A 57671-nucleotide genomic window follows, 5' to 3' on the forward strand; every position below is an offset into this window, starting at 1 on the left:
AAGACTGAAACACCATGAAAAAAAGTCCTTCTCATTCTGTAATGGAAGCACAATTAGTTACATTTATTAATAAGATTATTAGGAATACGGCAACTAATTATTATAACAAAGAAAAGAATCGTTTGAATCGAGAATTTTTAGCAGAACCCGAGGCAATGACACTAATTTTGACAAATGGACAGTTGTCAAGGGGAGATAAACTGGAAACCCTTTTCGAGAGCGAAGTTATTGGTTATGGACTAGATAATCTAACAGATAAAGAGTGGAAACTATTGTGGATGAAATATGAATTAAAGATGACGGATAATGATATTGCAGAGAAGCTTCACATTTCAAGGCAAGCAGTCAATCGCCGAAAGAATCTTTTGTTGAATAAATTGCGAAGATTGTAGTTGATGATTTTTAGTTTTAAGTCCTACGAATCGGAGGGAAGACAAATGAGAGATTTATATTCCTTAGTTTTACGTGTTAAAAGAGGTGATGATGAGGCTTTTAGAGTGATTACCAAACGATTTGATCGGACATTACGGCATAATTCTAGTAGAAGAGGTTATTTTGAAGAGGATTGTTATCAGGAGTGTCTATTTAGATTATACATAGGACTGAAAAAATATAAAATGATGAATTAAATTTTTGTTTTTGTTGCTTTTTTTGATAGATGAATTGTTCTTTATATTTAGAAAGAACCTTGATCCTTGAAAATAGAATAATACCTATCAGTAATAACTTGACTATAAGGAGCAAGTTTTCAAATTCGCGATGAAAATTGTTTATTGAGCGATAAAAATTTGGAACAAAGCTAAATATGTCAATTGGCAGCCAAGATTTATAGTCATAATAATGATACTTCCGTAAGGCTCCTCGTAAACTGAGGAGAGGTGAAATTCCTATGGTGCTTTTGACAAAAGCAGCTGGTGGGTAAAATTATATGTGATAATTTAAAATAGCAGTTTTCTAGTATCACCTGGTTAAAATTTGTTGCTTATCTTAAAACAGTTTCCTTTTGCGTATAGTAGAAAAAATATTGTAATTAATATCAATAATAGAGAATGATTCTTGTTATGAGGTGTATAATTAGGATGCCTCTATTTTGGAAGGAGAGAAGTGTAAAACAACGATATAGACTTCATGATTCATAATAAATGAAGCTAAGATGCAAATCGTTTTTAAGGAGGTAGTGATTTTGAATACAGATATGGGTAAAGAAACTTATACTGTAAAGGAAATTGCTGACATACTCGAGATAAGTACTAAAAGTGCATATTTACTCTTGGATGAGAATTACTTTTCGTATGTTCGAGTAGGCAGGATTATACGAATATCGAAACGGTCGTTTGACAGCTGGCTAAACAGTGATGCTGGACAATAATTAGGAGAGATAATTATGGCATCAGTGGTTTCAAGAAATAAGAAGTTTGCAGTTGCGTATCGATATATTGATGAGAGCAATAAAAATAAGCAAAAATGGGAGTCTTTTGATACTAAGGCTGCTGCGAAAAAGAGAAAAAAATTTATTGAATTTTATCAAAGTGAAAATGGTCCAGTAATTGTTCCAATAGAAAGGAAAATAGTAGAGAAGGAAATTCTACAAGAACAAGTAAAGACAAATTCTGATTCAGTAACGGTCGAAGAATTTTTAAAAATATATGTAGAGATCTATGGTCAGGCGAATTGGTCGGTCACCACCTTCAGAAATAAAAAGTCCTTAATAAAAAATTACATTAACCCCTTAATTGGTAAGATAAACTTAGACCAATTAACTGCTCGCTTTCTTTCAAAATATTATCATGATTTACTTAGTGTTAAAGAGGCTGCAGGAAGTCGTCGGACTAATAATAAACTGTTAACCCCAAACAATGTTAAAAAGATTCATGATTTGATTAGGTCAGCGCTTAATCAGGCTATTGCTTGGGAGTACCTACCTACAACCTCAACCAATCCCGCTTCAAGAGCTGTTCTGCCGAAAGTCAAAAAGAATGAGAGAAAGGTTTGGGAATTGGAGACATTTAGATTTGCGTTGGATAATGTTGATGATGAGTTGTTAAATCTATGCATGCATTTAGCGTTCGCTTGTTCATTAAGAATCGGAGAAGTTTTAGGATTAACCTGGGATAATCTTGTAATTGATGATTTATCAATTACAACTGGAAATTCTCGTTTAGTGGTGGAAAAACAATTATTGAGAGTTTCAAAGGAAGCAGTCAACGCGTTAAGAGATAAAGATGTCATTAAAATATTCCCATCTAGTAAAAAGAATACAACAAGCCTCGTGTTGATGACTCCGAAAACTGAATCTAGTCGTCGTACAGTATGGATTCCAAAGACAGTTGCTGAGATGTTAGTAGATCATAAAAGAAATCAAGAAAAATTAAAAGATTTTTTTGGTAAGGAATATGTTGACTACAATTTGGTTATTTCGTATGAAGATGGGAAGCCTGTTGAAAACAAAGTAATTGGAAAACGTTTTAGAAAGCTGTGTGAGAAGTTTGATCTCCCAAAGGTAGATTTCCATAGTTTAAGACATTTAAGTACGATGTATAAGCTGAAAATGACAAATGGAGATATCAAAAGTGTTCAGGGGGATACAGGGCATTCAAAGGCGGACATGGTTACTGAGGTTTACTCTCATATAGTGGATGCGGACAGAAAGAACAATGCGGAGAAACTGAATCAAGATTTTTATGGAGAAGATTTATTACAAGATCAAGATAGGGAGATGGAGTTATTACAAATGATTCAATCGTTACCTAAAGAGTTAGCAAATAAACTGTTATCTATTAACAGTGCTGATGGATTAAAAAACTTGTTAGAAAAGGAATAGAGTCACGTGGGAATCTTTAAATCAATTATTTTTTTTGCTAACATGTTAGCAAAAAGGGAATGATGAAAAAATATTTAAGCAAAATAAAAAATCTGTTAGCAAATTTTAGGTTTACTAACAGATGATTTAAGTTGGTGTGAAGACATTTCTACGCAGTGACATCACAGGAGGGATTCGAACCCCCGACCGTCCGCTTAGAAGGCGGATGCTCTATCCAGCTGAGCTACTGTGACAGTAGTTTTGCAACAATTGCTATTATAGAAAAACTACCCTTGATTGTCAATGCTAATTCGTTATTTTACTGATTCAAAAAGATATTCTTTGATTAACTTCAATGTTTTTGGGTTTTCAATCAATGAACCGTGGTCAGCTTGTTCGTCTACAATAATTTCTTTATATTTTTCACTATCATTGTAAATCAGACGTCCGCAAAGTACGCTCGTCAATGGGACTGTGTTGTCAGAGTTTTGATGATCGGCATTCCCAGCGATGTTATAGACCGTAATGTTTTTTGGGATATTGTTTTTATTTTTCAAATAGTACTTCAATAAGGGACTTTCGGCTTTTGGTTTTTTGAAGGTTGAACTATTCTCATTGTAATCCCACGAAGTATCGTTGTATGGAGTCCCTAGTGTAATCAAATGATAGAGCGAGGGGTCATTGCTTTTCTGTTCGTTTTCCAGGTAACCGGTGATAATTAAGCCTCCATTGGAATAACCTAAATAATCATAGGTATTAAAGGTATAATATTTTTCAGCATATTCCAAAGCTTTTTGAAACCATCGAGATTGCTTAGGAAGTGCTGGGTCTGAACCATCTTCGAAAGCAACAGCGATGATAGGTCGTTTTGTTTGTTTGGTAAAGTGGCCTGATGAGGTGATCGAATCATCCTTATGAACCGTGATTTTGACTTCATCGACATTCTTTTCTGTTTGCTTTAGGGAATCAACAAGGCTGTCGAAACGATCAACGTTACCATTCGTGCCTGGAACCATGATGACTGGTGCAGAGATCGGTAAAGGATCAGTTGGATTTTTGGATGCATGGACGTGTCCTTTCACCGCGAATAAGAGTATAGCAAGGATGCATACGAATATAATTAATAAGCTACTTTCCATTTTTTTGTACTTCACAGGAAACTCCCCCATTTCAGTTTCCTAGTGTACGCCAATTTTTCTCAGGCGCAAGCAAAAAGGCGGAAATTCAAAAAGGTTTCAAATTTCCGCCTTATATTCAGTGTCTAGATGCACGAACTAGCTTTTTTTTGTTAAATATGAGGAGCCATTTCTCAAAATTTTAGTCTTATTATTCAGCTAACTCCTAGTAAGGAAATCATTTTTCAAAAAACTCGTGAGAAATGAATCTGATTGTCGTTGCGCATACCATTCCGCTAATAACGCTAAAGAGTGAAGTGGAACTGGCAAAGCTGAGCGAGTTCATTCCGCTTTTCAAATTTTATTTTTCGAGATTAATGCTACGCCATCGCCCAAAGGAAGCAAAGTAGAAGAAAGGTCTGGTGATTTTGTCACTACTTCTAAAAATTCATTTAATTTGCGATGGATCGCCCGATTTTTGCGAGGGATTTCCTCAATCGGCTGCAAAACCGTTCCAGCTTGGAAAATATCGTCCACCATCAAAATGCCGTCATCTGATAATAGACGTAAACACTCCGGCAAGAAGGTAATATATTTTGATTTTGCACTATCCATAAAAATAAAATCGAATGGTCCTTCTAGGGTTTTCAGCAGATCCGCAGCATCCCCTTCTAATAAGGTGACCTGGTCATCTAAACCTAATTTAGCAAAATTCGCCTTCGCTTTTTCGATCATCACAGGAAAGCGGTCGATTGTAGTAATCTGAGTTTCTTTACTTAGAGATTCTGCCATTAAGCTGGCGGAAAAGCCGATCGCTGTACCAATCTCTAAAATATTCTTCGGCTGCTTTTGTTTCAATAAGAACTGTAAAAAGACGACTGTCTCATGAGGAATCACCGGTACACCATTTTCATGGGCCAATTCTTCTAATTCACCTAAAGAACCAGTTAATTGTTTTTGTTCGGTCCGTAGATAGTTCAGAATATCTTCATTAATAATTGGGCGATACATCATTTCATTACGCATTATACTTCCTCTTTCTCTAATAATTTACCTAATATCAGCCAGTCATCATGAATTTTTTCACTCAGAGAACGATTATAAAAAATTGCTGCCGGATGAAAAAGCGGGACGACTGTGTATTCTTTTCTAGATAGTTGATAATGATTTTGTGTTTCACTAAGCTCTAAAACAGGTCCATGATAGATACTACCGTGGCTTTCACTGATCTGCCAATTCGGTCCCAGTAGTCGTTGTAATCCGATGTTGCCTAATGTTGCGACGATGGATGGTTGAACCATAGTCAGTTCGTAATCTAAGATTGGCGCGTGAGCCAAAACTTCTTTTTTAGTAGGTGTCCGATTCGGATAAACGGTCTCAATTTCTTGTGTTCGTTTGTTTACTCGTTCCACCACTTTATATGGACGGCTTCTAACCGCGCTAGTAATATAAGTATTTTCTCGCGTGAGTCCAATTGATGCCATCGCTTGGATCAGTTCTTTTCCAGCTGCACCAGAAAAGGGGATATGATTCTCTACTTCATTCCGACCGGGTGCTTCACCGACCAGCATCAGCTTTGGTCGAATCGGCCCTTGACCGGCGATAAACCCTTCTAGCTGAAACCCCTTTGAACGTTCTGTTACCAGATCAACTAATTCTGTTGGATAATCCATCGTTACCACCTCGCCTTATTATAGTAGAAAAAAGCCAGCGCTGCGTCAATAAATAATCATTGACTTGATCTATCTTTTTTAGTAAACTATGAATGTTGTAATTGTGGAACCCACAGCTACAACCGCACAGAACAAGTTATTAAGAACTTCGGTCACTTGGGATGGCGAGTCTAAGTATATTATATAAGGAGGTGCCACAAGCATGTACGCAATCATCAAAACTGGCGGTAAACAAATCAAAGTTGAAGAAGGTCAAGCAGTCTACATTGAAAAATTAGACGTTGAAGCTGGCGAAAAAGTTGTCTTCGACCAAGTTGTTTTAGTAGGAGGCGAATCTACGAAAGTAGGAGCTCCTATCGTTGAAGGTGCAACTGTTGAAGGAACTGTAGAAAAACACGGCAAACAAAAGAAAGTCGTTACTTTCAAATACAAACCTAAAAAACATTCTCACCGTAAACAAGGTCATCGTCAACCTTACACTAAAGTTGTCATTGACTCAATCAAAGCATAAAAAAGAAGGTGCCTAAGTTGATCAAAGGTACATTCAATCGAAATCAAGCAGGACTAATCAGCGAATTTACACTGACCGGTCATGCAGAAGCGGGTCCTTACGGTAGTGATATCGTCTGCGCAGCTGTCTCTGCCTTAGCCATCAGTACTGTAAATAGTCTGGATGCACTAGCAGGTGTCATTCCGAATATCGAAACTAATGATGCTGAAGGTGGTTATCTTCATGTGGCGTTGAAGGAAGATGATTCGATGACCCAAGAGCAGATGAATATCTCGCAGATTTTGTTAGAGCATCTATTATTAGGCTTGCAATCAATCGAAACTGAGTATTTGGATTTCATCGAGATCCAAACAGAATCTAAATCATAGGAGGTGCAGCTCATGTTATTGAATATGAACTTACAATTATTCGCCCATAAAAAAGGTGGCGGTTCGACTTCTAACGGACGTGACTCAGAATCAAAACGTTTAGGTGCTAAACGTGCTGATGGTCAAACTGTTACTGGTGGATCAATTCTTTATCGCCAACGTGGTACTAAAATTTTCCCTGGTGTAAACGTAGGTATCGGTGGCGATGACACATTGTTTGCTAAAGTTGACGGCGTGGTACGTTTTGAACGTAAAGGTCGCGACAAAAAACAAGTGTCTGTATACCCAGTCGCTCAAGAAGCTTAAGAAATATATGCTCTATCCCTTGGTATATAAGGGGTAGAGCTTTTTTGTTTTTCTTAAATAAAATTTGAATGCCATTTTGAATGCCATCAAAAATTTGCGAATTTTGCTAATCTATCAGCTGTTTCATTTTTCTTCTTTTCACTTAGATGCGTATAGATTGAACTTGTAATCTCTAATGATGCATGCCCTAAGCGAACCTGTGCTTCCTTCATTGGGATGCCGGCTTCGTATAACATTGAAGCATGTGTATGCCTCCAGCCATGGGTACCAATATTTGGGAGTCCGACAAATTTAGATATTCTTGATGACCGCATATAAAGTGCTTGTCTATTAGAATAATTTCCTTGTAAGTCACAGAATATTATTTTTGTAGTTTTTGTTCCATTGTTATGGTGAAATATGTTCTGTTGGCTTCGCCAATGATTTATTATTCGTATCGTTTTATCATCAACTGAGATTATTCTTGTCGAGGTTCGTGTTTTAGGTGTAGATACGATGAAACCTGTTTTTGTTTGAGAGAGGCTTTTGGTTATTCTAAGAAACCCGTTGTTTGAATCTAAATCGTCATATGAGAGCGCTAAAGCTTCTCCGCCTCTAATTCCTGTAAAAGCCAAAGTTCTGTACATTGCGTAGTCCCATTCAGCAAAATATCGATACAGTAAGTTCTCACTTTTAATGTCCTCTTTTTTTGTTGAAAGATAATTGAGAACCTGTTTAACTTGATCCGTCGTATAAAACTTTATTTCTTTCTCTTTTCTTTTTCTTTTCACTTTTGGACGCATCACAGTCAGAAATGGATTAATAGAGACTAATTCCAAATTAATAGCAAATTCAAAAACTTTGATTACATATTGATGAATTACCTTATAAACTTGAAGAGCATCTGCCCACTTGTTAACGGATTCTTGAGCTAATTTGATATCAATTTTTGAAATACGTTTGTTTCCCAAAATTGGTAACACATGGATTTGGAAATATCGATTAGTTGCAATACTTGTTGATTCCTTCACCGTCTTCTCGTAACTCTGAAACCAGAGATCAAATACTTCTTCAAAGGTGACGTTTTTCGCCTTTTCCAACCCATGTTCTTCAAAATTCGCCTTCAATTTATAAAGCTCTTTCTGAGCTTCCTTCTTTGTTCTAAAATTTCTCCGTGTCGTTTTAATTGGTTTTCCCGTGCTAGGGTTAATTCCTAAATATGTTTGAAACTGCCAAGCTGTTGAACCATTCTTTTTCGTATATTGTTTAATTGTTCCCATTCTATTCTCCTTTATGTGTGGGGCACATAAGAAAGAAAATTACAGTAATTCTTGATTCCTTTTTATATAGTCTATTTTGTTTATGACCTCGTCTAATTGATCAAACGGAAGGGTATCGAAGAAGGCGGGTTCCCAAATGATTTCGTCATCTTTTGTTGTAATCGGAAAGCCCTCTTCATCAAGTTTTGGCTGTTTTGTAAATAATCGTTGAATGGCTTCTGCCTTCTCGTAGACCTCATTGATTTCGTGGACATATTGTTCGTTGAAGGCTTTTGAAAATCTCACCATTCGCTCAATCTTATCTTCATTTTCATCGATCCGCTCTAAGACTTTTGTAGTCTCTTCTAATGCGACTTCTTCTTCTGTTCCAAAAAGTTCTATTGGTCCCGCATTCAACACCTTTCTTAATTTCTCTAACGTTTCAAACGTTGGGTAGCGTATTCCTCGTTCAATATTGGAGATTGTTTGTTTCTGAAGACCGATTCGATCCGCTAATTCTTCTTGGGAAAGATGTTGTTCTTTTCTTAATCTAGCAATATTTCCACCAAAGTTTTCAATCATACTCTTCACCTCTTTGGCTTTAGTATACTCTCATAAACTGTGAATTCAATATAAATAAACTAAAAAGTTTATATAATAAAAAATAAAAAGTGTATTGACATATTATAAAAACAGGTATAGGATGGAGTTGGAATTAAGAAAGTTTACATAATGAATATTTAAGTGGTCTTTGAAAACTAAATATGGAGGGGTTGTATGACGATCGAAGAGACATTGTTGAGCTGGGAGAAAGAGACCTACAGTCGTATTTATGCGTTGACCAAAGAAGCGTTGGAAAACGCAAGAGAGGAGCATGACATAGTGAAACAGAAGTACTGTGCACAATATTTTGATGTCAGTGTCAACACATTAAAAGAGTGGGTGATTCACGGGTGTCCAGAAATTCGTTTAGACTCAGGAATGGTTCTTTATAGCAAGAGCGCTGTTCGAAAATGGTTATTAGGCTATCAAAAATAATTTGTGTGGGGCGCATTGAACAAAAGGGCAGCGAAAAATGGCTAGAGTGGGCAACTGAATAATCACGTGTTTAATCTGGCAGCACAAACGAAACTATTTTTTTATTTGTTGCTGGGTTGAAACGCTTTCCAAAGTTGTTCATCCATGTGCAGAGCGAACAAGGTCTCCTTGTGAGAGCTGGGCGCTAACGCGCCCAGCGGTGAATGCAGAGTCTCAGTCGAGGTCTCCTCGACTAAGACTCAAGCATAGACGTTACAACGTTGAGAAAGAGTACGGTTTTGGGTCAGTTTCAAGCAACAAATGCAAAAAAATAGGCTTGTCGAGGGCAGCTCGACAAGCCATGACCCCCGTATTCTAACAGGGGGGTAGTGAAGACAAAAATCGAAGAAAAAAGAGGGAATAAAGGTTGGTGTAAAGCCTTTTTTCTTAGGCGCACACTCAAATTGAAAAAGTGCGATTTTGTCAACTAATTATGGAATTTTTTATTAGCATATAATTAATAAGAGAAAATTGCATCTCATCTAAATTTCATAATCAAGTTGGTATTCCAAAAATAGCTTACCTTTCTAAAGAAATTGGAGTAGAAACCTAAGCGAATAAGTATTTTAGTGGATATAGGGTTAGTCAAGTAAAAAAAATCTTTAAATTACTCTCGGATAACTTATACATGACCTATACAAAAGACTCAGCATTGATAACCATAACGTAAAAAAGCTTTTCAGAAAAGGTCTCCTGAAGGAAATTTCGATGATTTATCTATTGAATCCAAAGGATACTTTTATCCTAATTAAAAATCCAAAATCTTGAACAACAGAAAATGTTCTACCAACAATTTTTTCTTTAAACTCATATTTTTTTCAATTTCAGAATCGTACACCATAGAAAACAGTTCGACCTCTTGGGTTGTAATTTGTATTTTTGTATCCTATTTATAAATACTTCGATATCTTTCAAAATTCTCTCTTATTTGCCTTTTCTTTATTTCTTGTGCTTCTTCATCACTAAAAATTGACATTATATCTTCCCTGGCCACTACAGTTTTATTCGTGCGGCACTTTTTCCTATCGCCCCAGTTCATAGAGCTCCGCTATCTCCTCCGATAATTGGCCGGATAACATTGGAATTATAAGAAGATCCATAGTGTTAATTCCAATCTTCAAACATTAAAATACCTGCACTATAAAAAGTAACAATATCTTTTTTATATTCCTTCAGAAATTCCTGTTGCATATTTTTATTCATATCATTAGATTTTTCTTTTCCTTGAATAGGATTAAATTCTGAATCTAAGGTTAATGAGTTTCCCTTTCCATCAAAAAATACTGCTTCATTTTTCTCTTTTATTCATAATGAGTAACCATCTTCTCTTCTCACAGTTACTTGACGGACAGCGTTGTCAAATTGCAGATATGATATAGAATGTTTAGTTTGATATTTTGAAAGAAATACATATAAATCATTCTTTTTTTCGTACAAAGATGGGAAATTAATAAATTTTTCTGGCAAATTTTCTTGAGACCATGAATAATTATCTAACTGAGATAGACGATGATTAGTCCAAAAAAAACAAACTATATTTATCAAAATAAAGAATGAAATTAGAATTGAAGTTGCGAATATAATCCATCTCCACTTTTTCCACTTTCTTCCTTCTTCCAAATTTTCGTCAATACTATTAACCATATTCATATCCTCCTTAATTAGTTCATCTAAGGAAAGATTCAACAATTCACTAAGTTGAACCAATGAGCCAACGTCCGGATAAGTGCGTTCATTTTCCCAGCTTGAGGTTGTCTTATCTGATACGTTCATTGATTCAGCTAATTGTTTTTGAGTCCAACTTTGTTTTTTTCTTCGTAATGAAATATTTTTCCCGATAGACCTATTGAATCTCCTCCTACTTTTTGGGATACAATAAAACCAGCAGTATACCTATCTATGTTTCATAGAATACTAGTTTCTAAACTACTATACATATCTTAGAGAGGCAAATTGAAGAGAAACTTCTTAGGTAAAAAGTGTTATTTTATAATTTGATTGATATATCTAATTTCCTCCTATTGCGCAACTTTTATTCTAATTTCATTCCCATGCGTTGTCGATCGTTGTTGTGACTACTTCTTACATTTGATAGTATAGAAATGAGTTGATACATCAAAAGAGTGTATTCCAATCAGTTCGAAGATCGTTGGAATCAGCCCAATGGTTTTTATTTATCTGTTAATTGGCCTTCATTTGTTAAATTCGTATCACTATTAGTTAGGAGACCGTACAATGCGCTACTATATTTGCGACAAAAAACCTAATTCCAGAGGCTATTATGAAGTACACACACTATTATGTCCCGCTCTACCTTCCAAGGATCGAAGGAAAAATGTAGGGAAATTCCGTAATTGTAATTTGGCAATCCGATCCTTATACGATCTCAATATAAACAAGACATTTAGATTCACTGGCTGTAGATTATGCTGTCGCCCTTGTTCCACCTCATTTGAACACTAATCAACATCATTGATAGCCAATCTTTATGAGTTTTTTCACTTGAATTACTCCAGTTTCTGGTAATGGTATTATTGTTCAGCTCACCGCTCTCAACTTGAGTGCCAAGGTTCTATCATTTTTATCTACCACTGAACCATTCTAAGTTTTACAACTTTGCAAAAATGAACTTATCCTCGCTCAATTGAATACTGGTGGAATGGCCGTAGCAACAAAGATAAAGAAAAACACGGAGCCATTGAAAATAGATTTTTCAACAATTGAAAAAGTTGCTATTGAGGAACTTGGATTCAATTACAAAATTTCTATTTCTTGTGATGATGGAGATATCAATTTGGTTGCTCAACAAAAGGAGCTTTCAAACATTAGAAGTAGCGGCGCTATAACTGCTGAAAACGCATGGGGAACCGAGAACTGGCATGCTAACAATTTAGATGACACTCTAAACGAATTAAAAAAATTATCTAAATAGCTATTAAGGAGCATAGTTAGATATAGCTATGCTTCTATTTTTTCTCATCTTCCTTGAATACCTACTCTATTGCTCCAACTTCTGGAACTTTTTCTACTTTGTTTCCTCCGTTAGCAGAGGTAATTTTCATTTTCTTCTGATACTCGACTTGCGCAATACGCTTTAAAATATATAGTGCTGTTTTCCCTCTAAAAAGGCTTTCTTTACACTTTCTAACAGGTTTGATACTATAAATTAATATATATAGGAAGAGTTGATAACCTTTGAAAATTCAAAAAAAATATTTTTATCTTTCAATTTTCTGCTTCATAGTTCTGGCTTCACTAGAACTTTTTTCTTTAGGAGTAATTGAACCTTTTCTTTTTGGCTACTATTACAGTGACTACACAATTTTTCAAAAAGGACTTCATTCACTTATTACCTCACTCCTTTGGGCGATTTCCATCATGGGCATAATCAGATACAGATCCAAATTGGATAGCGAAATAAGAACCAAAGAGAATGAAGACGTCACTAATTTAGGTTTTTTTATATTTATTTGTCTTCTTTTTTCTGTAAAGTTATTACTTATATTGACTGGGGGACTTTAAAGATTATTGGAGAAATAAGAACCAAAGAGAACTTATATCTTGTTATCACTCAATATATCTACTATATTTTTGAAGTTGCTTTAGTATCAATGATTATTATTTATGCTCAAAAATCAATTGATTCATCACCAAACTTATCCTGCCCTAAACTTTTTCCCTTTGGTGGTTTAGTTCTCTCATTAACCTGGGGTGCGTTTCATTTCATTTCAAATGGGATAGATCTTTGGAATGGCATATCCTGCATGCTATTTTCCTTATTGGCTGGCATGGCATATCAGATCACAAAGCAAAACGAGAAATACTTGTTATGTTTCGTAATGATAGGCTATTTAATATGACAGCCGTAACTGTATCTTTCTCAAGGTTATGTTTGATAAAATCACTGCTATTCTACTCTTTCTTTTGTATGCTAATGCTCCAACTAATGGAGCTTTTTCCTACTTTATTTCTTCCCACAATTCCTCCGTTAGCTTAACTTTCTATCTATCAATTTTCAGCTAGTCAATGTATACTTTTACTAAATAACAAGCGAAAGGGTGTTACATTATGAAAAACAAAACTTCCCTTGTAAAAAAAGCCGGGCTATGGATTGCACTGCTAATATTGGGATACTTAGCAGCAATCTTTGTATCAAAAGTACTTCTACAAAGATAGTAATTTCTTATCACTTACTTTAATTACCTCCTATCCTTATGAGGTAATTTTTTAATGATTAAAAGTCGTTAGCTGACTGAAATTTTTTCTAGTAGAATTGAAAATTGTGTTTCTTGTGTAGAACCTTTACCTTCAGTCCAACTTGCTGCAATCTTTCCATCACTACGACTAACCTCAATAATCTTTCCTCTAGCTACCACAAATTCGTATTCATCATTGAAACGATACAAAGCTTTTTTAAACGATGAATACAGCTCTGGAAAATTGCCCTCATCATCTGGACTACAAGAAAATGTCCAAACATGTTTCATATTATTCCTCCTTCATGCCCTCCGCTTGCATACTTTTTCCGTATGATATAATACCATTTAAAAGGAGTGTGTTTATGAAAAAGCGTTGTAATTGGGCAAACAATAATGAGTTGGAGAAAATCTATCATGATACGGAATGGGGAATTCCTGTTCATGATGATCAAACACTATTTGAATTTCTTATCTTAGAAAGTATGCAAGCTGGTCTAAGTTGGTCTACAATTTTAGCTAAACGAACAACTTTAACAGAAGCTTATGATAATTTTGACTACAATCAAATTTCAAAATACTCTGATAGTAAAATTGAGGAGCTTTTAAATAACCCAGGTGTAATTAGAAATAAGTTAAAGGTTAAATCAGCAATCAGTAACGCAAAAGCTTTCTTGAAAATTCAAGAAGAATTCGGCAGTTTTGATTCTTTTATTTGGAATTTTGTATCCGGTAAAACCATAAATAACCATTGGGATACCATTGAAGATGTTCCTGCCTCCACCGAATTGTCTGATAAGATAAGCAAGGAGCTTAAAGAAAGAGGTTTCAAATTTCTTGGTACAACATCCGTTTATGCATTCATGCAGTCCATAGGACTTGTAAATGATCATATGGACTACTGCTTTAGAAAATAGAAGTCCTTCTTTAGACACTGTGAAGTTAAGTCGCAGTGTCTTCATTTTGTCGAAAAGTCTGTGATAGCCCCAATTAATGGAGCTTTCCTACTTGATTTCTTCCTATAACTGAACTTTTTGCTTTCTTCAAAATAAACAAAAATATATGCTTTTTCTGATTGAATTCTCCCGTACAAATCACTATACTTAACACTATGAATAGGTGGTGATTTTTTGAATCTAAAACAAGCTAATTTGGGCATTATTATTACAGCAACTATCTTATCATTCTTTTTCTGTCTTTCTTTATATACTTCCAATTGGTACTTTCTTGTAGGGGCAACAGGTGCGTTTGCAATGCTTTTTTACTATATTTCATGTCGAGTTGCTGCAAAACGAAAATCCTCATAAATTATTTTTCATTTAAGTCTCAGTTTTGAGACTTTTTTACTTTATAGCCCCATACTATGGAGTAGTTTATGCCTTAGCGTGGATGTTACGATAGCAAACCTTAGTTTGTGGAATTATTTAAATCTCATTTCTCAAACTCAATTGCTGCAGGAACAAACTTGATTTCACTCACTGGTGTAATCGTCCATGTACGCGTATCTTTATTAAATGTTTTAATTCCTTCAGTCGTACAAGTACAATTAAGATCCTCTATGATTTTTTCTGCAAGACTCCCATTGTAACAAATTGAAATTTACCTTTTAGGCATTCGTTGTTATGTATTTGTAGTAGTTTATCTTATTTTAATCCTGAATCTCAAAATAAAATTTCTCAAACAATCCCAATCAGCAACTGTTTCTCTAAAATATATAAAGTTGTTCATCAAAAAAAATGACTTAGTTATTGAAGTCTCAACACGTTTTCGATTGCAGCATTTTTCTTTTGATCTTTTCGAAAAAAATGCTGAAAAATACAAGGTATCATTGTAGTTATTTTAATTTTCTATCTTACGTGCTGTCAATCCCGATTTTCAAATGTAATTTTTTGCCGGTGAAAATATGCTAGTTTTTACCGATTTTCTTCCCTTTCTCATCTGTAGGTGCCTGAAGAACATCCTTATCAAGCAAGTAGTCTTTCATGCGATAAGATCTCCCAGTAATTTTGATTAGTTGAGAGTGATGGACCAATCGGTCCAATATGGCATTTGCTAATGTTGGGTCTGAGAATACTGCTCCCCATTTTGATAATGGGATATTCGTTGTAATAATCGTCGATTTCGTTTCATATCTCCTGGTGATTAACTGGAAAAAAAGATTTGCACCAACCTCTGAAATCGGTAAATAACCAATTTCGTCGATAATGAGTAGTTTATATCGGCAGTAATTTTTTATTAATGCTTCATGCCGGTTTTCTTGATAGGCTTTTGTCAATCGCTGAATCAACTCATTACACGTAATAAAATAGGTGCTGATTCGTTGGCGACAAGCTTCCATACCTATCGCCGTTGCTAAATGTGTTTTGCCAACACCGCTGCTGCCGATAAATAAAATGTTCTCTTGCCGTTCCATAAAATGCAGGCTGGATAAGTCCAGCAGTTGCCGTTTGTTTACACTCGGCTGATAGTCAAAGTCAAAATCGGACATCCGTTTTTCATAGGGGAAGTGGGACGTTTTGATATTCATTTTTTCCGCCCGTTGTTTCCTAAACGCTAATTCCCGTTCCGTTAATGAATAAAGAATATCGATTGTGGACAGTTCTTTTGTTTTTTCAGATTCTAAAAAATGAGGGAGATATTCTTTGATCTGATCTAGCTTTAACGTTGTTAGATTATCTAGTAACTCTTGGTATTGTGACATGGTGCCTCCTAATAGAACTCGTCGTAGAGTTTCAAATTTTCTTGAACATAGTGTGCAATTTCTTCATCCGATTTTGACCGATAAATGTCGGACTTTAAAATTTCCTGCATATCATCTGAATGATAATTAAATTTTTTTGACTTAAAAGGTGTCTTTGAATACATTCGCCGTTATAATGAATAGTAAGTTCGCCGGCAACAGCTTGGAGAGAAACTGTCTTGCCGATATAGCGAACGGGTACAGAGTACTTATTCTTTTGATAAATCACGAGCGATTCTTTGGATACCTTACGAGAGAGGATATCTTGTGTGTAGGTCGTTAGTAATTTCGAATCAAAGGGCAATAAGTGCTCTTTTTCGTGTGCAGTAAATTTCAGTATTGGTGGACCCTCAATTGCTTGAGAAGTTTCTTTGTTAAGCTCTTCATTGAATTCAAAAACAAGATCAATCAAATCCTCCAATGTATCAAATTCGCCATTGTATACTTTTAGTTGCTCGACCGTTCGAGCTAAGGCTTCCACTTTCCTTTGTTTGCGGACGATAAGGTCGACAGGCAATTGGTTTAAATCCTGCGTCTTTACTGTATTCATAGAACCTTTGGTTCCAAGTGACCTTTCTAAACTGCGTTCTACTTTGATCAACAACAGTACGCATATTATCAAACCAAATTTCATGAGGAATTCCTTCTGAAGAAAGAAAGGCATTGTTCAAACAACGAAGTAATGTATCTTGTTTTCTGTCTAGCGTTAACTCGATATACTTCCAACGTGAAAAGCCTAGAACATATAAAAATAAATTGATTTGAAACCGTTGACCCGAACGATTGTAAAGGACAAGATCTTCTTTCCAGTCAACTTGTGCAGACAAACCTGGTTGGGTTTCAATTCGGATCGTCGCTTTCTGAATGTGTGTTTTTCGCAATTGGCTGCAGTAATCTCTTAGAATAGAATCCTTCCCTTCGTAACCTTTCTTCTTGATAAAACGATAAATCGCTGAAGCAGAACAGCCTAGTTCAACTTTCTCTTGAATAATTGACCGAAAAGGATCTAATTTGCTTGGCCGTTTTTTCGGTGCAGCTTTCTTTTTAGATAGATTGTTTTCGTAATAACGTTTGACAGTGCGTGGATCACATTCGAACTGTCTAGCTAAATGGGTAAAATTAGGTTTAATATCACTCATAATATAAATTTGAACTCCTTCACGTACATCTGATCGCATAAAATCCTCCTGATTGTTTTTAAACCAGTGTACTAAAAAATGTAAGAAAAACACCATTTTTCTCGTCGGCATTTTCTTACATTCTACTGTCGGGATTCACACGTGCCCCACATTTTAAATTTTTTTAGCTTAGTTTTTGGCTTAGTTACAAGTGATATCTAATCAAATCGAGGGTTCCAAAAAAACATAAAACGTTGATTTAACAACCTTTATGACATGTCACAATTTGCCATAATACCAATTTATAATTCTACTCCGTTTTAATGTGTAAAAAAATTGCTCAAGTAATTACTGCGATTTAAAAAAAGTGAACAGGGCCTCCTTTATCTAAGAAATTTAGATTCAGCGTCTTTGATGGCTTAGTTATATATTTAAATACTCTAAGAAATAGATTTTTTCATTGCTATAATTCCATTGTGGAATCATAATCAAAGTCGTAATAGTCAGTGTATTATTACTGATTCCTTTTTTGTTGAAAAAAAGGGGACTTTTTTATGGATAAGAATACGGTTAGAATACTCCTTGGGGTCATTTGTCTTATTTTTTTTGCTCTATATTTCAATGTATCAAATGTAGATGAAACAACAATGCTTACAGAATCAACTAGTGATAATTTAGCAGAAGCGTCTGATAACTCTGTATATCCCTCAAATTTAGATATTACTAATTTCAAAGGAAGTCATATCAACTCAGGGATACTAAAGGTTACTATTGGAGAAAGTGTAAGTCTCAATTACAAGGTTTCATATTACGGAGAAGGTGATTCGACCGCTCTTGGAGTACAATCAAGCCCGGTTAATGGAGTAAATGTTCAAGTAACCGGTAATAAAAATGCTGCAGGTCTTATTCTCGTTACGGTGAACGGTGAATTCTCAGATGTAAATATTATTTTTTCTGTGACAGGTGGAGCGAAGGCTTATTCGCAAAGTATTAGACTGGAGAAAGTACCAGGAAATGAGAATGATAATATTCCTCCGATTACAAATACACCAGAGGAGCAAGTAAATCCATATCTGAATATGCCAAAAGAACCAGTAGAGTCAAAGACGAATACACCAGAAGTACCGATAAATCCAGATACAAACATGCCAGAGGAACCAGTAAATCCAAAGACGAATGCACCAGAAGAACCGGTGAATCCAGGTACAAACATGCCCAAAGAACCAGTAGATCCAAAGACGAATATACCAGAAGTACCGACAAATACCGATATAAACATTCCTGAGGAACCGATAAATCCTAAAGCTATTGTTCCAAAAGAAAGGAACAAACAAGATGTTGAGAAAAAGGCTGAGGTTATTGGTATTTATAATAAATTATCGAAACAAAAAGAGCTTTTTATATTTTCAGAGGCAAATGCCGCTTCTTCGAAAAAAAGTGAAATTAGGTACCCAAAAACTGGTGATTCACTGGGCTACTGGAGTAGTAGCTTAAGTATGATAGGATTACTTATGGTTCTTCTTATTTGGAAAGTGAAGAAATAGGATCATTTTCAATAGATCCACAATAAAATAGCCTCTAGACTTGTTATATTTTGGACATGGCATTAACCGCGTTTAATTGTTGTTGTCTGGATTTTATTATTACGATACTAGTAGAATGAGTCAATGATTCTATTAGATTGTAGAAGCTTTATTCTAAAATTAGTATGGTGGTTAAAATAAATAGTTCGAATATTCTAAACTATTTCAGAAGGGAAATAATTAAGCCCAAAAATTGAATATAGCTTTTGGCTTAATCATTCAGATTTTTGGAATATGAATTATAAGGAAATCATGGTAATTTCATTTCTTATGTGCCCCACCTTTTGAATGCCAAATTGAATGCCATTCTGAATTTTTAATTGAAAGATATTGATATCTTATATTTTTGAAAAACTTGATATGAATGTGACTGATTCAAAATGAGTTCTATTGATTTGTTCACTCATCTTTACCCAGTCGCTCAAGAAGCTTAAAATTAATTAGCAATTAGCTCTCTCCCTTGTTGTTCAAGGGAGGGAGCTTTTTTTGCGTTATAAAGAAGGTATAAAATTCTCATATGACTAAATAGCTTTACAGCAGGTATATCCATAGTTGAACGAGTTCGCGAAGCCTTTCTTGTTTATCTATGGATAGAAATTTGTGATACTAAGTTTAGCCAAGCAGTAGTAACAAACTATGATAAAACAGAAGTTAATAAACTAATAAGAAAAAATGTGAGATTTGATAATCCGCATAGGTTAGTGTTAGCTAATTTTATAAATAGTTAAGATCAATTCGTTCAAATGGATTGGTCTTTTTTGTATAGTTTTCTTTTTCTATTAGAAGTTCTTATTTTTTTTATTAGAAAATAATTAGATCGACCTGCCGTTCAGGGTTGTAAAATGACCGTTCGTGATATTATATTATTTTTATTGTGATTTGCTGTTTTCTTTTACAGCGAAATGTGATATTTTAAATTAGGTTATCAATAATGATTATCATCTATTAATACCTGTATGGATTCTAAGGATACGCAGTTGTTCTCTCGAATATCAGAAAGCAGTAATCAAAATCTGTTGTTTTAATCATGTTTTATACGAAATGACGAAAGTTTTCTTATGCATATTTTGAACCATATAGTTTTGAATAATGAATCATTATAAAAAAATAAATCAATAAAGTATAACCAGAAATTAATACTAACTATTTATAATAACTTGTTTGGTTAGTTATATAATCAAAAAAGTCGTTGTAAAAATGCTAGTGTTAAAATAACTTATATTTTTTTTAGGAGGAGTTATCAAATGTCGGGAGCAATTACAGTAACACCAGAACAGCTGAAATCGCAAGCCAAGGTTTACCAGCAGGCATCAGCTCAAATTGAAGATGCAATCCGCAAGGTAAATTCGATGAATCAAACGATTTCTCAACAATGGCAAGGTGAAGCGTTCCGAGCGTACTTAGAACAGTACAATCAATTAGAAGGCAACGTGAAGCAAATGGAAGAACTGCTTGAAAGTATTCACGGACAGTTGAACAAATATGCGGATACCGTTGCAGAACGTGACCGTCAAGATGCTGGGTCATTCGGATTAAATTAAACAAAAGACGAAGAATGTCAGCACGGTCGTTGTGCTGGCATTTTTTGTTTAGGAGAAAACTATGCAGAAGAAGAGACAAAATAGATATTCATTGCTAGGGATAACGATTGGCGGAATTTTGCTGGTCGCCGTACTACTTTTTTTTGGTTTGAAAGATGATAACTTGAGAAAGGCAGCGGAGGATCAGACTTCTCAGGTCACATATGCTTTGGTAAATGAGGATAAAGGTGCGAAATTTGATAATCGACAATACATATTAGGCAGAGATTTTGTTACCTTGATTAACAATGATTTGGATCATAATTGGCAGACGACTACAAGAAGTGTAGCAGACTCTGGGATTTCGAATGGACAGTTCGATGCGGTAATCTATATCCCACAAAATTTTTCTGAACGTCTGCTTGATTTGAAAAGTATTGCACCAGATCAGGCGGTCATTGATTATCAAGTGAGCGAAGGACAAAACGAGTTAACCAATCAGGCTGTTCAGATGAAGGTTGATAGTATTTTGAAAGAATTCAATCAGCGAATTGTTCAAATGTACTTTTCCAGCATTATCGGTAATCTTTCTGAGGCCCAGAGAAATGTAAACACTATTGTTCAAGGGGATAAGGAGACCCACACAGAGTTAGCGGCAAATATCCAGAGTCCATTTAAGGATTTACCTGATGGTTTTTCATCCGTGTTGGACGTTTCTAGTATCTTGGATGCTGATAATAAACGTTTCATCGCCGAACAAAAAGGATTTGTCGATTCTGTGAATCAATTATTGGATTCGAATAATGAGGGGTTGAACAGTTCTAGTGATTCAGTTGAGAAGAATAAGGAAACTGTGGATCAATTTACGGAAGATGTAAATAAAAAAATAGAAGAAGCCATTGAACAGTTCAACGAACAAGTAGAGCTCCAAAAGAAACAATTGGAGACGCAATGGGAAAATGATTTGACGAATTATCAGGGGCAATTTGCTGGATTGAATCAATCCTTGATGCAGCAGATGAATAATTTCTATCAAACGGATTCAGACTCTTCGAAGACCAGCGGCGTATTGGTTGATTTTTATGGACAGGCCGCCTCTTTCAAAGAAAATCAAGAAGAGCGTAAAGCGGAAATAAAAGCTGAAATCGCACAATTAGATGAACAGGTAGAGTCTTTAAAGGTGCTGAAAAAAACAATCGCTGACACCTATTATGCTGACGGAGAAAAAACACCAGACACAGCAACTGAGGAAGATGCGAAAAAAGCGATATTAAACCTGGCGGATCTTTCTGCTAGTCAGAATTCGTCGAAATTGAAAGATCAGTACCTGCAAGTATTGAACGACAAAATCAATATGTTGAATAGGGGAGAACTGGAAGCGTTACTGGATCTACTTGCTAACGAAGGGAAAATTACAGCGTCGCAAGCAGAGCAATACAAATGGGAGCTGGAAATTATTGGTCGATATGCCAGTGATTATGGCGTCGCTTTTAATCCAGGACCAACATTTACCTATTTGTCCAACAGCGATATGCCACATATAAATCCAGTCGATATCGTTCAATCACAAACATTTGTCATTCAACCTAATGGAACAACGACGCTTGACTTAGATTCGGGGTCTAATGTAGAAATCAAGGATGCTGCGGTACTTGCAGCACAGATCGAAGCAACACTTGATAGTCAATTGGGTGTGTATGATTATGACGCTGCAGTGACGGCAACTTCTTCAAAAAGACTAACCATTACTACTGCGTTGAAACCAGGCGGAACACCACCTGCGAATTTACCGAAGCAAATTGGCGTGACAGTTCAGCCAACGATTCAATGGACGTTGTCGGATGTTGAATTAAAAGATTCCTTCGTCAACCTTTTATATAGCTGGCGTGTTAATGGTTCTGAACAGGTTTCGGGTTATTACGCGAGCTTTGTTGATAAAAAAAGTCCGTTAATCAATGATTTGCCGCACATTTTAGCGCAATTTGAAGCATTAGGCAGTTGTGCACAACAGATTATGACGCTTTTTGCTGACCCAAGTCAACAATCCAGTGTAGCTAGTTATGTTGCAACAATCAACGATCCGGCAAATCTTGAATTGAAATTAGAGGATTTTGCGACTAGCGAATCGATTTATCATTCATATGACAACATCACCGAGGACGCTAAGAAGAATTTGATTCAAAATTCTTTGGTAAAAGAGTACAAGGTAGCGGGAGATAAGCTTTATCGTCAAACAGAAACTCAAATCAATGCTCTACTTCAAACGATTGGAACAAAAGACAATGCGGCAAATGAAAAAAATACGTTATATAGCACGCTGCACTTTATGATGGAACCAGAAATGTTGAATAAAGAAGCACAGAAGTTAAATCAATGGTTTGCTGAAGCAAATAAACAAATCGCAGCAACTTATGGCAGCTGGAAAGAGGCGGATAAAGTTCAAGCAGAATCAATCATCAACGCTGAGAATCCTCATCCTGAATCTGGCGATACAAAACCAATTGCAGAATCAACTGCATCGATCGTAGATTCAATGAAGCAGCTGGTCGAAACAGCGAAGCAATCCGCTGATTCAACAAGTAAATCGGCTGCAGAAGTTGAAGATGTGGGATCGAAAATCGAGGACCTAACGAAAACAACAAAAGAGGTTCACGGAAATGCCAATAAGGTGCTAAATAATTTGGACAAGGTAGTGAAGGATGCCAATGAAAAAGACACGACCAACGATATTTACAGCAAAAATTTCGATAAGGTTCTTGCCAACACTCGCCAAGGTGGAGCAGATAATCAAAAAGTCTTTAATTTCTTAGCTAGTCCGATGAATACATTGGGTGAGTTTGGTGAAAATCGGACGATCTCAGTTATTCCTTACTATCTAACCTTCATCGGGACACTTGTCGCGATTTTTATCGGCTATGCTCTTTCTTCCAGTCTTTTTGAACGCCAGCTTCGGCAGCATGACTTTTTTGTTACGCAAAGTCGTATTTGGAAAAATACACCAAACGCATTACGCACATTAATCATCAGCGTTATCATCGCAGGCTTTGTCAGTGTGCTGACAGCATCAATGATAACGGTGAAATCAACAAGCAGCTGGTTGAGCTATACGTTCCTAGTTTTCTTGATGTGTCTATTATTCGCTACTGCAGGTGCAAGGCAATTTAGAAAAGCTAGTTTGTTCGTAGTGGGACTTCTTTTTGGTTTCTACCTGATGATGACTCCGCTTTTAGGAATGACGACAACACCTGGAAGCTTGGTTCGAATCATATTTAGACTCTCACCTTTACAGAATATCGAGAATGGGTATAGCGCACTAATCAACGGTGTGTCGATTGGTTGGCTGACCTATTTGAGCTTGATTCTTTTTGTGGTGGTGGCTTTAGGAATGAATTTCTTAGTGAACATACAAAAAGATGCATTGGGTGAACCATTAGGACAGGTGATTGATCATGAATAAACGGAAAATCATCGGTTTATTGTTGATCTTAATAGCTACTGGATTATTTGGGAAAGAAGCTGTAGCGGAAAATGGCAAACTGATCATTAATAATCAAGTGATTTACGAGAAGAACAAGGAAAAAGAAGATTCGATCGAGTATCTAATTGCACCTGATTTATTTCTAGATAATAAAACGGCAAAGGATCAGCAGAATTTGGCGGCTCGTGAAAAAATCACGCGGCTAGCTAAGGAGAAAGTGTTTGTTACAAAGCAATTGCCTGAAACTGGGAAAGAAGTAAGATCCTATGAAAAAAAATTATTCCTAGAGAATTACGAAGGAGCAGTCGCTCACGTGAATCAAAGGACACAACGTTCCGATTCGATACCTAAAGGACTGATTTATCTTCTTGCGAGTGCGGTGATCCTGGGGATGCTTGTATTAGGAATTTTTCTTGGACGTAGATTTTCAACAGTTTTTGTTAGAAAAAATTAGGAGGCAACAAACTTGGAAGGTAAAACAGCAATCAACATTGGTCTGCATTTTAATGAACAGGTGATCGATCTGCGTATCCCAAATCGGGTAACACTGGAGCAGTTGGTCCCCTTACTGCAAGAAGCTTTGACAATCATGAATGTCACGCTGCCAGAAAGCTTTTCCTTAGAGCTGATCAATAAACCAATTAGGATCAATCCGCAGCTGCCATTAGCTAATTATCCAATCAGCGATGGCGATCAATTATTTGTAAGAACGGAGAAAGAAAATAATGGAACGAAATGATGGGACAACAACGATCGAACAAACATTAAATCAAGAAGCGTTAACGACACGTTTAACTGCGAATCAGTTTAAGGGAACGATGATCGCGCAATATCAGTCGATTCTAGAGCAAACGGATGATTGTTTAAAAGGAAAAATCACTCAGCATACTGAAGAGGAATTGATAATCAATTATGAAATCCCAACGCTTGCGGAAACGACAGCGAAACTAGCTGAGCGGTCAAGTGAGTTGGAACGACTAGAATTGGCACAAAAAATGCGCTTTCTATTAAAACAGCACCAGCAATTGATCAATCCTTTTGTACATCCGGAAAATGTATTTGTCGTTGGCGATACTGTTCGATTAGCACATCGAGGACTATTAGAAATCATCGCTCCTTTTCAACCAACAGATGAGGTCTTTTTCAAACAATACAAGGCGTTGATTTGTTTTATTTTGCAGCCAAAGCTCGATTTTTCAGGGTTAGTGGACGGATTAGGTGCGGTTAAGCATGCTCTAGTGGAGAAAATTTATCTTGCGGCTACACCAGAGGAGATCGATCAGCATCTTTCGGAATCAATTACGATTCTGCGAGAAAGAAATCGACGAGAAAAGAAGCTGGTGAAGAAGCAGCATTACCGTCTATTCAAGTGGGGAAGTATCGGCCTGCTGGTCGTTGCGATCGGACTGGGGATCGGATTATCCGTTTATGCCGGACGAGTGGTTCCGCTGCAAGAACGAGTGATCGAAGCGGAGTCGAAATTTATTTTTAATGACTATTCTGGTGCAGCGACAGAGTTGAAGCAGGATGAGGCAGAAAAATTGCCGACTTCGGCGCAATATATTTTAGCAGTCAGCTATATTCAATTAGACAGCCTGACCAATGAGCAGAAAGAAGCAGTGCTGAATACCATTTCGCAAAAATCTAGTGAAAACACCTTGCTGTTTTGGATCTATCTTGGTCGCGGAAACTTTGAAAAAGCCTTAAGCCTAGCGAAAAATATTGGAGATAATCAATACGTTCTTCATGCGTATACCAAGCTATACGATGCGACAAAGGCTAATACCCGAATGGACGGCGAAAAGAAACAAGAGTTGTTGAAGGAATACGAAGAGCAAATCAATAACTATGTGAAATTGCTGGGAGGACAAGCCAATGATGACCAAGCTAAATAATCAGCCTTGTCCTTCTATCGATGATCAAATCATAGAAAAGGATAGCATTCTTTTTGATGTTTTTCTTTTTGAAGAGGTCTTTGATCATAGCGAACTGTCGGAAGGACAAACGGTTCATTTTCATGGGTCGGTGATCAAATGTGTAAACGGAAAAATCTTCTTTGAAAATTCTGTAGCATCTGAAAAAGAAATAGTTGTATTGCCTCATTCCGATTTAACGGTCTTTACGACAACGTTGCCAAAAGAAAAGTGGACGATCTCAAAAGCATATGGTTCAGAAATTTGTATAGCCAGCGAAACCATAGGTGTCCTTTCTACTAAAGAAAATAGGAAAGAATTGACACTGGCAGTAGAGGCGAATGGAGAAAAAGTCTACTGGAATGATAAACGAGTGGAACAGCTGGCAACAGAATTCGCTGTTGGTGACCGCGTCATTATCGGCGGCGTCATGATTGAGCGGCGGGAAAAGCAATTTAAAATCACTTGCCTGGAACAAACGATTCACTTGGATTTCCGCAAAGTAATGCCGGAAACAGAAAAAAATGAATTTCCAATCAGCTTTCCTGATTTTCGCCGAAGTCCGCGGATTCATCTTAAGCCGCCTAAAAAGGAGCAGACGGTGACGCCGCCGAGTACAAAAGCCTCAGAGGGAAAAAGTGAGATTCTTCGATCAATCGTTCCGCCGTTAGGAATGGTTGTACTCAGCGGTGCCTCCAGTGTATTGAGTGGAGGAAATCCGATTATGATGCTCAGTATGGGAGGAGCAAGTTTATTAACTGCAGGTTTTTCGGTCTCCAGCTATTTCACGAATAAAAAGGAAACCAAACGAAAAAATAAACTGCGTAGTGAGACCTATCAACGTTATATGATCCAGCAAAAAAAAGAATTGGAACAATTATCCGCTGAACAACGCGAGGCCTTGGAATATCAGAATCCTGAGATGGAAACATTGTCGCAGATGGCGAAAGAGTATCACCCACGGATTTATGAGCGGACGGCGATGAATGCTGACTTTCTTCAATTTCGGTTAGGGACCGGTGAGATACCAACGAGTTTCAAAGTTGATTTTCGTAAAAACGAAAACGAAGTCGATCCCTTGGCTGAATTTGCCGAAGAAAAAATAGTGCGACCACATCAAACATTGAAAGCAGCACCAATTACTACTACTTTGTTGGATCAAACAATCGGATTAGCTGGGACACCAGAAAATCTGCAAACAGCAGTTCAAAGCATTCTATTCCAAATATCTGTGTTTCATTCTTATCGGGATGTTCAGTTTATCGCTTTATTAGCAGAGGAGGATTATCAGGAGAAGTGGCAGGATTGGCGTTGGCTGCCGCATTTCCAATTACAGCAATTGAATTTACGCGGTATGATCCACAATGCTCAAAGTCGCGATATGGGGCTGAACTCCTTTTATCAACTGATTTCGAAACGACGCCAGCAGCTAAAGGAATCGGAGAAGAATGAAAAAATTCAATTTTCTCCCCATTATGTGCTGACGATTTTAGATGAGAGCTGGTTGTCCGGTCATGGTTTGAATGAATACTTGGCCGAAGACATGAGTCAATACGGGGTTACTGTTATTTGGGGCAAGGAAACGGCGAATATGCTGCCGGAAACAACGACGACGATGATTGACTATCAAAGCAGCGAGGCGGCCACCTTGGTCAATGAAAATCATGTGTATGTCAATCAATTTTTCCGTCCAGTTCATTTGCCAAAGGAATTTACCGTGTCTGAAGCCATCCAACGGTTGGCGAATTTGAACCATGTGGAAGTAGAAAAAAATGCGATTCCGGAAGCGATCGATTTTCTTGGCATGTATGAAGTCAAAAGAACGGAGGAGCTGCAGATTGCTCAACGCTGGCAAAAGGCCAATACCTCGAAGTCATTAGCGGTGCCGCTAGGGTTACGGGGAAAAGATGACATTGTGTCATTGAACTTGCATGAACGCGCCCATGGACCTCACGGGCTGGTTGCTGGCACGACCGGTTCTGGTAAATCAGAAATCGTGCAAAGCTATATCTTGTCTTTGGCGGTCAACTTTGCGCCGGAGGATGTCGGTTTCTTGCCGATCGACTTTAAAGGTGGGGGAATGGCGAATTTATTTGCCAAATTGCCGCATCTGTTAGGATCCATTACCAACTTAGATGGTGCAAGTTCTGCACGGGCCCTGCAAAGTATTCGCGCGGAGCTGCAGAAGCGTCAACGGAAATTTGGTGAGTTCGGGGTCAATCATATCAATGGATATACCAAGCTTTATAAACAAGGAAAAGAAGTTGCTGATCCTGTTGAAAAGAAAAAATACCCAAGCGATCCATTACCGCATTTATTCCTGATCAGCGATGAGTTCGCTGAATTAAAAGCCAACGAACCTGATTTTATGGCGGAATTAGTTTCCACTGCCCGGATCGGTCGATCATTAGGGGTTCACTTGATTTTGGCAACACAAAAACCAAGCGGCGTCGTGGATGATCAAATCTGGTCCAACTCTCGGTTCAAACTAGCATTGAAAGTAGCAGATCCTGCAGATTCAAATGAGATCATCAAAACACCTGACGCGGCAAGTATTACTCAACCAGGTCGTGCGTACCTGCAAGTCGGAAACAATGAAATTTATGAATTGTTCCAATCTGCCTGGAGCGGTGCAACGTACGATCCAAATGCGACTTATGAGGAAAAAATCGATGAACGAATCTGGTGGATCAATCATTTAGGTCAATATGAATTATTGACGATGGACCTTTCAGAAGATGAGGTTGCAGTCGTTAAAACGGAAGAAGAGCAAACTCAGTTAGACGCAGTGGTTGAAGCAATTGCTGACTACGCAGATCAATCTAGAGCGGTTCTACCTGATAAGCCTTGGCTGCCGCCGTTAGAAGAAGTCATTGATACACCAGTGATTGATTTAGCTGAATGGAAAAAGGAACGTCGCTTAGCTGTACCATTAGGACTAATGGATATTCCGACACGTCAAGAACAGGTGAACTTTGATTTTGATTTAGAAAGCTTTAGTCATACAGCGGTCTATGGGTCACCAGGGTTTGGTAAATCAACCCTGCTGCAAACACTACTTATGAATTTAGCACGGCAAAACAATCCGGAACAGGTTCAATTCAATCTCTTTGATTTTGGAACGAACGGTTTACTGCCATTAAAAGATCTGCCGCATGTAGTGGATCATGTTCGCTTAGAGGAAGAAGAGAAGCTGTTGAAATTTCTGAAACGAATTCGTACCGAAATTCAACGGAGAAAAGAAGCATTCACTGCTTACGGTGTAGCGAGTCTGTCGCAATATGAGAAGAAAGCCGGCGTTTCATTACCGGTAATCATCACCGTCGTGGATGGATTTGATGCGATCAAGGAATGTCCGCTAGAAGAACCGATCGAATCTGTTCTGAATCAGCTATTAAGAGAAGGCGCCAGTCTAGGGCTTTATGCTGTGATGGCTGTCTTACGAACCAATAGCTTCAAAATGAGCATGTCGAGTAATATTCCGTCACATATTGGTTTGTTCTTAGTCGAAGATGGCGCGATCCGCGATATTGTTGGACGCGATGCGTTGATCCCGCAGGAAATTATCGGTCGAGCACAAATCAAATTAGACATGCCGCAGGAGGTTCAAATCTATCTGCCAGCAAAAGGCGAAAACGACATCGATCGTCTAAATCATCTAGAAGCAGAAATCGAAGAACTGGACCGTGCGTGGGAAGGTAAACGCCCAACAAAGATTCCAATGCTGTCGAATGTCATCAGCTTGGAAGAGTTTTATGGAAACAAAGAAACCCAGCACATGCTGGAACAGTTGCAGCTTCCGATCGCTCTCGACAAAGAGACAACCGCAGTCATAGGATTTGATCCGCGGGAACATGGCTACTTTGTCATTGGTGATGACACACCTCAGCAGACTGAATCCATCGAGCGAGTCATCATGGAAAACTTCAAACGATTGGCCGGACAAGCACAACGAATCATTTTTAATAGTGGGGATCGATTTGATGGCTACTTAGAAAGTGCAGACATGCTGGTCTCTGAAGGCGAGTACAGTACCTTTACTAATGACTTGATCAGCGAAATCAGTGAACGCGAAGCCAGCGGAATACACGAGCCGATGTTCGTTTACATCCCAGATGTCCAGTCATTTAGCGATAAATCCTTTATCACCAGTGAGAACTTCAATCGCTATCTGAAAAAAGGACCAAAAGTTGGGATCTATTTCATTCTGCAAGGCAATCAAAAACAAATCGAAAACAGCTTCGACGATGTCAATAAAACTCTGCGGGCAAATATTCCAGCCGGAATGGCAGGAACTCGCTTGATCGATCAAAGCTTTGTCAACGTGAAGAGCAGCTACAATGAACCGACTGTTGAGTTGGATGAAAGTCACTTCTTTGTAGGCAGAAATGCCTGTCGAGTGAAGTTGATTAGTGAATAAAAAGTGTTGAATTTTGCTATATGGCATAATCCCGTGCACTTTTAATGAGGAATAAATACTAAACACTGAGAATATGGCAGTCGAATATGCTGCCAACTCAGTGTGGCTAAATGAGAACGAAATGGATTTGCCGATAATTGTTCAGCAATGAGATTTCAAAAATAAAGAGACTTGGAAGGATGCTGATTGAAAAGATTCCAAGTCAGTAATAAATTTTCTACAAGAAAAGGAAGAGATACTTTGAAAGAAACGTTAAAAGCAGCAAAACAAAAGATGAAAAACGAGAGTAGGCCGTACAATACGTACAGTTATTATTTGACCCTCCCGATTATATATATTGTTTTATTGGTCCTATCCTTTTTAGGGTTTGATATTGGCAGAACAGTAGGAAATGTCCTTTTTGTGTTAACTATTTTTGCGCATATTGGGGCAGGCAAATTGAAATTAATCTCTAAAAGAAAGCATGTGGCGCCTAGTTTACTTTATGCTGCAAACATCATTTCGCTGCTATTGATTCCTCTGCTCTTATTTGATCTCACAAGTGGTGGTGCCGGGGACACATACTTTGGGCTTTTAGGACTAGTTGTGTTGCCAATTCAAATACTAATGATTGTTTTCTTTTTCATCAGTGCTAATGATATAAAAAAGGCCTATCCAACTATGAAAGAAGATGCAAAAAGTTCTCGTGAAGAGTATTTAATGGCAAAAAAAAGTAAATAAAACAAAAGTGAATCATACCGATAATTTTTATCTAGAAAATAAAAGGGGAGTTTTAGTAATGAAAAAGTTTATGAAAGTGTTATTAGTTAGTAGTTTAGTGTTGATGGTCAGCGGCTGTTCAACGAAAGAAAAAGCAAAATCAGAGAAAAAGGAAGAATCTGCTCAATCTTCGCTGGTCGATTTAAGTGTCGAAGATGGAGCTTATATCGTTCCAATGGATAAGACGACCGGGGATGATGTGAAGTATTTAAGTCTAAACGTCAAGGTAACCAATAAATCAGATAAGAAGCTGGAGGTTATGCCAGATGATTTTGCTTTATACGACGAAGATGGCAAGAAGACTTCCAACGAAGATATCTATAGTTCTGACGATCAGTTCAAATCAATGAGCTATGAATCATTATCAGAGGACAAGAGTCTAACCGAGCCGATCGTCTTTCAGGTAACGAAGGGAAAAAAATATGAGCTGCATTATAAACCAACGATCTTTAATCTTGATGACGCAGAGGATGAAAGTAAAGAAGCTGGTATTGAATTAAAAATCGATCAAACAAAATATAAAGACGAGACAGAAGAAGTTGAAAAATTAGCCGATCATTATATCCAGACGGTATTCATGGGAGCAGAAGAGAAAAAAGATGAAAAACTCGAATTAGGGAATGACTTAGCAAAAGAAAAACAAGAGTTTAAAGATTCAAGCATCAAATGCCTAAAAAACGAGTTTGAATATTATGAACCCTCAACTCCAGAATTAGAAAAAGTAATCACTGAAATGCAAAACACGAATAAGAATAAAGGAAAAGTCACCTATAAGTTCAACGAGTTTTATCCAAATTTTGCGTCGATCTATGTAAGACCAGAAGTTGTCTTATTCGATAATGTCGATTCTGAAGCGATCGGTAATCAATTCGCAAATGAGAACGAAGGCAAGTATGAAGAATACGATGATGCCCTTGATCGTGATATAGAAAAATATTTTTTACAAGAACTACCAGGAAAACTTGGTTCTTCTCCAATCAATACAGATCCAGACATGGATGGTGAAGGCTACAAAATTAATTTAGAGAAAAAAGATGGCAAATGGCAAGTCAAATCTGAAAAATCTAGCAACAATTACAATTTTGCAAGTTTAACTCAGACATTTAGAGGCGGATTGTACGAGTAACGTTTAGCGATCGTTTGTTTGGACGGGTCTGTAAAGACCTGTCCATTTGATGGTGTAAAGAGGAAAAGTAGCACGAATCAAATGTTTCAAGAGGTAATTCATGTGAAAAATATCAACTATTGAGGATTATCTATATTGGAGAAAATATGAAAAGAAATAAGCAGAAGAAAGCGCAAGAAAAGAAAATACCTGAGAAGAAGTCAGCATTATTTTGCTTGCGCAATAAGATCATTTTGCGGAATAACCAGACAGTTATTTTTCTATCCAGACAAAAATTTGCTCGTTTCATACGCTTGCTTTTAGCCTGTATTTTGATAGGTACCGCTTTAATTTTTTATTTTGATCAAAAATTTTTTTCAAGGAATCTTATTGAATTAAGGCAGTCCTTTCTGGAGAAGGATGAAGATAACCAAAAGAAGCAAGTTGAGTATTTGGATGATTTTGCGGAAATCTATGTAGTGGATAAAGATGAAGCTCCTTCTGATCCTAAGTTTTTAAACAAAGTCCCAAGATGGAATCGAGAGATCTACAACAAAATTACCACGGCGACAACAAATTATACAAAAGAGTATCATATTGAGTCCTATACAAATGGTGATAGGTACGATGACTTAATAAAAAAAGTAGGTACCCCACATCAAATCAATAAGAACGATGATGAAGATGGATTTACAACTTATCATGCATTGTGGAGTGAAACTAGTAATTATTCTGATTTAGATTGCTTTTATGTTTATATTGAGATCGAATATGAAGCCCAAGGTAATCAGATTATTTCGAAAACTTTTAGAGGTGGAAAGTATGAAGATGATTATTAAAGGAGGTAGGCAATCTGGATAAAAGAAAGCCAGTCTACTATGAGATTACACGAAGACAAATTTATTGGTTGATTTTTTTACTGATCTTGATACCAATTATTATAGGTAGTTCTTCTTACCAGGATCATGTTCGTGATACCTATCTTTATTTTAGTCAAGTTACAAAAGAAAAACCTGTTAAGAAAAAGAATAATAAAACAGAGCTGCTCAAGGAAGGTCTATCCATCATACCCGGGTGGAACAAGGAGAAGTATTCCAAGATAAAAGTAGAAAAATCCAATCCATACGAGGTAGAACCAATAAGAAAAGGAACAGATTTTTCTAAAGTTATTGAGGAAGTTGGTCATCCTATGAAACTGCAGATTAGTGATGAGTTCTATCGAGAAGTTTTTCATGCTACATGGAATTCTCCTTTTGATGATGGTAATGGAATCTGTGTACGTATTACTTACGATAAGGAGACCAATCGAGTAGTTGAAAAAGAAATTTCTATTGATTAGGGGATGGGAAGGGCCGCAATGAAAACATCTGATAAGCCAAACATTATTAAGCCTGAGAATGAAGAAGTTCTATTAGTCGTAAATAAAGAAAAAGCACAAAGTATTCTTTGGATCGTAATAGGCATATTATGTCTAGCTAGTGCCTACATCAGCTTATTTCACGCGGATATTATCTCGAATGCAGGTGAAAAAATGGCTCCTTATTTTGTCATTGAAGAAAAAAAAGAAGCTCCCAATCGAGTGATTCAGCCACGAAGCTATGAAACAATGATTGGCCATATTTCAAAAATATCAGGGTGGAATCAAGAGTTGATTGAAGGAATAGAAATTGCGACGGAGCATTCTAAGATGCTAGAAGACTATCAGAGGAAAGTCACTTTATATGAAGGTGGAGACAATTTCGACGAGTTGATTCAAAAGGTCTCTGAACCCTCACAGGAAAGTGAGGATGAAGAAGGAGATTTCAAAATAGTTAGAGTTACTTGGAGAAAACTTATTGCTAAGAAGTTGGTGATAGTAATCACGCTAACCTACGAAAAAGAATCCAGACAAATAATAAACAAGAATTTTAGTTGGGAAACCATATAGGAAGGTTTTAAGTGTCATATGGAAGAAGTTTACCGATTCACTAGAAGGCAATTACGTTGGTTTATATTCTTGTTGATTGCTGTGGTAATAATGTTCGGAGTTCGACCTTATCGAAATTATTTATATCTAGCGTATTGCCAGTTCTTTGATAAGGAAGAAGAAGTCGCTGAAAAACTCAAAGTAATCAATGAGGAGAAAACAATCAATTCGATTTCGAACATACCGGGTTGGAGCAAGGAAAAATATGATGGGATAAATATCGCTATTGTTGAGTTCATTGGAAATGATGAAATTCTTACAGAGGGAACTCTTTATGACGAGGTGTTAATGGATGTGCCAAGACCAACATCAATTTTCACAAATGATACGATAAAAACGGGAACACAAGTTGTTGTTACTTGGCAGGCTCCAATAGAAGCAAAACAAAAAGGATATGTCGAGATAGTATTCGATCAAAAAACTAAGCAGGTTCTCTATAAAAGCTGTAGTTATGATTTGTAACGTTAAAACTAAATAGAAGGAAATTTCTATTTTGAGGATTTTTCAATAATAAGATTTAACTAAATTAGGAGAAATATTAAATGAAAAGAATCAATCAGGTACCAGGTGAGGTTACATTTCTTCAAGCAATCAAGGATTTTTTTGCTGGGTATGTAGAGTTTAGAGGACGGACAACCAGAGCGGGCTATTGGTGGATCAGACTAATAGGGATAATCATAAGTATTGCTTTTCTATCGATGACAATAAGTCTGTTTATGTATGCAGCGATGGAGGCGACACAATACTATCAGTATGATAATTATTCTTATGAGGATTATCAGGCGATTGGGTACGATTTTTTAAGTACGATTTTTCGCTATATTCCATTCTTCTTGATCTATGGAATAGGAGCTCTTGCGTTATTCTTACCAAATTTATCCTTGGGATGCAGAAGATTACGCGATGCTGGTTTGACTGGTCGGGGAATTTTTGTGAACTATCTTATGATTTTTGGGCTGTCATTTCTTATGAGCTTTTTCTATACCGCAAATATCTATGCTTACGAAACAGTGACTTATGCACTTCTAGGACTGCTTTGTTCAGGGTTAATTTTTATCATTTCCATCCAGCTATTCGTTTTCACTATTTTACCTACTGATAAATTAGAGACTCAAAGCAGTAATAAACTAATAAAATTCTTCTTTCGAGAAAGAATTTTAGAAGAGTCAGATCCGTTTTTTACAACAGAAAAATAATCTGAGGAGGATTTTTATGAGTGAAGAAGAGGATAAGCAGCGAAGAAGAATGCAGGCTGCACAAAAAAGAAGACAGGCAAGGGACTTAGAAGAGCAACGAACGGTTATTCAAGGAAAAAAAGCGAAATTAGAGGCTAAAATTGAAAAGCTAGAGAAAGCTAAACAAGAGATTACGGCAGCTATAACAAGCGTATCTGGATTTTCCAAAGGATTGTCTTCTTTAAAAGATGCAGGTTCGGGATCTTTTCAAGGAGATCGTAAGGATAAGTATGATAAAAAGGTTGGCGATGTCGAAAAAACGTTAACAGCTTACGAAAAAGGGCACACAGATAATGTAAGTAAAATCGATAAAAAAATACAAGATTTGAAAGAAGATTTGCAACGAGTAAGTATGTCTATTGGTGCTTTAGACGTTCGAATTGGTGCACTAGATGCGGCTGCAGCTCAATTAGAAAGTTAAACGAGGTGATAATGTGGGAAAAGGAAATGTAGGTGTTGGAGTAACTTGGAATCAGACTGTCCACAATGCAACTCATACGGTTAGCAGCATTGGTAAGATTGAGTCGATTCAATTAGCAAAAACGGATTTAGAACCTTTTAAACAATTTGAGAAGCTTATTCCTCAAATCAATAGTTCATTAAGTAGTTTTAAAAGCTTTACACAAGAAGATGGACAAAAGATGATCAAGGCCGGTAACAATAAAAAAGCAGATGATAAAGCTGGATCTAAAACTATGAGGATTCAAGGAAAGGGGTAGTGACTGGAATGCTTGATTTGTGGAAGCAAACGTTGACACAAGAATTTCTGGAAGAACCCGAGGTAAATAATCTTGATTTTCTCATCTTACTAGGAATCACTTTAGGAAAACAGCCTATTCTTTTAAAAAATCTTTATAAGGCCTATCTAAAAGAGGAGAGTAACTTTGGCTATAAACCAATGATTGGTGCAGCTCTTGATATAAGCTTTGATCAGAGCGAGCAGCAAGTCAGTTTCAGTAGGGCACAAGAATCTGTCAAGCTTACTTTTGGTCAATTTCAAAAGTATATTGGTTTAATCGATTTATTGTTTACCGATATTTATCCGATTGGAACAGTTGCTGAGCTGGATGAAACTCTTTTACCACCGTATATTCAAGAAATGTATGGCGATTCAGAAGAAGGTTTCTTAGTTTCAATTCATGGACGTAGGGTACTAACAAAACAAGAAGATGAATACATTGACTACATCGCAACGATTTGGCCATTTGGGCTGCTTGATGATGTGGAGCTTATTTATCTGAATAATGTGATGATAAAGCGTGTAGTATCATTGGGAATGGTGAACGATACAGAGAAAATATTTGTCGAGGAAGTTTTACGAAAGCAGCTTCTCATGAAAGATGTTTACTCATACCTATATACTGATTCAGCGATGACAATGAATTGGGAGGTGGAAATGAATGAAAGTTGATATGTCAGAAGTGAATCGTGCGAAAGCGTCGATCCTCTCATCAAGAAGTAAGCTGCAACAAGAAATTGAAACAGCGAGAAGTTCAATGAATAAAGTTGTTTCTAGTGGCGAACTCACAGGAAAAGTAAAAAGTGCCATCAATGCAAAAGTAGATAACTGCCAAATACCATTATTAGATGGGTACTACGATATTCTCTACAGTCTTAGCTCTGAGTTTGATAAAGTGATTAATAATTTCAAAAGCAATGTAAAAGAATCTAGTGACAGTGCGATTATTGATTCTGAGGTGCTGACTCAACTAGAATCAAAATTTTCACCTAAATTGACTGAGTTCGCAGAAATTGAGACAAAATTTGAAACTATATATTCAGGAATCTCGGATTTAGTTGCAGTTAAAAGTGTAAGTTCTAGAGATTTTGTAGAGCAAATGGAAAAAACAAAGAAAGTTTTGACCAATACAAAGAATTGGATGGCTAGTTTTAAAGGTAGTAGCGCAACCCTTTCAGAAAGTATCTCTCGTCAGAAAGCTCAGCTAGGAAGGCTATCTGGAACTAGTGGGATGAGTTATCTCTCACCAGAAGCATTGACCATCTACCAAGATAAAAAGTTCAAGAAACAGATCGACAAAGAATATGAAAAAGTGAAAGAATTTGAACAACCTGAAATGGCTGCGAAAGTTCGGACAGCGAATAATCATGGGCTAGCCCAAACGTCTATGTATTATGGCGTGGATAAAACTGAAATTGGTCGGGTTGGTAAAGATCTTAATCGGGTTGCTGGTGTGAGTAATAGGCTTGATGATACGGATAAGAAGAATCCAACTATTTTTGAAGAGGTTTCATTAGAGTATTTGCAATCCACAAATATGACAGCGTATAAGTATTTATTTGATAAACACGGGGCAAGATTGTCAACTACCATCTATAATCAAGGAGCAAAATATGCAGGTACAGGTGTAGGATCGGCTATATATGTTGGTGGTAAGGCAGTGGGCAGTGCTTCAAAAGCAATGCCATATATCGGAACGGCAATGGATGCAGCGATATTAATTTCTGATAAGGATCCGAATGTTGGGCAAAAAGTTACTGGGCATCTAATTGGAAATGCGATTGGGGATGTAGCTGGAACAGCAATATCAGGAGTAGTCGTTGCAAAACTTGGTGGTGCGGGGGCAACTGTTGGATCATTTATTCCTGTTCCGGTTGTTGGAACAGTTGTTGGTTTTGTAGTTGGAGTTGGAATAGGAATGATAATAAATGCGGGTATAGATCGTGTAGTGGATGAAAAGAAATAAGGTGGTGAACAAGACTATTCCACCTTAATGTATTTAGAAAAATTTGGAGGTTACTATGTATTTCCTGATTAGCTCTAGTAAAGATGAGAATCAAACTTTTTGTGACTTAAGCAGAAAGAGAGTAGCGCGGTTAACGAAGAAAAATTCACCAAATGAAAATGTGAACTATAAACAGGCGAGTATGTTTGGGGCAATCTCAATTAGTAATGTTTTGATATCTAAGATTTTAGTTGATCTAAACGTATCAATTCTTGTTGTAATACTTTTTGTTTATATTATTTCAATACTTACTGGAATTGTTCTTTTCCAATGGACAAAAAACACACAAACAAGATTGTTAGATAAGAATGCTGTTGACTGTTCAAGTCAAGATATAGCAACTCTTGTAGGTAGTTCATCCAATGAACTAAGGAGGGGCTATTTTCAAGTAGCTCTCGGATGTCTACTATTTGGTTTGATAATGACAATTTTCTTTTATTTTAATAGTACTATGATTTTGTCATTAGTTTTAATCTGGATAATAAATGTTGTTGGAGTATTGCTTTTATGTGAGCCTCTTCTTTATTATTTTTTGCTAAAGACAGAAATAAAAGCAAGATGATTATTAGTAGATACACAAAGTTTAGTTTTTAAAATGAGAGGTATGAAAGAAATGAAGATTAATGCGATAGGAACAGTGGTTACCTTGAAGAAGGATGATCAAAAAGTAATGATCACATCGAGATTTCCACTTTACAATAACAATGGAGAAATAGGATATTTTGATTATGCAGGGTGCTTGTATCCACAAGGACAAATAAATGAGGAAAACTATTTTTTTAACAATGAGGACATTAGTATCATAAATTTTGAAGGTTATGTTTCTGATGAAGAGATGGAGTTACGTAAAAAGTTTGACAAGCAATTTTCAAGTATTAAATACCCTCGATTTGCAGTTAAAGATAAAGAGTAATTACTCTTTATAATCAAACAGTTATAGGCTGTTTGGTTATTTACATAATCCCATTTATCGAAATAGCATTGAACAACCTCTACTTATAATCGAGTAGTGAAATATGTAGGCAGTGCTTCCAAAGCAATTTCATGTATTCGGACAAACGGTGGATGTAGCGATATTAATTTATGAGAAGGATTCGAATGTTATACAAAAAGTTGCTTGGCAACACCAGTGAAGATTCTTATTGATTGCGGAGGGAATATGTATTTCATAATTGATACAGACAAAGAGGGCAACCAAACTTTCTATGACAAGAAAAGAAAAAAAGTTGCTCAAATAAAGGTGAAAACAACGGCAAGTACATCAACGGGTAGTGGTAGTATGTTTGGAGTGATTTCGCTGAGCAATGTATTAGTATCCACGTTACTGTTCAAATTGAATATTTCAGTCTTTAGCATTTTAATTTTTATTTATGGAATTTCAATCATAGCAGGTATTTCGGTATTTTGCTGGTCAAAAAGCTATCAAACAAAATTACTAGATAAAAATACTATAGATTGTTCTACAGAAGAATTGCTTGTTATCTTTAAGGAATCTACTTCAAATGAACGTAAGGGATTAATTAAATTGCCGCTATTTTGTATATCTTTTGGTTTTTTTTTGGGAGGAGTTTTCTATTTTTATAATGATGCTATTTTGTTATTAGTTCTAATATGGTTAATAACATCAATCGGGGTACTGCTACTATGTGATCCAATTATTTACTATCTTTTCATTAAGAAAAGTTTAATGAAAATGAATTGATCGAAAATTAAAAAACGTTAATTGTTCAGGAGGAATTTATAAAAATGGAATTGTATTCGATTGGTACAGTGGTGAGCTTAAAAGCTGGGGAACAAGAATTAATGATTACTTCGAGATTTCCCTTATATAATAATAAAGGAGTAATAGGGTATTTTGAATATGGGGGATGTTTATACCCGCAAGGAGAAACAAATGAGAACAACTTTTTCTTTAATAGCGAAGATATTGAAGCTGTGTTGTTTGAAGGGTACACGACAGAAGAAGAACTACAATTACGTGAGTCATTTAAAGAGCAGATTCCAGAAATCAAGTATCCAAAACTTTCAGTGAGTGATACGTATTAGTAAATTTTGCTAGGCAGCAGAAAAATGAGCTGCCTACCTACATAAAGAAATAGAGAATTAATTTCGAAGACAGAGCTGTAAACAACATAAACAGTAAAGTATCTTCTCACCAGGGGCATTAACTATATTCCAAGATAAAAAGTTCAAGAAACAGATCGACAAAGAACATAAAAAAGTGAAAGAATTTGAACAACCCGAAATGGCTGCGAAAGTACGAAAAGCAAATAATCACGGGCTTGCCCAAACGTTTATGTACTATAGTGGGGATAAAACTGAAATCAATCAGGTTGGGTAAGGGTTGCTAATTGACGGGGGAAACCTCCCTTAAAGGTTCAGCCATGAAAAATGATCAATAATAATTAAGAAAGATATGAATTAGCCAGTTAATAAATTAGTTCTATAAAGGGGAAAAAATGAAATATAAATATGATTTACTTTCAACAAAACTCAAAGTCTTAGCATGGATTGCTGCACTAAGCATAAGTATTTTTGGGGCAATATATTTACATTCGAATTATTTACAAGTCAAAATGTTGGGAACGTGGGAAGTCATCGATACGGAGCTAGGGTATTCGATTGATAATGAGCCTAAGGATGTAGTTATTGCACGAAATAGGATCAAAATAGATACATTAGATGACATATCAATAGAGTATGGGAGAAAACATAGTTCTAGCAATTTTAGTCGGAAAAATGAAGAAAATGAAATTCTCTATTATTTTGAAGGACCAGATGCTGCAGAAGGAGAACCAGATCACCTACTTGTCTATAACAAGGAAAATCCTGAACGTATGATATTAGCAACATTTCCAAATGATCGTGAAAATGAAGAATTCAATGTATTTGTACTTATGAAGAAAGGACAAAGCTATGAAGAATAAGCAGAATCTAATAATAAAATACCGATTTCGTCCGTTCATTATGCTGCTGCTCATAGTATTTTTACTCTTTCTAGGTTTTTTGACCGCCGGCATGTACGTAGGGCAAGAATGGTTCATGTTTCTTATAATGCTACTAATAACTTTTTTTATGGTCTGGGGTATATTAGCACAGCTGGTAGTGGTCAAAAAAGATTTTCACATAAAAATAGCTCGTCAATCTAATGCTATGGAAGTTGACATAGGCAGGCTAACTAAAAAAATCAAAGTAGTAGATTTGACTAAAATTCATGGAGTAGCTTTACAGGTTCAAACTATTAAATCAACGACAACCTACATCGTTCAATTGGCAACTGATCCAAAAACCTGGGGAATGTTCTATCAAAAAAAAGAACAGCTTATTCAGAAATATATGGATGAGTACGAAGAAATGTACATCGTGTTCAATATTATGAATCAGAAAGATGAAGATATTCAACAATTAATTGAGTGCCTGATTGATTATGGCATAGAGTTAATACCTTTTACTCCATCAGTATTAGGGAGTTATCCAGGAGTTCCCAAAAAGAATTCTTCTAAATATACGATATCCACAGAAAAAGTAATTTTAGGGTCCGTTGAGAGAAAAATGCAAATAAAGCAATGGATTAGCTATTTTCTTACTATACTAATAGTAAGCTATCTTTTATTAAGTTTGATTTTTCGAGTTTTAGGAACATTCCACGGAATCTATTGGTAATTAACAAATGAAAATCAGCAACAGATAGGAGTTTATAAGGATAAACAGAACGTAAGAAAATTCATATGATAGTTGTGCAACCTGACCTTTATATACAAAACTGAGAATGAGGAAAATGCAACAAGAGTAGTCCTAGAAGAGTAACTCTATAAAGAAAAGATGGCTAAGCTTTTCCATCCAAGACACGGTATGTTTTAGACAGGATGGTCGTGAGCTGGAAGAGCTCGAGAATAAAAATAGTATGAAGTTGAAAGTCCAAGCCAATCATCGTGTTGGTTTGGACTTTTTTAGCGATTTTTTTAAGAGCTTAAAACAAATGAACCCGTGACATGATGCTAAAGTGGTAAAATACTTTATTTTTTTGTCTAAAATTGGGTTGGTATTTTGTTTTTATTGGTGTTCTGTTGCGGTATGATAGTTCTGAGGAAAAATGAAAACGTATGCAAAAGTGAGAGGGAGTCAGTAATTATGAAGAAAAACGTCCAAACCAAACCATTAACTCAGATGCAGCTATTTGTGACTAAACGTGATGCGCTAGAGCAGAAAATTATTAGTTACTTCGAACATACTAAAAATGTGTCCTTCGTAATCCAGTATGCGGTGGCGATTATGATTAAAAATGCCTTGGTCTTAAGCGACTATTCTGATTTCTTAAAGGAGCTGGTACGCGAATTGTTTCTGACTGCGGAACCAAGCGATGTGCTGCGCAAAAATCTCCCTTATTTCAAACCTTACTTCAAAAGCGGCGAGTTCGACACCGTCGTTCATCGACTTTTCAGCAATAAAAAGGCCTATTTTCAATTTACCGAGGAAGCTCGTTTAAATACCAACTATCTCCATGCCGTGGCCCAAGCGCCAACAGAAATTTCTAAATATGATTATTATTTGCTGGCTGTTTTTAAGGCAAGCAACGGGAAAAGACATACCTGGACATTAAGAGATATCAATCCTGCGGTGACTACAGAAGAAGTGTGGGAAAAGACCTACCGATTGTTGAAATTATTGACGACTCTTGAGCTCTTTCAGCAGGGGGACAGCTGGAAATTTGCTCAATACGTCAAATTTGATTATTTTGAAAATGCTAAAGTGATGCATCATGAAGAACCCAAAGAAGATGCGAAAGAACCGTCGCAGGATGAGGTACAGCAGGAGTCTGTCCAAATTTCAGAAGAACCGAAAGAGGAGCTTACGATCATGGTGCCTCATGGCTTTGATCCGCGAACCTTGAGCGATGCCGAGGCTTGGGCTTTGGTTGAAGCACATTTACCGGAAGGAAAAACGGTGGAGGATGTGGCGGTTGTCTTTGTTGAACGCCAAGCGGATTCAACAGAAGAACAAGAACCAGACGTTGCGCCGCCGTCGATGTCCGACTTTATGCAGGCCCCTTATGCTCTGAGCTCCGCTTCTGCCACGAGTGAACAGCCTGCGGTCGGTGTTGTTGAGCGGACCAAATCAACGCCTGTCAAGGAACGATCGCGTAAGAAGCGACCGCTCAGCGGGAGTCAACAGTCTGCTCAGGCGCTCATTAATAGTCGAGGAGACCGTCAAGAAGGAAAAATCGGCAAAAGCAGCCAAAAAAATAAGCAGAAGGGAAAAAATGTGAACGGTCGAAAAAAGAAAAAACGGAATAAATAGGCGGACTTCTTTCGTATCCTGATACGAGGATTATTTGTGCTGCACAACCGGTTGTTTTAATGTAGGAGTCAAAAGGCAAGAGCCAGTCAATGAAATAATGGAGGCACCGTTCTGAAAAAATCAGGACGGTATTTTTGGTGTCTTCTTTAGTGGTCTGGCGCGAAATTTTTTATTCTCTTGTGTGTCCGAGCGCAGTGATGACGGGATGGAGCAAGTAGCGTAGTGAATCCTGCAGGGCCATGAACAGAAACTTGATCGGGAGGCCAACTAAACCGAGGTCCGAAACTGAGGAGGAACAGCGAATAAGTGTAGTTTCTAAGCAAATCATGACTAATATGAATACACAAGGCTTGTACATTGCAATGGAAAGGGCAGAAGATTTTTTCCTTCTAGGCTATTTTTTTGAAATTGAACTTTCTACTAAAAAGGAAGGTGATTGTTGTTTGTTTTGAAATTTGTTAGCCAAAAAGCACTTTATTTTTCTAATCAGTCTCTTTTTGGTCAGAAACGATGAAAATCTTCATCTTGTTTTAAGTAATCTGGGAAAAGACTTTCTCAAAAGTCCGTTGTTTTCCCTTGTAGAAAAGGCTAGAATGGACAATAAGAATATCATTTTTAAGCAGGAGGAACGAATGAAAATTATTGTTTTAGGTGCTGGGAAAGTTGGCAAAGCATTAACTCAGCAGCTGTCTGATGAGGATTACGATTATGATGTAGTCGTCATTGATTTACATGCAGAAAAGGTAGAGTCGATCATCAATCAATACGATGTATTAGGTGTGGTAGGTGATGGTGCGACTTACGATATCTTAATGGAAGCAGGTGTCGACGATACAGATATCATTATCGCTGTAACACAATCAGACGAATTAAACATCTTAGCCTGCTTAATGGCGAAAAAAATGGGGGCCAAAAATTCTATTGCTCGTGTTCGAAATCCAGAATACTTGAAGCAACGTTCGTTCATGCGTGATCAATTAGGATTATCAATGATTATCAATCCAGAATTAGAAGCAGCAAATGAGATTCGGCGTCTGCTGTTATTTCCTTCTGCGTTTAAAGTAGATACGTTTGTTGGAGGGAAAATCGAATTAGCAGAATTTCGCTTAAAAGAAAATGCAAAATTAATTGGTGTTCCATTGAATCGGCTAGATAAGGTATCTAAAACAAATGTTTTGATTTGTGCCGTACGACGAAAAGACGAAGTGCTCATTCCGGATGGAAATTTTGTTCTTGAGCAAGGAGATCGTATTCATGTGATGGGGCAGCATCGAGATTTGGTTCGTTTTTGTCAGAATATTAATTTGTTTGAACAAAAAACTAAACGTATCATTATCGTTGGCGGAGGGCGAATCGCATATTATTTGGCACGTCAATTGAATGAACATGGCATCCAGGTCAAAATCATTGAGAATAATCCGAAGCGCTGCTTGGATCTTTCTATCATGCTGCCAAATGCGACGATTATTGAATCAGACGGTAGTGACGAGGAAGTTTTGATTGAAGAGGGGATAGATTCAGTCGATGCTTTTGTTGCATTGACAGGTCTTGATGAAGAAAATATCGTGATTTCATTGTATGCGAAACAGATGAAAGCGAAAAAGACGGTGGCCAAAGTGACACGGACGAATTTTACAAATGTCTTGGACCAGCTGGATATCGACAGCGTCATTTCACCTAAAAACATTATCGCGACACATATTTTGCGTTATGTTCGGGCGAAAAACAATAAGGACGATGATAGCAGTGTAAAAACCTTGCATCATTTGTTCAATGATGATGTTGATGCCATGGAATTTGTGGTGACACCGCAAACCTGCTTTTTAAACAAAAAAGTTTCTGAAGTGAAACTGAAGAATAATATATTAATTGCTGCGATTTCAAGAGAGCGGGGATTTGTCGTTCCGAAGGGCGATACCGAGATTCGTTTAAAAGATCATATCGTGATTATTACGACGGATCGAAAGATTTGCAGTTTGAATGATTTGGTAAGGAGATAGCGGTGACTCATTATGAATAAAAAAATGGTCCTATTTACCATCGGAAAATTGCTGAAGGTAGAATCTATTTTGTTACTGCTTCCTTGTCTGGTCGGATTGATTTTTAGCGAAAAAGAGGCTGTTTCTTATGCTGTTGTGGCAGTCTTTGTATTTATTATAGGCACGTTGTTCAGTTGGAAAAAACCTAAAAACCGTAATATTTACGCAAAGGAAGGTTTCTTCATTGTTGGCGTAAGTTGGGCGTTGCTTTCTTTATTTGGCGGCTTTCCATTCATGCTTTCGGGAGAGATTCCATCGTTCGCAGATGCTTTTTTTGAAACAGTTTCTGGCTTTACAACGACGGGGTCTTCAATACTATCTACACTGAGTCACATGAGTCATGCAAGTTTGTTTTGGCGAAGCTTCACCCATTGGGTTGGCGGAATGGGGATTCTCGTATTTACTGTCGCATTTATACCAATAGCATCTGGCAGAACGATGCATATATTAAAGGCTGAGATGCCAGGTCCGATTATTGGTAAATTAGTATCGAAAGTGCATGTAACTGCTCGTATTTTATATGTAATTTACACTGTTTTAACTCTGGTTCAGATTATTTTGTTGATATTCGGCGGGATGCCGGTATTTGACAGTATTTTGAATTCCTTTGCAACAGCAGGAACGGGCGGCTTTTCTATGAGCAACGTCGGGATAGCAGGTTACAATAGTGCCTATATTGATGGAGTTATTACGGTCTTCATGATTCTATTTGGTATAAATTTCAATTTAATCTATTTCTTTTTGATTGGAAAAATCCTTCCAGTACTAAAAAGTGAGGAGCTGCGCGGTTATTTAGGAATTATTGCTGTATCGACGATATTGATTACGATCAATATTTCATCTCAGTATTCTTCGTACCTAAAGGCGTTCCGTTATGCTGTTTTTCAAGTGGCGTCCATTATCACAACAACAGGATTTACTACAGCAAACTATGATCTTTGGCCCATGTTCTCACAGGTCATTTTGCTCTTACTAATGTTTGTTGGTGCCTGTGCTGGTTCAACCGGTGGAGGAATCAAGGTTTCACGAATTCAAATGCTTTTTAAGCATGCGATTCAAGAATTAAAAAGAATCGTTCACTCCCGCAGCGTGACATCTTTAGAATATGAAGGTGAAACAATCGCGCCTAAAACCATTGGAAATATTCATGCTTATTTGGTGCTCTATCTTTTGGTCTTTGTTGGTTCATTACTGATACTGTCTTTGGAAAACATCGATTTTCAAACGATCTTTTCAGCAGTTGCTACCTGTATCAATAATGTGGGGCCGGGATTTAAGGCAATTGGACCCACTGGGAATTTTGGTTTTTTATCTGATCTTTCCAAATTAACCTTGTCCTTGGTTATGTTAGCTGGAAGATTAGAGATGTTTCCGATTTTGTTGCTCTTTTCAAAATCATTTTGGAAAACTTAAGGGTAAAAATAAACATCTTATCATTGGGATAAGATGTTTTATTTTCGACTTTTAGCGAAAAAATTTTATTTTTTCGATTGATCAAAAAAGAGTATGCAGGAATATTTTCTATATAATAGAAGAAACACGACTTTAAAAAAAGTGATTGTCAGCAAAGTTAGGTATTTTTAAGGCAGTATAGGGGAAATACCCAAAAATTTTAAAATTTAAAAAATATAGTGTATTATTTTACAGCGAAATGTTTGACATTTTAATAAAAACTATAGATGATTGTTAATAAGGAATACACTATTAAAGAAGGTGACTGAATGGAACGACGAATTGACCGCATTTATCGCTTTGTTTCAGAAAATGCAAATGTGACGACGAAAGATGTTGCGGATTCATTGGATATTCAACGGACAAACGCCAGTAAAGATTTGAATCTTCTTGTTAAGGAGGGGCAACTAAGCAAAAGTGAAGGCAGACCTGTTCGCTACTTTGTTTCGACCCAGTCAGTAGAAGCGTCGTTTGATGCAGAAGTTCCTCAAGCAAAAAGAACGACTATGGAACCGCCAGAAAAAAAGATTTTAAACCAGAATACCGGCAATGTATTCACTCAAATTATTGGTTCTACCGGCAGTATGCGCAACGCTGTAGAGCAAGCAAAGGCGGCTACTTTATATCCGCCGCGCGGATTGAATTGTTTGATCACTGGACCAACAGGGTCTGGGAAAACTTTTTTTGCACATGCAATGTTCCAATTTGCTCAAACAGAAGGTGTCATTGAGTCAGATCGTGAGTTGATTGTTTTTAACTGTGCCGACTATGCTAATAACCCTGAGCTGTTAATGAGTCATTTGTTTGGATATGAGAAAGGTGCTTTTACTGGCGCAGATACGGAAAAGGATGGCTTGATCCAGCAGGCTGATGGAGGCATGCTGTTTCTAGATGAAATTCATCGCTTACCTCCTGAAGGCCAAGAAATGATTTTCTATTTTATGGATCATGGAACGTATAGTCGTCTTGGTGAATCAGGGAAAAACCGTTTTGCCAATGTACGAATCGTAGGGGCAACAACAGAAGACCCCCATTCGGCCTTATTAGATACATTTGTGCGTCGGATTCCGATCAATATTCAAATGCCTGCCTTTAGCAGCCGACCTGCAGCTGAGCAGATTGATTTGGTTCGTGTCATGGTAGCGATGGAGGCCAATCGTATTCAGCGGAAAATCACGTTGACTGAAGATGTCGTAAAAGCTTTACTAGGCAGCGTTTCTTATGGAAATGTCGGACAATTGAAATCGAATGTGCAGTTGATATGTGCCCGTGGCTTTATGAACCATATGATGCAGGAAGAAATTCATATCACATTGAATGATTTGACGGAAGGAATCAAAGCAGGATTAGTTCAGCTTTCTGCAGATAGGATCAAATCAACAGATATTTCCCCTTATCTTGAACCCGAGATGGTAGTTACTCCTAATGAGATTGATGAATTGATCAAGACGGATACGTATGAACTGCCGTACAATTTGTACGATATCATTGGTGACAAAGCCGCTTTGTTGAAAACAGAAGGATTAGATCAAGAAACCATCAATCATTTTATTTCTACTGATATTAATGTGCACTTGAAATCATTTTATAAAGATCATGGCTTTACTTTTGACACAGAAACGCGATTGACTGAGTTTGTTGATAAGCATGTCATTGAGATAAGTAATAAAATTGCCGCTTTAGTTAGTGAACGGTTAGAGACCCACTTCCAGCAAAATTTTATTTATGCTATGAGTCTTCATATTTCTTCTTTCTTGAAAAAAATCCATGTGGGAGAAACTCGGGAGACAAACGCAAATATTCGTGAGATGGCAAAGGATTACCCGACCGAGTTTGCAGTAGCTCGTGAAATTCGTCGTCTAGTGGAAAAAGAATTCCAAGTAGACATACCTGATAGTGAAGATTATTATCTAACCGTTTTGCTGGTTTCTCTGCGGGAGGATCAGTCAACTGGTAAAATCGGTGTGGTTGTAGCGGCTCATGGCAACAGCACGGCAACTTCAATGGCGCAAGTTGTACGCGAGTTACTCGATGTTTCGAATATTATTGCTGTTGATATGCCATTAGATATGCATCCGCGGGTCGCTTATGAAAAAATGCGTGAAGCAGTGACCCAGATAGATGAGGGCAGCGGAGTATTAATTATGGTAGATATGGGTTCATTGGCTACCTTTAATGAAGAAATTGAAAAAGACACAGGAATTGAAGTTCGTACTTTAGATATGGTTACGACACCCTTGTTGATCGAGGCAGCCCGAAAATCGAGTGTATTAGGGTCAGGCGTTGATGAATTGTATGAATCATTGCAGGGCTTTCGCGGCTATGGTCGTGTGACTCAAGAAATGACTGAACCGCAAGAGAAGCAGGCAATTCTGGCAATTTGTGCTTCTGGCGAAGGTACCGCGCAACGATTGAAAGAAATTATTGAGCGTCCATTAAAACAGCGGAACCTGAAACATATTAAGGTTTTGACATTAGCTGTTGCAGATATTAAGACTAAAGTACCTGCCTTTAAAGAAGAATTTAAGATCTTAGCAACAACTGGGATTATGGATCCCAAGGTGGGCGCACCATATATTCCGATGGAGAAATTCATCAATCAAAAAGCCGATCAAATTCTAGATGAGCTTTTACTGGAAAATGATTTATCTGAACAGGAAGAGGTTGTTTTAGATGCGAATAAGGCGCGTGAATTGTGTATCAACTTTATGGAAGAAAGCTTTACTTTTATTAATCCCCATAAGTTGATTGATCCATTGTGGCGCTTGGCACAAACAATGATCAATAGCACTGGTAACTCGTCTGATTATGCTTTAATGGTAAATTTTGTCATGCATATGGCAGGAACGATTGAGCGGGGAATATTGCAGCAGCCGTTGAAAATCGATGAAGAGTCGAAGCGTATTTATCAGAGTGTAACGGATAATGTTGTAATGAATCGCGGATTGAATGAGTTGGAAAGTCAGCTTCGAATCACGATTCCAACTTCAGAGCGATACTATATTTATCAATTGCTTAAGAATAATGAAGAAATTAGCGTATAAATAATACACAAAAAAGGATACAGTCTACTGTATCCTTTTTTGTGTATCGTTATAAACGCGATAAATAAAGAATTTCTTGCTAGTGTATTTTGGCACGGTACTTGCTTTATTATAAGTGAGTACTTGTGTGTTACTGTACTCGAATAATGTAATACAAGTCTTTTAGCATCTGAGCCTTGTAACAGTAGGAGGTGGTGGGATGGTAATGGATATTCGACTCACTCGTATTGATGATCGTTTGATTCATGGTCAGGTAGCGACAGTTTGGTCCAAAGCAACAGGGATCGAGCGTATCTTAGTGGTTAGTGATGAAGTTGCGAACGATGAGTTGCGTAAGTTCCTCCTAAAACAAGCCGCACCACCGGGAATCAAGTCCAATGTTGTCACAAAAAGAAAACTGGTTGAAGTGTATCGAGATCAATTGTTTGATGGAATGAAGGTCATGCTTTTGTTTGCTACTCCGCAAGATGTAGTAGAGGTCGTTGAGTCAGGTGTTGATCTAAAAGCGGTTAATATTGGCGGTATGCGATTCAGTGAAGGCAAGAAAATGATTACGAATTTTATTTCTATGAATGAGCATGATGCTCAGTGCTTCGTAAAACTAGCGAATGCAGGAGTAGAATTAGAAATTCGTCAAGTACCGACTGACCGGAAGACAGACTTGATACAACTGATCAAAAAAGAAAAGATGCTGCAGTAAATTAATTTTGGTTACAGGTTTTTAGAACTTATTTATATTTTTGAGCTGTAACAATACTAATAGGAGGTAAAAAGATGGTAGGAATTATCATTGCTAGTCATGGCGAATTCGCTAATGGTATCTTGCAATCCGGAGCGATGATCTTTGGAGAACAAGAAAATGTCAAAGCAGTAACTTTGATGCCGAGTGAAGGACCTGATGACGTTAAAGCAAAAATGAAAGACGCAATCGCTTCTTTCGAAAACCAAGACGAAGTATTATTCTTAGTCGATCTTTGGGGTGGAACTCCTTTCAACCAAGCAAACAGCTTGTTTGAAGAACACAAAGATTCATGGGCAATCGTCGCTGGTATGAACTTACCGATGTTGATCGAAGCTTATGCTTCACGTTTCTCAATGGAAACTGCGCACGAAATCGCTGCACATATCTTAGGCACAGCTAAAGAAGGGGTTAGAGTTCGTCCTGAAGAACTTGAACCTGCTGAAGCTGCTCCAGCCGCAGCTGCTGCACAACCATCAAATGCTGGACAACCTGGCAAATTCTCTTATGTTTTGGCACGTGTTGACTCTCGTTTATTACATGGACAAGTAGCAACTGTTTGGACTAAAACAACTGGTCCAACTCGCATTATCGTTGTTTCTGATGAAGTGGCAAAAGATGATCTTCGTAAGAGTTTGATTCAACAAGCTGCTCCTCCAGGTGTAAAAGCGCACGTGGTGCCAGTAGACAAAATGATCGAACTTGCAAAAGACGACAAACATTTTGGCGGACAAAAAGCATTGCTTCTTTTTGAAAACCCACAAGATGCCCTTAGAGCGGTTGAAGGCGGCGTTGAATTGAAAGAGATCAACGTTGGTTCAATGGCTCACTCACCTGGTAAAGTACAACCAAATAAAGTGTTGGCTTTTGATCAAAAAGACATTGATGCATTCAAAGAATTGAAAGCTAAAGGTATCACTTTCGACGTACGTAAAGTACCAAGTGATTCAAAAGGAAATATGGATGAAATCCTGAAAAAAGCTCAAGAAGAGCTAAACAAAAAATAGTCCAAATTATCAGAAGAAAACGGAGGATTAATAATCATGGAATTAAATTTTATTCAAATGATTTTAGTCGTTATCGTAGCATTCTTAGCCGGTATGGAAGGTATCTTGGATGAATTCCATTTCCATCAACCAGTTGTAGCATGTACGTTAATCGGCTTGGTAACAGGTAACTTAGTACCTTGTATCATCTTAGGTGGTACTCTTCAAATGATCGCTTTAGGTTGGGCAAATATCGGTGCCGCAGTAGCACCCGATGCTGCACTAGCTTCTATCGCGTCAGCAATTATTTTAGTATTAGGTGGACAAGGTAAAGCTGGGGTTTCTTCAGCAATCGCAATCGCTGTTCCTCTAGCTGTAGCTGGTTTACTATTAACAATCATCTGTCGTACAATCGCAACTGCATTTGTTCACTTAATGGATGCTGCTGCAAAAGATGGAAACATTCGCATGGTTGAATTATGGCATGTTGTTGCAATCGCTATGCAAGGTGTTCGTATTGCTATTCCTGCAGCATTAATCTTAGCTGTTGGTGAAGGACCAGTACGCGGCTTGCTAGAATCTATGCCAGTTTGGTTAACAGACGGTTTAGCAATCGGTGGTGGCATGGTTGTTGCTGTTGGTTATGCAATGGTTATCAACATGATGGCTACTCGTGAAGTATGGCCATTCTTTGCACTTGGTTTTGTCTTAGCAACTATTTCAGAAATCACTCTTATCGGTCTTGGTGCTATCGGTGTAGCTCTTGCGTTGATCTACTTGGCTCTATCTAAACAAGGTAGTGGTTCAAATGGCGGCGGTTCAAATACTGGTGACCCACTAGGCGATATCATCGATAACTACTAAGAAGGAGGAGAACACGAAAATGGCAGAACAAGTTAAATTAACTAAAAAAGATCGTATTTCTGTTTGGCTGCGTTCAACCTTCATTCAAGGGTCTTGGAACTACGAACGTATGCAAAATGGTGGTTGGGCATTCTCAATGATCCCAGCAATTAAAAGATTATATAAAACTAAAGAAGAACGTGCGGCAGCATTGACTCGCCACTTGGAATTCTTTAACACACACCCATATGTTGCTTCACCAATCATCGGTGTAACATTGGCACTTGAAGAAGAACGTGCTAATGGAGCTCCAGTTGATGACGTAACAATTCAAGGGGTTAAGGTTGGTATGATGGGACCTTTGGCAGGTATCGGGGATCCAGTATTCTGGTTCACAGTAAAACCTATCTTAGGTGCATTGGCTGCTTCTCTAGCGATTAGCGGTAATATTCTTGGACCAATCATTTACTTTGTAGCATGGAATATCATTCGTATGGCATTCATGTGGTACACACAAGAATTTGGTTATAAAGCTGGTTCTCGTATCACTGATGACTTATCTGGTGGTCTTTTACAAGATATTACTAAAGGTGCTTCGATTTTAGGTATGTTTATTCTGGGTTCATTGGTTAACCGTTGGGTATCAATCAACTGGGCTCCAACAGTATCAGAAGTAAAATTAGATAAGGGTGCTTACATCGAGTGGGACAAATTATCTTCTGGTGCACAAGGTATCAAAGAAGCTTTACAACAACAAGCTGGCGGTCTTTCATTAGACAGCACAAAAGTAACGACATTACAAGATAACTTGAATTCATTGATTCCAGGTCTTTCTGGATTACTATTGACTCTATTATGTATGTGGTTGCTTAAGAAAAAAGTTTCTCCAATTATTGTTATCCTTGGATTATTCGTGGTTGGTATTGTCTTCCACTTAGTTGGTCTAATGTAGTAAATATTGGATTTGGACAGGATGCTCGGGTTGATTCCCGAGCATTTTTTACATAAAATAGATTTAGTAAAATGTTTCAAAGTCATTGATGGAAAGAAATGGAGTAGATCAAATGGTTCAATCAATCAACACGAAGGTCGATTTAGTCATGAACGCGACTTCTTATCAAGGATTGACAGATTATGGTAAGATCATGATTGGTGACAAAGGTTTTGAATTTTATGATGATCGCGATGCAAATAATTTTATTCAAATACCTTGGGAAGAAGTAGATTACGTGATTGCTTCTGTGATGTTTAAAGGGAAAAAGATTCCACGTTATGCGATCCAAACAAAGAAAAATGGAACATATTCCTTCTCTTCGAAAAATCCTAAAGAAGTTTTGCGTGCAGTTCGTGAGTATGTTGACCCAAGTCGTATGGTCCGCTCATTAAGTTTTTTAGATGTAGTAAAACGAGGAATCACAAATATTTTTAAGCGTTAATCGATATTGTCGTGCCAAAGCCAGACCTTATAAGGGTTTGGTTTTTTTTGTCAAAATTAAGGTCTTTAAAATTTTGGCACAAACTTCTGTGCCAAAGCTCTATCTACATTTTGTTGAAAGCGGATACCTCCGGATATATGATGAATATGTAAACGAAATCATTTTATATTATTTCTAAGGAGGAAAAGGAAATGGAAGCTACTGGACAAAAGGGTGGACTTAAGGCGAAAGTCCAGCGCCTCGGAAGTCACTTGTCAGGGATGGTTATGCCAAATATTGGAGGCTTTATTGCTTGGGGGGTTATCACCGCTTTATTTATCCCAGATGGATATATTCCAAATGAACAACTTGCTACACTAGTTGGACCAATGCTTTCTTACTTATTGCCATTATTGATCGCTTATACAGGCGGTAGCATGGTCCACGGACAACGTGGAGCAGTAGTTGGGGCAATTGCTGCAACAGGAGTGATCGTTGGTTCGGAAGTTCCAATGTTTATTGGAGCAATGATCATGGGTCCTTTAGGCGGATGGTGCATCAAGAAATTTGATGACGCTTTCCAAACGAAAATCAAAGCTGGATTTGAAATGTTAGTCAATAACTTCTCATCTGGATTGATTGGTTTTGCTCTAGCGGTACTAGGCTTTTATGCAATCGGACCGGTTGTGTCTTCGTTAACTGAATTGATGGCATCAGGTGTTGAATCAATCATCAATATGCACCTATTGCCACTAGCAAATATCTTTATTGAACCAGCGAAAATCTTGTTCTTAAACAACGCAATCAACCACGGGATTTTAACTCCGTTGGGAATCGAGCAAGCAGCTGAAGCTGGAAAATCTGTTCTATTCCTATTAGAAGCGAACCCTGGACCAGGGCTGGGAATCTTATTAGCCTTCACGTTATTTGGAAAAGGTGCGGCGAAATCTTCTGCACCAGGTGCGATCATTATCCAATTCTTGGGTGGGATTCATGAGATCTACTTCCCATATGTAATGATGAAACCTCTTTTATTCCTAGCTGTTATGGCCGGTGGTGTGGCAGGAACATTTACTTTCCAATTATTAGGTGCTGGGTTACGCGCAGCTGCTTCTCCAGGTTCGATCATCGCTGTTATGGCAATGACTCCGCCTGACAGTATTCTAGCGAACTTGGCAGGGATTATCGTGGGATGTGTGGTTTCATTCTTAGTAGCAATGATTATTATCAAATCTGATAACAGTGAAGAAGATGATTTGGCTGCAAATCAAGCTGCTATGGCTGATGCAAAAGCTCAAGCAAAAGGCCAAAGCGCAGTAAAAGCAGATAACCAGGAAATGTTCGGCAACATCAACAAGATCATCTTCGCTTGTGATGCTGGTATGGGTTCAAGTGCGATGGGGGCTTCAGTTTTACGGGATAAAGTGAAAAAAGCTGGCCTATCATTACCAGTTTCAAACTCAGCAATCAACAATTTGAATGATGATCCAAATGCGTTGATTGTAACGCAAGAAGAACTACACGATCGGGCTTCGCAAAAGGCCCCAAGCGCAACCTTTGTTCAAGTGGAAAACTTCATGAACTCACCACGCTATGATGAGATTGTTGAACGGTTATCTGCTGAACCTGTTGGTGATACCGAAAAAAAGCCGCTGACAGATAATGTGGTTGAAGGCTTAGCAGATTATTCTAAAGTCGAACACATTATCTTTGGATATGACAAAGTGAAGGGTTCAGCGAATATGGGAGCAACGATCTTGAAAAAATTATTGAAGGATAATAATTTGAGCTATCCTGTCGCTGTGGCTGCGATTAATTCGTTAAAAGATGAAACAAATGCTTTGATCATTACGAATAGTGCCGAAACAGTACAAGCTGAGCAACAGGCACCAAGTGCGACACATGTACCACTGTCCGATTTAGTCGCGTCGGAAAAATATGACAAAGTCATTGAAAATCTAAGGAATAAGTAGTCTTTTATCCAGAATCGTATTACTCTTAAAGCAGTGAGGGATTCTCACTGCTTTTACCCTTTTGAAATTATTGGAGGAGATATTGTGTATTTTTCGATTCGCGAAAAAAAGATACTTTCCCTTTTATTAGATTATCCTAACGGTGTCACACCAGAGGAACTGCAAGATATTTTACAAGTCAGCAAGCGAACGGTTTATCGAGAGATTTCAAGTATTGAGAAAACAATCAAATCGCAAGATATTCAGATCATCAAACCACGAGGTGAAGGCTACCGGATCGTAGGGGAGAGCTTAAATTTGGAACGCTTGCAGCAGCAATTGGCGGAGAAACAGTTGGAGTTATTTACAGATAACGTGCAGCGTCAAAGCGCGATTGTTTGTTCCTTGCTACTGATGGATGAGGAAGAGACGATAGAAGGACTAGCCATTGATTTTAAAGTCAGTCCAGCAACGATCACTTCTGATTTAGCCGCCATTGAAAAAAGCTTGATCGATTATCGTTTGGAACTGCAGCGACTGAAAGGTCGAGGAATTCGGATCGAAGGACGGGAAAAACAGCGTCGTCAATTATTGAGTAATTTGATTTACAACGGTGTGAGTGAGTTTGACTTTTTCCAATTTATTGATTCGTTAGATGAGGAAAAAACTACGACAGATAATTTCTTTTTAAATTTGTTAAGTCAGTCGAGTTTATTGCTGTCACGTGAGATCTTTGAACAGGTTTCTCAACAAGCCTTTGATCAAGTGACCGATAATCAATTGCAGCGGGTCTTGATTTTATTAGCATTATCCATTGACCGCATGGCACAGGATCGGTTTGTAGAGGTCGAACAAGAGAATAAGGCGAAGCCCGAAAGCATGCAGATTGCCAGTCAGATCATGATCAAAGTTGCGACGACGATCAAAAAAGCGATCCCGCCGCAGGAAGTTCGCTTCTTTGCTTTTCAATTAGAGGGTGTGAATTACAAGAAGCCGCAAAATATTTTTATTGATAGTTTTGATGTTGAGCTTTCCTATAAAATCAAAGAATTGATTCGTTTAGTCTCTGAGACAACGGAAATTGATTTTCGCAAAGACGAGCAGCTTTTTAATGATCTATCTGCACATATGTCGGCTGCTTTAAAACGAAACCTAACTGTTCTTCAAGGGGCGAATAATCCACTATTACAAAAAATTCGTGATAAATACCAAGCGTTGACAACGGCAATCATCAAAGAATTGGCGGTTGTTTTTCCAGATCATCAATTTACTGCCGATGAGTTAGGCTATGTCGTGATTCATTTCGCCACTTCTTTGGAACGGCATCCAAGCAGTCGAGCGTTATCTGCTTTAGTATTATGCTCCAGCGGGATCGGCACGGCGCGGATATTAGAAAGCCGCATTCATAAGTATTTGACTGAGATTGAAAAAGTACAGGTCGCGAAGATTTCTGAGATGAATCAGCTGGACTATAAAAGCTATGATTTGATTTTAGCGACCGTTTTTTTACCAGGCTTCAATTTACCATACAAAGTGATTTCACCGCTTTTGTTAGATGATGAAATCAAAGAGATCAAAGAGTATATTCAAACACTGCATCCAGATAAAATCAACGAGCTAATCGCTGAACCGAAGCAAGAACCGAGCGAAGCCTTTGATGAAATATATGAGACGATGCGGATTGCCAATAATTTATTGCAGAATTTTGATGTGAAACAGATATTCGCAAAAGAGACGATTGAGCAGACGTTAGAAGAAATCATTGAACAGCTTCAAGGAACAATCGTATCTGATGCTAAGGCAGTAACGGAGAAAGTGATTAAACGCTATTTAGTGGCGCCGATCGGGGTTCCAAATACGAATTTTGCTTTGTTCCATTGTGCAGATGCGCATGTTAAAGAACCATTATTCACGATTTATGATTTAGATCAGAAGTTTTTGATTCAAGGAATGGATAAAAAAAGTATTGAGCTGACTCGCGTCTTATTACTATTAGCGCCTGATCCAATGCCAGAAAGTCATCAAATTCTGTTAGGAA

53 protein-coding genes, 1 tRNA gene, 2 pseudogenes and 1 other annotated feature (1 of these 57 cut by a window edge) are annotated in these 57671 nt (G+C 37.4%); of the genes and pseudogenes, 45 read left to right on the forward strand and 11 right to left on the reverse strand.

Annotation, left to right across the window (positions count from 1 at the left end; translation table 11 throughout):
• The first annotated feature begins 14 nt into the window (after positions 1-14).
• The 4 genes from IGI67_RS17175 to IGI67_RS17190 all read left to right on the forward strand — a co-directional run bounded on the left by IGI67_RS17175 (position 15) and on the right by IGI67_RS17190 (position 2821).
• Entirely contained in the window at positions 15-392 is a 378-nt protein-coding gene (locus tag IGI67_RS17175) for a sigma-70 family RNA polymerase sigma factor (protein WP_429958525.1), read from the forward strand.
• A gap of 45 nt (positions 393-437) precedes the next feature.
• Positions 438-629 carry a helix-turn-helix domain-containing protein gene (locus IGI67_RS17180; protein ID WP_429958526.1) on the forward strand — a complete coding sequence of 64 codons (192 nt, stop codon included), beginning with the start codon at positions 438-440 and terminating at the stop codon, positions 627-629.
• A 566-nt stretch (positions 630-1195) separates the two neighbouring features.
• On the forward strand, positions 1196-1369 hold the full coding sequence (locus IGI67_RS17185; protein ID WP_429958664.1) for a helix-turn-helix domain-containing protein: 174 nt from the start codon (positions 1196-1198) through the stop codon (positions 1367-1369).
• A 15-nt stretch (positions 1370-1384) separates the two neighbouring features.
• On the forward strand, positions 1385-2821 hold the full coding sequence (locus IGI67_RS17190; RefSeq protein WP_429958527.1) for a site-specific integrase: 1437 nt from the start codon (positions 1385-1387) through the stop codon (positions 2819-2821).
• Between the two features lie 159 nt (positions 2822-2980).
• Here the strand turns inward: IGI67_RS17190 and IGI67_RS17195 are convergent.
• The 4 genes from IGI67_RS17195 to IGI67_RS17210 form a co-directional block, all read right to left on the reverse strand.
• Positions 2981-3054 (reverse strand) — tRNA-Arg (locus IGI67_RS17195).
• Positions 3055-3114: 60 nt separating this feature from the next.
• On the reverse strand, positions 3115-3954 hold the full coding sequence (locus tag IGI67_RS17200; RefSeq protein ID WP_429958528.1) for an alpha/beta hydrolase: 840 nt from the start codon (positions 3952-3954) through the stop codon (positions 3115-3117).
• Positions 3955-4269: 315 nt separating this feature from the next.
• Positions 4270-4941, reverse strand: a complete 672-nt coding sequence (locus tag IGI67_RS17205; protein ID WP_429958529.1) for an O-methyltransferase — start codon at positions 4939-4941, stop codon at positions 4270-4272.
• Entirely contained in the window at positions 4941-5588 is a 648-nt protein-coding gene (locus IGI67_RS17210) for a uracil-DNA glycosylase (RefSeq protein ID WP_429958530.1), read from the reverse strand. The genes IGI67_RS17205 and IGI67_RS17210 overlap by 1 nt, the downstream gene beginning before the upstream one ends.
• A gap of 110 nt (positions 5589-5698) precedes the next feature.
• Positions 5699-5770, forward strand: a sequence feature (ribosomal protein L21 leader region).
• 20 nt (positions 5771-5790) lie between these two features.
• Here IGI67_RS17210 and rplU point away from each other — a divergent pair.
• Genes rplU through rpmA form a run of 3 tightly spaced genes read left to right on the forward strand, consistent with a single transcriptional unit; the run spans position 5791 to position 6773 of the window.
• On the forward strand, positions 5791-6099 hold the full coding sequence (gene rplU / locus IGI67_RS17215; RefSeq protein WP_010740661.1) for a 50S ribosomal protein L21: 309 nt from the start codon (positions 5791-5793) through the stop codon (positions 6097-6099).
• A 17-nt stretch (positions 6100-6116) separates the two neighbouring features.
• Positions 6117-6467: a ribosomal-processing cysteine protease Prp gene (locus IGI67_RS17220; protein ID WP_429958531.1), complete on the forward strand. Its 351-nt coding sequence runs from the start codon at positions 6117-6119 to the stop codon at positions 6465-6467.
• A gap of 12 nt (positions 6468-6479) precedes the next feature.
• Positions 6480-6773, forward strand: a complete 294-nt coding sequence (gene rpmA, locus IGI67_RS17225; protein ID WP_010745708.1) for a 50S ribosomal protein L27 — start codon at positions 6480-6482, stop codon at positions 6771-6773.
• Between the two features lie 86 nt (positions 6774-6859).
• Here the strand turns inward: rpmA and IGI67_RS17230 are convergent, their stop codons facing one another.
• Both IGI67_RS17230 and IGI67_RS17235 read right to left on the reverse strand, forming a co-directional pair.
• On the reverse strand, positions 6860-8032 hold the full coding sequence (locus IGI67_RS17230; protein ID WP_429958532.1) for a tyrosine-type recombinase/integrase: 1173 nt from the start codon (positions 8030-8032) through the stop codon (positions 6860-6862).
• A 39-nt stretch (positions 8033-8071) separates the two neighbouring features.
• Positions 8072-8593 carry a helix-turn-helix domain-containing protein gene (locus tag IGI67_RS17235; RefSeq protein ID WP_429958533.1) on the reverse strand — a complete coding sequence of 174 codons (522 nt, stop codon included), beginning with the start codon at positions 8591-8593 and terminating at the stop codon, positions 8072-8074.
• A gap of 195 nt (positions 8594-8788) precedes the next feature.
• Between IGI67_RS17235 and IGI67_RS17240 the strand changes: the two genes are divergently transcribed.
• On the forward strand, positions 8789-9049 hold the full coding sequence (locus IGI67_RS17240; RefSeq protein ID WP_429958100.1) for a DNA-binding protein: 261 nt from the start codon (positions 8789-8791) through the stop codon (positions 9047-9049).
• Between the two features lie 1344 nt (positions 9050-10393).
• On the opposite strand, the gene IGI67_RS17245 is transcribed toward IGI67_RS17240, so the two are convergent.
• Complete coding sequence (locus IGI67_RS17245) at positions 10394-10732, reverse strand: hypothetical protein (protein ID WP_429958534.1); 339 nt, start codon at positions 10730-10732, stop codon at positions 10394-10396.
• Positions 10733-10804: 72 nt separating this feature from the next.
• Positions 10805-10960, reverse strand: a pseudogene (locus IGI67_RS17250) (helix-turn-helix transcriptional regulator); the annotation flags it as partial.
• 787 nt (positions 10961-11747) lie between these two features.
• Between IGI67_RS17250 and IGI67_RS17255 the strand changes: the two are divergent.
• Positions 11748-12020, forward strand: coding sequence for a hypothetical protein (locus IGI67_RS17255; protein ID WP_429958535.1), 273 nt, complete (start codon positions 11748-11750; stop codon positions 12018-12020).
• Positions 12021-13332: 1312 nt separating this feature from the next.
• Here IGI67_RS17255 and IGI67_RS17260 read toward each other — a convergent pair.
• Positions 13333-13575, reverse strand: coding sequence for a hypothetical protein (locus IGI67_RS17260; protein ID WP_429958071.1), 243 nt, complete (start codon positions 13573-13575; stop codon positions 13333-13335).
• A 74-nt stretch (positions 13576-13649) separates the two neighbouring features.
• Here IGI67_RS17260 and IGI67_RS17265 point away from each other — a divergent pair, with 74 nt between their 5' ends.
• The gene (locus tag IGI67_RS17265) at positions 13650-14201 is read left to right on the forward strand and encodes a DNA-3-methyladenine glycosylase I (RefSeq protein WP_429958070.1); all 552 of its coding nucleotides are present in this window, start codon (positions 13650-13652) and stop codon (positions 14199-14201) included.
• A gap of 989 nt (positions 14202-15190) precedes the next feature.
• On the opposite strand, the gene istB is transcribed toward IGI67_RS17265, so the two are convergent.
• Positions 15191-15985 carry an IS21-like element helper ATPase IstB gene (istB, locus tag IGI67_RS17270; protein ID WP_429956808.1) on the reverse strand — a complete coding sequence of 265 codons (795 nt, stop codon included), beginning with the start codon at positions 15983-15985 and terminating at the stop codon, positions 15191-15193.
• 8 nt (positions 15986-15993) lie between these two features.
• A pseudogene (gene istA / locus IGI67_RS17275) lies at positions 15994-17202 on the reverse strand (IS21 family transposase).
• A gap of 494 nt (positions 17203-17696) precedes the next feature.
• On the opposite strand from istA, the gene IGI67_RS17280 reads away from it, so the two are divergent.
• The 35 genes from IGI67_RS17280 to IGI67_RS17450 form a co-directional block, all read left to right on the forward strand.
• Positions 17697-18686 (forward strand): hypothetical protein, encoded by a 990-nt coding sequence (locus IGI67_RS17280; protein ID WP_429958536.1) that lies wholly within the window; start codon positions 17697-17699, stop codon positions 18684-18686.
• Positions 18687-19969: 1283 nt separating this feature from the next.
• On the forward strand, positions 19970-20266 hold the full coding sequence (locus IGI67_RS17285) for a WXG100 family type VII secretion target (RefSeq protein WP_207106780.1): 297 nt from the start codon (positions 19970-19972) through the stop codon (positions 20264-20266).
• A 61-nt stretch (positions 20267-20327) separates the two neighbouring features.
• Positions 20328-23702 carry a type VII secretion protein EsaA gene (gene esaA, locus IGI67_RS17290; protein ID WP_429958537.1) on the forward strand — a complete coding sequence of 1125 codons (3375 nt, stop codon included), beginning with the start codon at positions 20328-20330 and terminating at the stop codon, positions 23700-23702.
• Complete coding sequence (locus IGI67_RS17295) at positions 23695-24177, forward strand: hypothetical protein (protein ID WP_429958538.1); 483 nt, start codon at positions 23695-23697, stop codon at positions 24175-24177. The genes esaA and IGI67_RS17295 overlap by 8 nt, the downstream gene beginning before the upstream one ends.
• A gap of 12 nt (positions 24178-24189) precedes the next feature.
• Positions 24190-24462, forward strand: a complete 273-nt coding sequence (locus IGI67_RS17300; protein WP_207106777.1) for an EsaB/YukD family protein — start codon at positions 24190-24192, stop codon at positions 24460-24462.
• Complete coding sequence (essB, locus tag IGI67_RS17305; protein ID WP_429958539.1) at positions 24449-25618, forward strand: type VII secretion protein EssB; 1170 nt, start codon at positions 24449-24451, stop codon at positions 25616-25618. The genes IGI67_RS17300 and essB overlap by 14 nt, the downstream gene beginning before the upstream one ends.
• Positions 25599-30056, forward strand: a complete 4458-nt coding sequence (gene essC, locus IGI67_RS17310; protein WP_429958540.1) for a type VII secretion protein EssC — start codon at positions 25599-25601, stop codon at positions 30054-30056. Before essB ends, essC begins: the two co-directional genes overlap by 20 nt.
• A gap of 240 nt (positions 30057-30296) precedes the next feature.
• The gene (locus tag IGI67_RS17315; RefSeq protein ID WP_242550161.1) at positions 30297-30776 is read left to right on the forward strand and encodes a hypothetical protein; all 480 of its coding nucleotides are present in this window, start codon (positions 30297-30299) and stop codon (positions 30774-30776) included.
• A 58-nt stretch (positions 30777-30834) separates the two neighbouring features.
• Complete coding sequence (locus IGI67_RS17320) at positions 30835-31941, forward strand: DUF4352 domain-containing protein (protein WP_429958541.1); 1107 nt, start codon at positions 30835-30837, stop codon at positions 31939-31941.
• A 146-nt stretch (positions 31942-32087) separates the two neighbouring features.
• Positions 32088-32759, forward strand: a complete 672-nt coding sequence (locus tag IGI67_RS17325) for a hypothetical protein (RefSeq protein WP_429958542.1) — start codon at positions 32088-32090, stop codon at positions 32757-32759.
• A 68-nt stretch (positions 32760-32827) separates the two neighbouring features.
• On the forward strand, positions 32828-33259 hold the full coding sequence (locus IGI67_RS17330; RefSeq protein WP_429958543.1) for a hypothetical protein: 432 nt from the start codon (positions 32828-32830) through the stop codon (positions 33257-33259).
• Positions 33260-33277: 18 nt separating this feature from the next.
• The gene (locus tag IGI67_RS17335) at positions 33278-33847 is read left to right on the forward strand and encodes a hypothetical protein (protein WP_429958544.1); all 570 of its coding nucleotides are present in this window, start codon (positions 33278-33280) and stop codon (positions 33845-33847) included.
• 18 nt (positions 33848-33865) lie between these two features.
• Complete coding sequence (locus tag IGI67_RS17340) at positions 33866-34348, forward strand: hypothetical protein (RefSeq protein WP_429958545.1); 483 nt, start codon at positions 33866-33868, stop codon at positions 34346-34348.
• An 80-nt stretch (positions 34349-34428) separates the two neighbouring features.
• Positions 34429-35082 carry a DUF805 domain-containing protein gene (locus IGI67_RS17345; RefSeq protein WP_429958546.1) on the forward strand — a complete coding sequence of 218 codons (654 nt, stop codon included), beginning with the start codon at positions 34429-34431 and terminating at the stop codon, positions 35080-35082.
• Between the two features lie 16 nt (positions 35083-35098).
• Positions 35099-35542: a YwqH-like family protein gene (locus tag IGI67_RS17350; RefSeq protein ID WP_429958547.1), complete on the forward strand. Its 444-nt coding sequence runs from the start codon at positions 35099-35101 to the stop codon at positions 35540-35542.
• A gap of 13 nt (positions 35543-35555) precedes the next feature.
• A complete protein-coding gene (locus IGI67_RS17355) occupies positions 35556-35840 on the forward strand; it encodes a hypothetical protein (protein ID WP_429958548.1) in 285 nt (94 codons plus the stop codon).
• A gap of 8 nt (positions 35841-35848) precedes the next feature.
• Positions 35849-36532, forward strand: coding sequence for a DUF4176 domain-containing protein (locus tag IGI67_RS17360; RefSeq protein ID WP_429958549.1), 684 nt, complete (start codon positions 35849-35851; stop codon positions 36530-36532).
• The gene (locus tag IGI67_RS17365; RefSeq protein ID WP_429958550.1) at positions 36522-37826 is read left to right on the forward strand and encodes a T7SS effector LXG polymorphic toxin; all 1305 of its coding nucleotides are present in this window, start codon (positions 36522-36524) and stop codon (positions 37824-37826) included. The genes IGI67_RS17360 and IGI67_RS17365 overlap by 11 nt, the downstream gene beginning before the upstream one ends.
• Before the next feature lie 55 nt (positions 37827-37881).
• Complete coding sequence (locus IGI67_RS17370) at positions 37882-38427, forward strand: hypothetical protein (protein ID WP_429958551.1); 546 nt, start codon at positions 37882-37884, stop codon at positions 38425-38427.
• A 51-nt stretch (positions 38428-38478) separates the two neighbouring features.
• Positions 38479-38778, forward strand: coding sequence for a DUF4176 domain-containing protein (locus IGI67_RS17375; RefSeq protein WP_429958552.1), 300 nt, complete (start codon positions 38479-38481; stop codon positions 38776-38778).
• Between the two features lie 246 nt (positions 38779-39024).
• Positions 39025-39567, forward strand: a complete 543-nt coding sequence (locus IGI67_RS17380) for a hypothetical protein (RefSeq protein ID WP_429958553.1) — start codon at positions 39025-39027, stop codon at positions 39565-39567.
• 44 nt (positions 39568-39611) lie between these two features.
• Positions 39612-39911 carry a DUF4176 domain-containing protein gene (locus IGI67_RS17385; RefSeq protein ID WP_429958554.1) on the forward strand — a complete coding sequence of 100 codons (300 nt, stop codon included), beginning with the start codon at positions 39612-39614 and terminating at the stop codon, positions 39909-39911.
• 413 nt (positions 39912-40324) lie between these two features.
• A complete protein-coding gene (locus IGI67_RS17390) occupies positions 40325-40792 on the forward strand; it encodes a hypothetical protein (RefSeq protein ID WP_429958555.1) in 468 nt (155 codons plus the stop codon).
• Entirely contained in the window at positions 40782-41528 is a 747-nt protein-coding gene (locus IGI67_RS17395) for a hypothetical protein (RefSeq protein ID WP_429958556.1), read from the forward strand. Before IGI67_RS17390 ends, IGI67_RS17395 begins: the two co-directional genes overlap by 11 nt.
• Positions 41529-41996: 468 nt before the next feature.
• Positions 41997-43163 carry a hypothetical protein gene (locus IGI67_RS17400; RefSeq protein WP_429958557.1) on the forward strand — a complete coding sequence of 389 codons (1167 nt, stop codon included), beginning with the start codon at positions 41997-41999 and terminating at the stop codon, positions 43161-43163.
• A 632-nt stretch (positions 43164-43795) separates the two neighbouring features.
• A complete protein-coding gene (gene trkA / locus IGI67_RS17405) occupies positions 43796-45163 on the forward strand; it encodes a Trk system potassium transporter TrkA (protein WP_207109904.1) in 1368 nt (455 codons plus the stop codon).
• Between the two features lie 12 nt (positions 45164-45175).
• Entirely contained in the window at positions 45176-46615 is a 1440-nt protein-coding gene (locus IGI67_RS17410) for a TrkH family potassium uptake protein (RefSeq protein WP_429958558.1), read from the forward strand.
• Positions 46616-46923: 308 nt separating this feature from the next.
• Complete coding sequence (locus tag IGI67_RS17415; protein ID WP_429958559.1) at positions 46924-49698, forward strand: sigma-54-dependent transcriptional regulator; 2775 nt, start codon at positions 46924-46926, stop codon at positions 49696-49698.
• A 199-nt stretch (positions 49699-49897) separates the two neighbouring features.
• Positions 49898-50398, forward strand: a complete 501-nt coding sequence (locus IGI67_RS17420; protein WP_429958560.1) for a PTS system mannose/fructose/N-acetylgalactosamine-transporter subunit IIB — start codon at positions 49898-49900, stop codon at positions 50396-50398.
• Between the two features lie 74 nt (positions 50399-50472).
• The gene (locus tag IGI67_RS17425) at positions 50473-51444 is read left to right on the forward strand and encodes a mannose/fructose/sorbose PTS transporter subunit IIA (protein WP_429958561.1); all 972 of its coding nucleotides are present in this window, start codon (positions 50473-50475) and stop codon (positions 51442-51444) included.
• A 36-nt stretch (positions 51445-51480) separates the two neighbouring features.
• Positions 51481-52287 (forward strand): PTS mannose/fructose/sorbose transporter subunit IIC, encoded by an 807-nt coding sequence (locus IGI67_RS17430; protein ID WP_429958562.1) that lies wholly within the window; start codon positions 51481-51483, stop codon positions 52285-52287.
• A 19-nt stretch (positions 52288-52306) separates the two neighbouring features.
• Complete coding sequence (locus tag IGI67_RS17435; protein ID WP_429958563.1) at positions 52307-53218, forward strand: PTS system mannose/fructose/sorbose family transporter subunit IID; 912 nt, start codon at positions 52307-52309, stop codon at positions 53216-53218.
• Positions 53219-53330: 112 nt separating this feature from the next.
• Positions 53331-53702: a DUF956 family protein gene (locus tag IGI67_RS17440; RefSeq protein WP_429958564.1), complete on the forward strand. Its 372-nt coding sequence runs from the start codon at positions 53331-53333 to the stop codon at positions 53700-53702.
• Positions 53703-53893: 191 nt separating this feature from the next.
• Positions 53894-55654: a PTS mannitol transporter subunit IICBA gene (locus IGI67_RS17445; protein WP_429958565.1), complete on the forward strand. Its 1761-nt coding sequence runs from the start codon at positions 53894-53896 to the stop codon at positions 55652-55654.
• A gap of 84 nt (positions 55655-55738) precedes the next feature.
• A protein-coding gene (locus tag IGI67_RS17450; protein WP_429958566.1) for a BglG family transcription antiterminator crosses the window boundary here: on the forward strand, positions 55739-57671 show its 5' portion. 119 nt of this gene lie beyond the right edge of the window; the window shows 1933 of its 2052 coding nt (coding positions 1-1933); it begins with the start codon at positions 55739-55741; its stop codon lies off the right edge, out of view.

Source organism: Enterococcus sp. AZ196, from assembly GCF_050498845.1.
GTDB lineage: Bacteria > Bacillota > Bacilli > Lactobacillales > Enterococcaceae > Enterococcus_A > Enterococcus_A murrayae.

Coding starts and splice junctions, on each gene's coding strand:
- IGI67_RS17285 (WP_207106780.1), top strand. CDS start 19,970: ATGTCGGGAGCAATTACAGTAACACCAGAACAGCTGAAATCGCAAGCC.
- IGI67_RS17420 (WP_429958560.1), top strand. CDS start 49,898: ATGGTAATGGATATTCGACTCACTCGTATTGATGATCGTTTGATTCAT.
- IGI67_RS17350 (WP_429958547.1), top strand. CDS start 35,099: ATGAGTGAAGAAGAGGATAAGCAGCGAAGAAGAATGCAGGCTGCACAA.
- IGI67_RS17240 (WP_429958100.1), top strand. CDS start 8,789: ATGACGATCGAAGAGACATTGTTGAGCTGGGAGAAAGAGACCTACAGT.
- IGI67_RS17265 (WP_429958070.1), top strand. CDS start 13,650: ATGAAAAAGCGTTGTAATTGGGCAAACAATAATGAGTTGGAGAAAATC.
- IGI67_RS17425 (WP_429958561.1), top strand. CDS start 50,473: ATGGTAGGAATTATCATTGCTAGTCATGGCGAATTCGCTAATGGTATC.
- rplU (WP_010740661.1), top strand. CDS start 5,791: ATGTACGCAATCATCAAAACTGGCGGTAAACAAATCAAAGTTGAAGAA.
- IGI67_RS17340 (WP_429958545.1), top strand. CDS start 33,866: ATGGAAGAAGTTTACCGATTCACTAGAAGGCAATTACGTTGGTTTATA.
- IGI67_RS17335 (WP_429958544.1), top strand. CDS start 33,278: ATGAAAACATCTGATAAGCCAAACATTATTAAGCCTGAGAATGAAGAA.
- IGI67_RS17260 (WP_429958071.1), bottom strand. CDS start 13,575: ATGAAACATGTTTGGACATTTTCTTGTAGTCCAGATGATGAGGGCAAT.
- IGI67_RS17430 (WP_429958562.1), top strand. CDS start 51,481: ATGGAATTAAATTTTATTCAAATGATTTTAGTCGTTATCGTAGCATTC.
- IGI67_RS17370 (WP_429958551.1), top strand. CDS start 37,882: ATGTATTTCCTGATTAGCTCTAGTAAAGATGAGAATCAAACTTTTTGT.
- IGI67_RS17365 (WP_429958550.1), top strand. CDS start 36,522: ATGAAAGTTGATATGTCAGAAGTGAATCGTGCGAAAGCGTCGATCCTC.
- IGI67_RS17175 (WP_429958525.1), top strand. CDS start 15: ATGAAAAAAAGTCCTTCTCATTCTGTAATGGAAGCACAATTAGTTACA.
- istB (WP_429956808.1), bottom strand. CDS start 15,985: ATGTCACAATACCAAGAGTTACTAGATAATCTAACAACGTTAAAGCTA.
- IGI67_RS17210 (WP_429958530.1), bottom strand. CDS start 5,588: ATGGATTATCCAACAGAATTAGTTGATCTGGTAACAGAACGTTCAAAG.
- IGI67_RS17360 (WP_429958549.1), top strand. CDS start 35,849: ATGCTTGATTTGTGGAAGCAAACGTTGACACAAGAATTTCTGGAAGAA.
- rpmA (WP_010745708.1), top strand. CDS start 6,480: ATGTTATTGAATATGAACTTACAATTATTCGCCCATAAAAAAGGTGGC.
- IGI67_RS17295 (WP_429958538.1), top strand. CDS start 23,695: ATGAATAAACGGAAAATCATCGGTTTATTGTTGATCTTAATAGCTACT.
- trkA (WP_207109904.1), top strand. CDS start 43,796: ATGAAAATTATTGTTTTAGGTGCTGGGAAAGTTGGCAAAGCATTAACT.
- IGI67_RS17280 (WP_429958536.1), top strand. CDS start 17,697: ATGGATAAGAATACGGTTAGAATACTCCTTGGGGTCATTTGTCTTATT.
- IGI67_RS17245 (WP_429958534.1), bottom strand. CDS start 10,732: ATGGTTAATAGTATTGACGAAAATTTGGAAGAAGGAAGAAAGTGGAAA.
- IGI67_RS17380 (WP_429958553.1), top strand. CDS start 39,025: ATGTATTTCATAATTGATACAGACAAAGAGGGCAACCAAACTTTCTAT.
- IGI67_RS17235 (WP_429958533.1), bottom strand. CDS start 8,593: ATGATTGAAAACTTTGGTGGAAATATTGCTAGATTAAGAAAAGAACAA.
- IGI67_RS17400 (WP_429958557.1), top strand. CDS start 41,997: ATGAAGAAAAACGTCCAAACCAAACCATTAACTCAGATGCAGCTATTT.
- IGI67_RS17205 (WP_429958529.1), bottom strand. CDS start 4,941: ATGCGTAATGAAATGATGTATCGCCCAATTATTAATGAAGATATTCTG.
- IGI67_RS17390 (WP_429958555.1), top strand. CDS start 40,325: ATGAAATATAAATATGATTTACTTTCAACAAAACTCAAAGTCTTAGCA.
- IGI67_RS17255 (WP_429958535.1), top strand. CDS start 11,748: ATGGCCGTAGCAACAAAGATAAAGAAAAACACGGAGCCATTGAAAATA.
- IGI67_RS17415 (WP_429958559.1), top strand. CDS start 46,924: ATGGAACGACGAATTGACCGCATTTATCGCTTTGTTTCAGAAAATGCA.
- IGI67_RS17385 (WP_429958554.1), top strand. CDS start 39,612: ATGGAATTGTATTCGATTGGTACAGTGGTGAGCTTAAAAGCTGGGGAA.
- IGI67_RS17435 (WP_429958563.1), top strand. CDS start 52,307: ATGGCAGAACAAGTTAAATTAACTAAAAAAGATCGTATTTCTGTTTGG.
- IGI67_RS17345 (WP_429958546.1), top strand. CDS start 34,429: ATGAAAAGAATCAATCAGGTACCAGGTGAGGTTACATTTCTTCAAGCA.
- IGI67_RS17325 (WP_429958542.1), top strand. CDS start 32,088: ATGAAAAGAAATAAGCAGAAGAAAGCGCAAGAAAAGAAAATACCTGAG.
- IGI67_RS17320 (WP_429958541.1), top strand. CDS start 30,835: ATGAAAAAGTTTATGAAAGTGTTATTAGTTAGTAGTTTAGTGTTGATG.
- IGI67_RS17180 (WP_429958526.1), top strand. CDS start 438: ATGAGAGATTTATATTCCTTAGTTTTACGTGTTAAAAGAGGTGATGAT.
- IGI67_RS17445 (WP_429958565.1), top strand. CDS start 53,894: ATGGAAGCTACTGGACAAAAGGGTGGACTTAAGGCGAAAGTCCAGCGC.
- IGI67_RS17440 (WP_429958564.1), top strand. CDS start 53,331: ATGGTTCAATCAATCAACACGAAGGTCGATTTAGTCATGAACGCGACT.
- IGI67_RS17410 (WP_429958558.1), top strand. CDS start 45,176: ATGAATAAAAAAATGGTCCTATTTACCATCGGAAAATTGCTGAAGGTA.
- IGI67_RS17375 (WP_429958552.1), top strand. CDS start 38,479: ATGAAGATTAATGCGATAGGAACAGTGGTTACCTTGAAGAAGGATGAT.
- esaA (WP_429958537.1), top strand. CDS start 20,328: ATGCAGAAGAAGAGACAAAATAGATATTCATTGCTAGGGATAACGATT.
- essC (WP_429958540.1), top strand. CDS start 25,599: ATGATGACCAAGCTAAATAATCAGCCTTGTCCTTCTATCGATGATCAA.
- essB (WP_429958539.1), top strand. CDS start 24,449: ATGGAACGAAATGATGGGACAACAACGATCGAACAAACATTAAATCAA.
- IGI67_RS17395 (WP_429958556.1), top strand. CDS start 40,782: ATGAAGAATAAGCAGAATCTAATAATAAAATACCGATTTCGTCCGTTC.
- IGI67_RS17230 (WP_429958532.1), bottom strand. CDS start 8,032: ATGGGAACAATTAAACAATATACGAAAAAGAATGGTTCAACAGCTTGG.
- IGI67_RS17185 (WP_429958664.1), top strand. CDS start 1,196: ATGGGTAAAGAAACTTATACTGTAAAGGAAATTGCTGACATACTCGAG.
- IGI67_RS17190 (WP_429958527.1), top strand. CDS start 1,385: ATGGCATCAGTGGTTTCAAGAAATAAGAAGTTTGCAGTTGCGTATCGA.